The organism is Bradyrhizobium jicamae, from assembly GCF_001440395.1.
GTDB classification, from domain to species: Bacteria; Pseudomonadota; Alphaproteobacteria; order Rhizobiales; family Xanthobacteraceae; genus Bradyrhizobium; species Bradyrhizobium jicamae.
This window is the reverse complement of the sequence record NZ_LLXZ01000181.1, coordinates 26,821-69,469: the sequence shown is the minus strand read 5'-3', so window position 1 is coordinate 69,469 and position 42,649 is coordinate 26,821. Positions and strand designations below refer to the sequence as shown.

40 protein-coding genes, 1 tRNA gene and 1 pseudogene are annotated in these 42,649 nt (G+C 62.7%); 25 read left to right on the top strand and 17 right to left on the bottom strand.

The window, feature by feature from the left end; genetic code table 11:
* Positions 1–516: 516 nt before the first annotated feature.
* From CQ12_RS44350 to CQ12_RS30595, 3 genes are all read left to right on the top strand, one after another.
* Positions 517–690 (top strand): hypothetical protein, encoded by a 174-nt coding sequence (locus CQ12_RS44350; protein WP_157088583.1) that lies wholly within the window; start codon positions 517–519, stop codon positions 688–690.
* A gap of 196 nt (positions 691–886) precedes the next feature.
* The gene (locus CQ12_RS42915) at positions 887–1,087 is read left to right on the top strand and encodes a hypothetical protein (protein WP_083519542.1); all 201 of its coding nucleotides are present in this window, start codon (positions 887–889) and stop codon (positions 1,085–1,087) included.
* Between the two features lie 9 nt (positions 1,088–1,096).
* Positions 1,097–1,339, top strand: coding sequence for a DUF6894 family protein (locus CQ12_RS30595; protein ID WP_057838999.1), 243 nt, complete (start codon positions 1,097–1,099; stop codon positions 1,337–1,339).
* A gap of 2,215 nt (positions 1,340–3,554) precedes the next feature.
* Here CQ12_RS30595 and CQ12_RS30580 read toward each other — a convergent pair.
* Positions 3,555–3,629: transfer RNA gene (locus CQ12_RS30580), tRNA-Val, on the bottom strand.
* A gap of 133 nt (positions 3,630–3,762) precedes the next feature.
* Positions 3,763–4,122 (bottom strand): cell cycle two-component system response regulator CpdR, encoded by a 360-nt coding sequence (gene cpdR / locus CQ12_RS30575; protein WP_027539837.1) that lies wholly within the window; start codon positions 4,120–4,122, stop codon positions 3,763–3,765.
* Between the two features lie 323 nt (positions 4,123–4,445).
* Here cpdR and CQ12_RS30570 point away from each other — a divergent pair, with 323 nt between their 5' ends.
* The 6 genes from CQ12_RS30570 (at position 4,446) to CQ12_RS44345 (ending at position 9,517) form a co-directional block, all read left to right on the top strand.
* Complete coding sequence (locus tag CQ12_RS30570) at positions 4,446–5,333, top strand: N-formylglutamate amidohydrolase (protein ID WP_057838996.1); 888 nt, start codon at positions 4,446–4,448, stop codon at positions 5,331–5,333.
* A 524-nt stretch (positions 5,334–5,857) separates the two neighbouring features.
* The gene (hisN, locus tag CQ12_RS30565; RefSeq protein WP_057838995.1) at positions 5,858–6,637 is read left to right on the top strand and encodes a histidinol-phosphatase; all 780 of its coding nucleotides are present in this window, start codon (positions 5,858–5,860) and stop codon (positions 6,635–6,637) included.
* 247 nt (positions 6,638–6,884) lie between these two features.
* On the top strand, positions 6,885–7,853 hold the full coding sequence (locus CQ12_RS30560; RefSeq protein WP_057838994.1) for a Bug family tripartite tricarboxylate transporter substrate binding protein: 969 nt from the start codon (positions 6,885–6,887) through the stop codon (positions 7,851–7,853).
* Between the two features lie 116 nt (positions 7,854–7,969).
* Entirely contained in the window at positions 7,970–8,935 is a 966-nt protein-coding gene (locus CQ12_RS30555; protein WP_057838993.1) for a Bug family tripartite tricarboxylate transporter substrate binding protein, read from the top strand.
* Positions 8,936–8,956: 21 nt separating this feature from the next.
* Positions 8,957–9,202 carry a glutathione S-transferase family protein gene (locus tag CQ12_RS30550; protein ID WP_057838992.1) on the top strand — a complete coding sequence of 82 codons (246 nt, stop codon included), beginning with the start codon at positions 8,957–8,959 and terminating at the stop codon, positions 9,200–9,202.
* Positions 9,203–9,232: 30 nt separating this feature from the next.
* The gene (locus CQ12_RS44345) at positions 9,233–9,517 is read left to right on the top strand and encodes a hypothetical protein (RefSeq protein WP_157088581.1); all 285 of its coding nucleotides are present in this window, start codon (positions 9,233–9,235) and stop codon (positions 9,515–9,517) included.
* An 11-nt stretch (positions 9,518–9,528) separates the two neighbouring features.
* On the opposite strand, the gene CQ12_RS30545 is transcribed toward CQ12_RS44345, so the two are convergent.
* Positions 9,529–10,422 carry a LysR substrate-binding domain-containing protein gene (locus CQ12_RS30545; RefSeq protein ID WP_057838991.1) on the bottom strand — a complete coding sequence of 298 codons (894 nt, stop codon included), beginning with the start codon at positions 10,420–10,422 and terminating at the stop codon, positions 9,529–9,531.
* A 229-nt stretch (positions 10,423–10,651) separates the two neighbouring features.
* Between CQ12_RS30545 and CQ12_RS30540 the strand changes: the two genes are divergently transcribed.
* Positions 10,652–11,404, top strand: coding sequence for a sulfite exporter TauE/SafE family protein (locus tag CQ12_RS30540; RefSeq protein WP_057838990.1), 753 nt, complete (start codon positions 10,652–10,654; stop codon positions 11,402–11,404).
* A gap of 49 nt (positions 11,405–11,453) precedes the next feature.
* On the opposite strand, the gene CQ12_RS30535 is transcribed toward CQ12_RS30540, so the two are convergent.
* Positions 11,454–12,104 carry a LysE family translocator gene (locus CQ12_RS30535; protein WP_057839009.1) on the bottom strand — a complete coding sequence of 217 codons (651 nt, stop codon included), beginning with the start codon at positions 12,102–12,104 and terminating at the stop codon, positions 11,454–11,456.
* A gap of 184 nt (positions 12,105–12,288) precedes the next feature.
* Between CQ12_RS30535 and CQ12_RS30530 the strand changes: the two genes are divergently transcribed.
* Entirely contained in the window at positions 12,289–14,103 is a 1,815-nt protein-coding gene (locus tag CQ12_RS30530; RefSeq protein ID WP_057838989.1) for an adenylate/guanylate cyclase domain-containing protein, read from the top strand.
* Between the two features lie 158 nt (positions 14,104–14,261).
* Complete coding sequence (locus CQ12_RS30525; protein ID WP_057838988.1) at positions 14,262–14,930, top strand: hypothetical protein; 669 nt, start codon at positions 14,262–14,264, stop codon at positions 14,928–14,930.
* Positions 14,931–15,044: 114 nt separating this feature from the next.
* On the opposite strand, the gene CQ12_RS30520 is transcribed toward CQ12_RS30525, so the two are convergent.
* Complete coding sequence (locus CQ12_RS30520) at positions 15,045–15,992, bottom strand: alpha/beta hydrolase (RefSeq protein ID WP_057838987.1); 948 nt, start codon at positions 15,990–15,992, stop codon at positions 15,045–15,047.
* 234 nt (positions 15,993–16,226) lie between these two features.
* Here CQ12_RS30520 and CQ12_RS30515 point away from each other — a divergent pair, with 234 nt between their 5' ends.
* Complete coding sequence (locus tag CQ12_RS30515) at positions 16,227–16,694, top strand: Hsp20 family protein (protein WP_057838986.1); 468 nt, start codon at positions 16,227–16,229, stop codon at positions 16,692–16,694.
* A gap of 262 nt (positions 16,695–16,956) precedes the next feature.
* Positions 16,957–17,733, top strand: a complete 777-nt coding sequence (locus CQ12_RS30510) for an alpha/beta fold hydrolase (protein WP_057838985.1) — start codon at positions 16,957–16,959, stop codon at positions 17,731–17,733.
* An 83-nt stretch (positions 17,734–17,816) separates the two neighbouring features.
* Here the strand turns inward: CQ12_RS30510 and CQ12_RS30505 are convergent, their stop codons facing one another.
* Positions 17,817–18,527 (bottom strand): hypothetical protein, encoded by a 711-nt coding sequence (locus CQ12_RS30505; RefSeq protein ID WP_057838984.1) that lies wholly within the window; start codon positions 18,525–18,527, stop codon positions 17,817–17,819.
* A 479-nt stretch (positions 18,528–19,006) separates the two neighbouring features.
* On the opposite strand from CQ12_RS30505, the gene gltB reads away from it, so the two are divergent.
* The 3 genes from gltB (at position 19,007) to CQ12_RS30490 (ending at position 25,942) form a co-directional block, all read left to right on the top strand.
* Positions 19,007–23,740, top strand: a complete 4,734-nt coding sequence (gene gltB, locus CQ12_RS30500; RefSeq protein ID WP_057838983.1) for a glutamate synthase large subunit — start codon at positions 19,007–19,009, stop codon at positions 23,738–23,740.
* A gap of 146 nt (positions 23,741–23,886) precedes the next feature.
* Complete coding sequence (locus tag CQ12_RS30495) at positions 23,887–25,344, top strand: glutamate synthase subunit beta (RefSeq protein ID WP_057838982.1); 1,458 nt, start codon at positions 23,887–23,889, stop codon at positions 25,342–25,344.
* Between the two features lie 217 nt (positions 25,345–25,561).
* Positions 25,562–25,942 (top strand): BA14K family protein, encoded by a 381-nt coding sequence (locus CQ12_RS30490; RefSeq protein ID WP_083519541.1) that lies wholly within the window; start codon positions 25,562–25,564, stop codon positions 25,940–25,942.
* Between the two features lie 117 nt (positions 25,943–26,059).
* Here CQ12_RS30490 and CQ12_RS30485 read toward each other — a convergent pair whose 3' ends face one another.
* Complete coding sequence (locus CQ12_RS30485; protein WP_057838980.1) at positions 26,060–27,760, bottom strand: outer membrane beta-barrel protein; 1,701 nt, start codon at positions 27,758–27,760, stop codon at positions 26,060–26,062.
* 193 nt (positions 27,761–27,953) lie between these two features.
* Here CQ12_RS30485 and CQ12_RS30480 point away from each other — a divergent pair, with 193 nt between their 5' ends.
* Entirely contained in the window at positions 27,954–28,967 is a 1,014-nt protein-coding gene (locus CQ12_RS30480) for a KpsF/GutQ family sugar-phosphate isomerase (RefSeq protein ID WP_057838979.1), read from the top strand.
* A gap of 99 nt (positions 28,968–29,066) precedes the next feature.
* On the opposite strand, the gene CQ12_RS30475 is transcribed toward CQ12_RS30480, so the two are convergent.
* Positions 29,067–29,621 (bottom strand): carboxymuconolactone decarboxylase family protein, encoded by a 555-nt coding sequence (locus CQ12_RS30475; protein WP_057839008.1) that lies wholly within the window; start codon positions 29,619–29,621, stop codon positions 29,067–29,069.
* Positions 29,622–29,692: 71 nt separating this feature from the next.
* On the opposite strand from CQ12_RS30475, the gene CQ12_RS30470 reads away from it, so the two are divergent.
* Positions 29,693–30,034, top strand: coding sequence for a winged helix-turn-helix transcriptional regulator (locus CQ12_RS30470; protein ID WP_057838978.1), 342 nt, complete (start codon positions 29,693–29,695; stop codon positions 30,032–30,034).
* Here the strand turns inward: CQ12_RS30470 and CQ12_RS30465 are convergent.
* The 3 genes from CQ12_RS30465 to hemH form a co-directional block, all read right to left on the bottom strand.
* Positions 30,031–30,477 carry an NfeD family protein gene (locus CQ12_RS30465; RefSeq protein ID WP_057838977.1) on the bottom strand — a complete coding sequence of 149 codons (447 nt, stop codon included), beginning with the start codon at positions 30,475–30,477 and terminating at the stop codon, positions 30,031–30,033. The two genes, CQ12_RS30470 and CQ12_RS30465, sit on opposite strands and share 4 nt — an antisense overlap.
* 43 nt (positions 30,478–30,520) lie before the next feature.
* Positions 30,521–31,522, bottom strand: a complete 1,002-nt coding sequence (locus tag CQ12_RS30460; protein WP_057839007.1) for an SPFH domain-containing protein — start codon at positions 31,520–31,522, stop codon at positions 30,521–30,523.
* A gap of 188 nt (positions 31,523–31,710) precedes the next feature.
* Positions 31,711–32,748, bottom strand: a complete 1,038-nt coding sequence (hemH, locus tag CQ12_RS30455) for a ferrochelatase (protein ID WP_057838976.1) — start codon at positions 32,746–32,748, stop codon at positions 31,711–31,713.
* Positions 32,749–32,861: 113 nt separating this feature from the next.
* Between hemH and CQ12_RS30450 the strand changes: the two genes are divergently transcribed.
* A complete protein-coding gene (locus CQ12_RS30450; protein ID WP_057838975.1) occupies positions 32,862–33,260 on the top strand; it encodes an MAPEG family protein in 399 nt (132 codons plus the stop codon).
* Between the two features lie 19 nt (positions 33,261–33,279).
* Here CQ12_RS30450 and CQ12_RS30445 read toward each other — a convergent pair whose 3' ends face one another.
* Positions 33,280–33,744: a hypothetical protein gene (locus CQ12_RS30445; protein ID WP_057838974.1), complete on the bottom strand. Its 465-nt coding sequence runs from the start codon at positions 33,742–33,744 to the stop codon at positions 33,280–33,282.
* Positions 33,745–33,869: 125 nt separating this feature from the next.
* On the opposite strand from CQ12_RS30445, the gene CQ12_RS30440 reads away from it, so the two are divergent.
* Positions 33,870–34,619: a DUF4336 domain-containing protein gene (locus CQ12_RS30440; protein WP_057839006.1), complete on the top strand. Its 750-nt coding sequence runs from the start codon at positions 33,870–33,872 to the stop codon at positions 34,617–34,619.
* A 278-nt stretch (positions 34,620–34,897) separates the two neighbouring features.
* Here CQ12_RS30440 and CQ12_RS45300 read toward each other — a convergent pair whose 3' ends face one another.
* Positions 34,898–35,062 (bottom strand): hypothetical protein, encoded by a 165-nt coding sequence (locus tag CQ12_RS45300; protein WP_198164290.1) that lies wholly within the window; start codon positions 35,060–35,062, stop codon positions 34,898–34,900.
* 305 nt (positions 35,063–35,367) lie between these two features.
* Here CQ12_RS45300 and CQ12_RS30435 point away from each other — a divergent pair, with 305 nt between their 5' ends.
* Complete coding sequence (locus CQ12_RS30435; RefSeq protein ID WP_083519544.1) at positions 35,368–35,577, top strand: hypothetical protein; 210 nt, start codon at positions 35,368–35,370, stop codon at positions 35,575–35,577.
* 198 nt (positions 35,578–35,775) lie between these two features.
* On the opposite strand, the gene CQ12_RS30430 is transcribed toward CQ12_RS30435, so the two are convergent.
* The 4 genes from CQ12_RS30430 to CQ12_RS30415 all read right to left on the bottom strand — a co-directional run bounded on the left by CQ12_RS30430 (position 35,776) and on the right by CQ12_RS30415 (position 40,187).
* Complete coding sequence (locus tag CQ12_RS30430) at positions 35,776–36,213, bottom strand: acyl-CoA thioesterase (protein WP_057838972.1); 438 nt, start codon at positions 36,211–36,213, stop codon at positions 35,776–35,778.
* Positions 36,214–36,341: 128 nt separating this feature from the next.
* On the bottom strand, positions 36,342–37,376 hold the full coding sequence (locus tag CQ12_RS30425; RefSeq protein WP_083519543.1) for a nickel/cobalt transporter: 1,035 nt from the start codon (positions 37,374–37,376) through the stop codon (positions 36,342–36,344).
* A 77-nt stretch (positions 37,377–37,453) separates the two neighbouring features.
* Positions 37,454–38,083 carry a DUF1007 family protein gene (locus CQ12_RS30420; protein ID WP_157088584.1) on the bottom strand — a complete coding sequence of 210 codons (630 nt, stop codon included), beginning with the start codon at positions 38,081–38,083 and terminating at the stop codon, positions 37,454–37,456.
* A 13-nt stretch (positions 38,084–38,096) separates the two neighbouring features.
* Positions 38,097–40,187, bottom strand: coding sequence for a M3 family metallopeptidase (locus CQ12_RS30415; protein ID WP_057838971.1), 2,091 nt, complete (start codon positions 40,185–40,187; stop codon positions 38,097–38,099).
* 175 nt (positions 40,188–40,362) lie between these two features.
* Between CQ12_RS30415 and CQ12_RS30410 the strand changes: the two genes are divergently transcribed.
* From CQ12_RS30410 to CQ12_RS46850, 3 genes and pseudogenes are all read left to right on the top strand, one after another.
* The gene (locus CQ12_RS30410) at positions 40,363–40,623 is read left to right on the top strand and encodes a hypothetical protein (protein ID WP_057838970.1); all 261 of its coding nucleotides are present in this window, start codon (positions 40,363–40,365) and stop codon (positions 40,621–40,623) included.
* A 652-nt stretch (positions 40,624–41,275) separates the two neighbouring features.
* Positions 41,276–42,418, top strand: a complete 1,143-nt coding sequence (locus CQ12_RS30400) for a type III PLP-dependent enzyme (protein ID WP_057838968.1) — start codon at positions 41,276–41,278, stop codon at positions 42,416–42,418.
* Between the two features lie 121 nt (positions 42,419–42,539).
* A pseudogene (locus tag CQ12_RS46850) lies at positions 42,540–42,649 on the top strand (GNAT family N-acetyltransferase); the annotation flags it as partial.

Here is a 42,649-nt window from a genome sequence, read left to right as displayed (position 1 = left end):
ACTTACGGGTTGATGGTCAAACTGACGCCGGAAGAAGAGCAGACTGCGCGGGTGCGCCTGAGCGAGTTTCTAAAGCACAAGCACGACAGCACCCGTCAGCTATCCATCGAAGGCACTAAGTTTCTCCGTGGCAACAGACTATCGCGCACGCGGCGAGATTTGCGTTGATAAATCCGAATTGCACCATTTGTTACGGGGATCGGGTGGGTCTGCGAAAATCATCCAGACAAGGCTTGGGATACTGAAATCGGCTGCCAGTGCAGTGCCGGCATGCCCTGCAAATGTAATTCTGGTGAAGAGCCGGACGTCGGCGAAGTGATTGCAGAGAGTCCGCCGACGAAGCACTGAGAGTAGAAAAAAGAGCCCAACGTGGGGCTCTGCCGCAAGAATGCCCATGGGCCGAGGATAGGTCAGCCCTCCCGCGCGTACCGGCATTTAAACGAGGCCTCTTTTGGATTGATCCATTGGGGCTTCGGGGCGTTATAGTCATGCGTCTGAACTTGCGGCGGGGTGAGCATGAATTACCTCAAGAATGCCACGCATTGGCGAGATCGCGCCGAGGAAACGCGCACGAAGGCCGAGGAATATTGGTACTCCGAAGAGGCAAAGCAGCGGCTCTTGCGCATTGCCGTAGAATACGACCGTCTGGCAGATCACGCGGCAGAGCGCGCCCGTTCCGACGAACCCTAAGCCCGCAGTAGCGCGTCTCAGTTGACAGTTTCCATCATTTGTCAAGGGGATCCGACTTTGTGACCCTAAGTCCGGTACCGGACAGCAACTCTCCTATGTTCCGGTCATTATCCTGCATCACCGCGCGGCTTTCGGTATCTATCGGTGATGAGAACGCCAGTTGCGCTCCCGCCCCCTCGAACGGAAGGAGCGCGCCATGCATAAGCGGCGTCATTTCAAACAAACTGAAACACTGAGGGACAGGCTTCAAGCATTTGCAAAGGATGTCCGTGCTCAGGCGGCCGGGCTTCCTCCAAGCTTGGAGAAGGACAACCTGCTGAGGAAAGCCCGTCAAGCGGACACAGCATCTCACCTCGACGAATGGTTGAATTCGCCGGGCTTGCAGCATCCGAAGTGAGTGCTGCGGATGGCCCAGTACTTTTTCGACTTGAGGTCGGGCGAGATATTTTCGTCCGATCAAGACGGGATCGAGCTACCAGACGCCGGCGAGGCGCATGCCATGGCGCTCAGCGCGCTTATCGATGCGGCCCGCGACGCGGTCATGGAAGGCACGGTTAACCAGCATTTCTCCGTCGAGGTTCGCGACGGTCCCGACCCTGTTCTAGAGGTTGCGGCCGTTTTCCATTCCAAGATTTTCAGGACGCAGTAAGGGAGGCAGCATCGTCAATGCTTAGATCCTCTGATTTCGAAATCCTCGTTGAGGATATCGAGGCCAACTGCCAGTATCTGCAGGACCTCAGAGACAGCATTCTCACGTCCAAAGAGATCGTTCAGAAAACCAACTCTGTAGCTCGCTGAATCCTACGCGCTGCTGCAAACCAGAAGGTTTGAAAAGACCTCTTAGCCCCTTAGCCGGGAGTTTTCGATCATTTTTGCGGGCGGCGCTACGGATTTGTTGGGACTACTGCCCTCAGTGCCAGTCACAGCGAACCAAGTGTAAAGCCGAATGAGAATCGGTAATCCCGGCCGACAAGAGGCCAGCTGCAACAGAACAGTTGAAAAGCCACCGTTTGAATAACCGTTTTATCTCTCTCTCCCAAACGGTGATTTCCGTAAGTGCTTGATTTGAATGGCGCGCCCGAAGAGACTCGAACTCCTGCCCCCTGGTTCGTAGTCTGTCGGAGGCTCACGCAGGCGGAGTTGAGCTCAACGACATTCGGAGCAACCCACCTATTTGCACGACTTGGCCACCGATTCAACGACGTCAGCATCAACTTGGTTCACCTCGGGTCAGCCCTCTGCGACCGTGATGGGTCGCCCGAGCGCATTGCTTGATTGGCTGTGAGGAAAATTGTTGATGCGTGTCATTGATCCGGCGGATTTCTTGTTTGAGAACGAGGTTCTCGAGCGATGGCCTATGCTGACGAAGGCGGAGCTGCGGCGCGCGCGCCGAGCGAGCCCGCCAAGAATCGAGTTCTACAGTTTTCGAAAGAAAGGCGGCGGGCCTCGCTATACGCCCGAGCAGGTGCAGAGTTACATTGACCGTACATATCTTAGGACATCCGAATGCCAGCAACTAGACAGCAGGGCTCCTCAGCAGGCACTCAGCAGCAGTGGCGATTTGAGCTCGGCGGTTACTATCTCGAGCGCCCCCATCCAGAGCATCTCGGCTTCTGGTACGCTTGCAGATATGACCCCGGAACTCGCCAAGTCCGCCGCAGAAGTCTTAAGACAACAGATTTCGAAGAGGCCAAAGTCAGGCTCGCCGCGCTCGTCGCGACCGCTCCCAGCATCGCGAACCGGGTAGGACCACCCGGCCCGGACCAGATCCTCAGTGTGGCCGCACTTAAGGCATACCTCGACGAACGCGGCTCACATATTGCATCAGAGGATGCAGCCGAGCGGGCGGTGGAGCTCTTCACGGACTATCTCGCCAGCATAAGCAAGATCGATGCACCTGTCGCGTTCTGGACGCCAGCCCGGCAGCTCGAGTTGGCCAAATGGTGCGTCGAAAAACACCAGCATTCCGCGGGCTACATCGAACGGTTGTTCAATGTGATGAGATCTGCATTCAACGACGCCTGCGTCGCAAAAATCAGATTGGATGCTGTCGGTAATGAGGTCGAGACGGCGCTGATGAGCCACGCGCCGAAAATAGTATGGAAACGTGAGGCACTCGCCACTGAACTCAAGATCCCAGCACGTCGGCCGCGACCGGCAACACTTTCCCTCGAGCAGATGGCGGCGGTGCTTGATTCGCTTAAAACACCCCATCTCTTCCGTTTCGCGATGATGAGTTTGTGCACATGGGCTCGGCCACAAGCCATCATCGATTTCTATCCGGCAACTCAGGCTGATTGGAACAGTGGCTTGATTGATCTCGCTCCGATCGGGTGGGTGCCCACCAAGAAGCGCCGGCCCCGCCAGCCGCTCACCGGGTGTCTCGCGGGCTGGCTACCAGTCTGGAACAAAGAAGATGAGGCTCGGCGAGCAGCCGCTCTTGCCGAGGATCGGAGCCCACCTGAGCTCGGACTCATCGTGTACAAGGGCCAGCGTGTCGCGACCGTGAAGCGCGCCTTCCGACGTATCGGTGCAGAGCTCGGACTGATAGGCTTCTCGCAGTACAGCTTCCGCCATTTCATGGCCGACCAAATAAAGAAGCTATTCCGGAATGTCCCGCGAGAGCACCGCTCATTGTGGATGGGTCACGTCGTGCGTGACGGTTCGCGCACCACCGCGAGCTACGAATCAGACGATCCTGAAATGCTCGCGGATGTCGCGTTGGCCACCGATTGCGTCATCGCACTGATCCAGCAGCACTGCGGCAGGCAGCTATTTGCTGTTGACGTACTGTTGACGAAGAAGGATTTGCACGCAATCGGGGCGAGGGTAATTCCAGAAATGCTGAGAAAACAGAGAGTTGGTGGTGGGCACGACAGGGATCGAACCTGTGACCCCTACCATGTCAAGGTAGTGCTCTCCCGCTGAGCTACGTGCCCTAGAATGGGACGACCAGTCATCCCGCTCCAGCCTTATTCGTATTGGGTGGGGTCCGTATATCGGCTCCAAAGCGCCCCCGCAAGGACGCTTGGCAGTAATTTCTGAGGTGATTTCGCCGAAATGGCCGCCGAATCAGGCCGCCAGCATCTTGTTCACTTCACTGACCAATTCGCGGAGGTGAACGGGCTTGGCCAGCACCTTGGCGTTCTTGGGTGCTTCCGAATCGGAATTGAGCGCCACGGCGGCAAAGCCGGTGATGAACATGATCTTGATGTCGGGGTCGAGTTCCGAGGCGCGGCGCGCGAGCTCAATGCCGTCCATTTCGGGCATCACGATATCGGTGAGCAGCATCTCGAACGGCTCCTCGCGCAGCCGCTGATAGGCCGACATGCCGTTGTCGTGGGGCGAGACCTGAAACCCGGCGTTTTCGAGCGCCTTGACCAGAAAGCGGCGCATGTCGTTGTCGTCTTCGGCAAGGAGGATCTTGTGCATGGCGGTCAGTCGTCGAACCCGGCTTGGAGGATCATTCCGCCCACTAAGCCCGATAGAGGGTAAATTTCGGGTGAAAGGTAACAGCTTCTTGGCGGTGGCAGGCGGCGCAATTTTCTTTAACGGCGCGCATCAGGATCGATCAAGGCGGCGCTTTTCGGGCAATTGCGACATCTTCTGAGAGCATGACGGCTTTTTTCGCTTGGCAGAATGATTACGATTACGGACAATGCATCCTTACAAAACCCTGCCCCTCACCGACAGAATCGGCCGCCTGATCGATCGCTGCGGAAGGAATGCGGACATTCAAGGGACGGCGCCCGACGATGACCCAGTTTGATGGCGAGCTGTCGCCCCCGTTCGAGATCGTGGAGCCGGCGAGCTGGCGGGCGCCGATCATCTTCAACTCGCCCCATTCCGGCTCGGTCTATCCCCCGGCATTCCTCAACGCCTCCCGGATCGACCTTGCGGCGCTGCGCCGCTCCGAGGATTCGTTCATGGACGAATTGATCGGCGGCCTCTGCGAGCAGGGTTTTCCGACCGTGCGGGTCAATTTCCCCCGCTCCTATGTCGATGTGAATCGCGAGCCCTATGAGCTCGATCCACGGATGTTCACCGGCCGCCTGCCAAGCTTTGCCAACACCCGCTCGATGCGGGTCGCCGGCGGCCTCGGCACCATCCCGCGCGTGGTCGGCGACGGGCAGGAAATCTATCGCGAGCGGCTTTCCGTCGACGAGGCGCTGGGGCGAATCGAAGCGCTCTACAAGCCGTATCACCGGGCGCTGCGCCGGCTGATCAACAAGGCCCATCAGGCGTTCGGCACGGTGATTCTGGTCGATTGCCATTCGATGCCGTCGGTCGGCGTATCCCGCGACGAGCCGCGGCGGCCCGACATCGTGATCGGCGACCGCTACGGCACCAGTTGCGCCAGCCTGCTGCCCGACGTCGTCGAGCAGATCATGAGCGGGCTCGGCTATTCGATCGGGCGCAACAAGCCCTATGCCGGCGGCTTCATCACCGAGCACTACGGCAACCCGGCCAGCGGCCTGCACACCGTGCAGCTCGAGCTCAACCGTGCGATCTACATGGATGAGCGGCGCCGCGAGCGCAGCCCGCGCTTTGCGCAAGTGGCCGCCGATTTCGCCGCGCTGGCCGACGCGCTGGCGCAAGTGCCGCTCGGCGACCTCGGCCCGTTCCAGGCGGCGGCGGAATAGAATTCAGATCGTCATTCCCCGGTGCGCAATTGCGCACCTGAGGTGCACCGCGCGACGTCCGTACGCTCCAAAAGAAAAAAGGGCCGCTTGAATGAACAAGCGGCCCAAGTCTAGGGAGGAAACGCCCAAGGAGGGCAGCGATAGCGCGAGGCGCTACCGCACCGCAACAATATGCGACCGCGCTGCACAAAAGGCAAGAGTTTTCGGATCCCTTTCGGTGCAAACCGGGTCCGGTCTGGCGAATCGGCAACACTGCCGATCATGAAAATTAACACAGCAATATCAAATACTTAGATTTTAAGCGCGGCCAGTTCCGTGTTCACTGCAGTGCTGGTATGCCAAAACTCGCGACTTCGTGATGCCGACGCTAACCAAAAAAACACGCCTAAACGAAGCTCGTTCGAAAGCCGATTCGAAAGTCGGCACGCAAAGACGGATGGGAATAACGCCGTGTTGGTCGTGCGCCGCCGCCCGGATTGGGATAGGCAATAGGCCCGACATTTCTATTGCGGTAAGGGACACCCGTGACGGTCATCGATTTCACAGCGTTTATCGGGCGCCTTGCCACGGCTTCGGGCGAGACCATCCTGCCGTTCTTCCGGACCTCGCTCTCGATCGACAACAAGAGCGCGAGCGATTTCGATCCGGTGACCGAGGCCGACCGCGCCGCTGAAGCGGTGATGCGCCGCCTGATCAAGGCGAATTTTCCCCAGCACGGCATCGTCGGCGAGGAGTTCGGCAACGAGCGCGAGGACGCCGACTATGTCTGGGTGCTCGATCCGATCGACGGCACCAAATCCTTCATCGCGGGATTTCCGATCTGGGGCACCCTGATCGCGCTGTTGCACAAGGGCACGCCGGTGTTCGGCATGATGCACCAGCCCTATATCGGCGAGCGCTTTTCCGGCGACAGCGGCTCGGCGCAATATTCCGGGCCGTCGGGCGAACGGCGGCTGACCGTGCGCCGCTGCGCCTCGCTGAAGGAGGCGACTTCTTTCACCACGAGCCCCCTATTGATGAACGCCGCCGACCGCGAGATTTTCGGCCGGGTCGAGAATGCCGTAAAACTGTCGCGCTATGGCGGCGACTGCTACTCCTACTGCATGCTGGCGGCGGGCCATCTCGACCTCGTGGTCGAGACCGAACTCAAGCCCTACGACATCGCGGCCCTGATCCCAATCGTCACCGGCGCCGGCGGCATCGTCACCAACTGGGAAGGCAAGCCCGCCCAGAGCGGCGGCCGCATCGTCGCTGCCGGCGACGCCCGCGTGCACGAGGCCACGCTGAAACTGCTCAACAGCTAGGATACCGCCGCGCCGTTCGCGCGCGCGAACCAACTGCTGCCTTGACGCGGCTATAGCGCTTTCGAGCGAAGTGGATACCGGCTCGCGTGAAGAAAACGCGTCAAAACAAGAATCCAGGGCATCGGTTCTGATTCCATCAGAACCGATGCTCTAGCTCCCGCCGCAACCGACGGGACCTTGCATCGCGCGGTTCATTGCGTACGATACAAGCCAAAGCGCACGACAGATGCGCCATCGGGGAGTATTCATGGGACTGCCGAGTAAGCTGCTTGCTGGACTGACGCTGCTTTTGTTACCCACCCTGGCCTCGGCACAGGATTTCCCCGCAAAACCGATCAAGCTGATCGTGCCGTTCCCCGCCGGCGGCCCCAACGACATCATCGCGCGCGTGATCGGCCAGCGCATGTCCGAAATTGCCAAGCAGCCGGTGCTGATCGACAATCGCGGCGGCCAGGGCGGCGTGCTCGGCACCGACGCGGTCGCAAAGGCCCCACCCGACGGCTACACCATCGCGATCTCGAGCGCGGGCGCTCTCGCCATCAGCCCGAGCATGGAAAAGGTCGCCTACGACACGCTGAAGGATTTCGCGCCGGTGACACTGGTCGCCACGGTGCCCGAAATGCTTGTCGTCGCGACCAACGTCCCCGCCAAGGACATGAAAGAACTGATCGCGCTCGCCAAGGCACAGCCGGGCAAATTGAACTTTGCCTCGTCCGGTCCCGGCAGCCTGCCGCATCTGGCGGGCGAATTGTTCAAGCTGACGGCCAACATCGACATCGTGCACGTGCCGTATCGCGGGGCCGCGCCAGCGGTGAACGACCTGCTGGGACAGCAGGTGCAGATGACGTTCCTCGATCTGCCGGTGCTGCTGCCGCAGATCAAGGCGGGGAGCTTGCGGCCGATCGCGGTCGGCGCGCCCGAGCGTGCGCCGACGGCGCCGGAGGTGCCGACCACCGCCGAGGCCGGCATGCCCGGCATGATCATCGAGAACTGGTATGGCATGGTGGCGCCCGCCGCCACGCCACCGGCGATCATAGCTAGCCTGCACAAGATAACGACCGAAGCGATGGCCGACCCGACCGTGAAGGAAAAGCTCGCGGCCCAGGGCGCGACGCTGGTCGGCGACACGCCGGAACATTTTCGCGGCTTCATCGACAGCGAAACCAGGAAGTGGACGAAGGTGATCAAGGACGCGGGAGTCGTGACGACAAAGTGAGCATTACGACACGGACGACCGCATCCCTGACGATGGCTGCACTTAAAGACTGATAGCCGGGACTGGCACAATTGAGCATCGTGCCGGCCGGCCACGATTAGTGACCGGAGGCTTCCATGAAGGCTCTTCGCGTGCTTTTCCTTGGGTTGTCCGTGCTGCTGCCGGCGGCAGCGGCCGCGCAGGATTTCCCTGCAAAACCGATCAAGCTGATCGTGCCGTTCCCACCCGGCGGTCCCAACGACATCATCGCGCGCGTGGTCGGCCAGCGCATGTCGGAAATCGCAAAACAGCCGGTGGTGATCGACAATCGCGGCGGCCAGGCCGGCGTGCTCGGCACCGATGCGATCGCCAAGGCGGCCCCCGACGGCTACACGATCGGAATCGTGAGCGCGAGCGCACTGGTCATCAATCCCACGATGGAAAAGGTGCCTTATGACGTGGCGAAGGACTTTGCGCCCGTCACGCTGGTGACGACGGTGCCGGAAATGCTTGTCGTCGCCAGTAACGTGCCCGCCGGCGACATGAAGGAACTGATCGCGCTTGCGAAAGCGCAGCCCGGCAAACTCAATTTCGCATCCGCCGGTGTCGGCGGCATGCCGCATCTTGCCGGCGAGCTGCTCAAGCTGACCGCCAGCATCGACATCGTGCATGTGCCCTACCGCGGCGCCGCGCCTGCCATCAACGATCTGCTCGGGCAGCAGGTGCAGATGGCGTTCCTCGATCTGCCGGTGCTGTTGCCGCATATCAAGGCGGGCACCCTGCGCCCGATTGCGCTCGGCGCGCCGAAACGCGCGCCCACCTCGCCGGACGTGCCGACAACGGCGGAGGTCGGCATGCCGGATCTCCTGATCGAAAACTGGTACGGCATGCTCGCGCCAGCCGGAACACCCGAGGCGATCGTCACGGCCCTGAACCGCCTCGCCAACGAGGCGATGAACGATCCGCAGGTGAGACAGAAGCTCGCCGATCAGGGCTTGACGGTCGCCGGCGACACGCCGGGGCATTTCCGCAACTACATCGGAAGCGAGACCCAAAAATGGGCGCGCGTCATCAAGGCCGCCGGCCTTGCTTCGGGCAAGTAACCGCCACGGCATGGGAATCGCATGCGATTCTTCGCTACCTTGCCGCGCGCCACGGTGGCGGACGTTTCTGGTCGGATGATCCTGTTGTCCGCGCCGCCGTCGATGGCTGGATGGACTGGTCGCACACCGCGCTGCAGCCCGATTTTCTGGTCGGCGGTGTTCTGGGGGTTCTATCGCACGCCCGAAGACAAGCGAAACTGGCCGGCGATCAATGCCGCGCTGGCGCGGTGCGCCAAACAGTTCGGCAAGCTGGACATGATTTTCTAGACTCCTTTATAAAAGGCGGAGTTGGCGGCAATGGCCACAGAACAAGCAACCGTGAAGGCCGATCAAACATACCGCTCTCCAAACAGTCCGCCGCAGGTAATTCTCGCAGGCGCGGTATCCGCAGTGATTTCAACGGTGCTTATGGGACTTCTCCGGAAGGAGAAACCGTTCTTCGCTGGTGCCGCGGTAGCGCTTTATCTCATGGGTGGCATGAGAGGCTTTCCATGGAAAACGCCGATTCGAAAAGCGATCTCTATTGGCATATTTGTTGGTATTGTTACCTCCAGCGCAATATTCTATTGGGATCTTTTCTAGAGGTTCCGAACTCAACGCGGCGCGCATTTGCGTAAGTGCTCGGCCAATTGTTGCGCGGGCTTGGGCAACGCCCGAAAACTGCGCGCGCAGATCACGAGTTTTCGGTTAGCCCAGGAATCCCTGATCTTGATGACATTGATCTTCATCGATCGCGCGCAGCGTTTTGCGGCGACCTCAGGCATCACGCCGATCCCGATGCCGGCGGCGACCATCTGGCCGATCGCGTCGAAACTGTTCAGCCGCGCACGAAAGCGCAACCGCGCGCCGAGACGCGCCGCGTGTCCGCTGATATGGGTGTGCAGCGCGATCGAGCTGATCAGACCGACGAAATCGCGCCGCACCACTTCGCTGAAATCGACCTGTCGCCGGTTCGCCAGTTCGTCGTCCCGCCCGGCAACCAGCACCAGGCGATCTTCGCTGAACGGCATCCGCTCGATATTGTCGGCAAGCGCGTGCTCGGCGGCGAGCCCGAGATCGACGGAACCGATGACGATGGCGCGGGCGATTTCCGCGCTTTCGCGCTCCTCCACGTCGATCGAAATGTGAGGATGCGCGGCGAGGAAGGCAGCCAGTGCCTTCGGCAGATATTCCGAAAGCCCCGATGTATTGGCGAGGAAGCGGACGGTGGCCTTTGCGCCGCGGGCAAAGGCTAAGAGATCGCCGCGCATTGCCTCTACATTGTGCAGCACGACCCGCGCGTGATCGAGCAGGCTTTCGCCGGCCGGCGTCAGCTCGACGCCGCGACGGCCACGCGTCAACAGCGCAACGCCAAGCGCTTCTTCCAGCCCCTTGATCCGCTCGCTCGCCGAGGCCAGCGCGAGATGAACCTTTACCGCGCCGTTGGTGATGCTGCGCGTCTCCGCCACCGCAACGAAGAGCTGAAGATCGACCAGATCGAAACGCATCGGGGATTCCTTGCACTGCCGTCATTGCGAGGAGCCAACGGGTCGCGCGAATGCGCGCCCGATGACAGGCTCCGCGACGAAGCAATCCAGCTATCCGTTATGCCGCGACATGGATTGCTTCGCTGCGCTCGCAATGACGGGAGGAGAAAGCTTGCCTTCGGCGAAACCGAAGGCTAGCTCCGTAACCTCCAGATTGTGCCCATTACGCCGATAGGTCAATCTCTCCCGCATGTTCGATTCCCTGCTTCTCCTCGTCACTGCCACCTTCCTGCTCGCGGGCTTCGTCAAGGGCGCACTCGGGCTCGGCCTGCCGACGGTGTCGATGGGGCTGCTCGCCGTGTCGATGCCGCCGGCCCAGGCGATCGCCATTGTCATCGTGCCGGCGATCGTCACCAACATCTGGCAAACCTTCGGCGGCCCATACTTGCGCGATATTTTCCGACGGTTATGGCCGTTGCTGGCCGGAACGGCCGCCGGCATATGGCTGAATGCGGGATCGCTTACCGGCCCCTATGCGCGCTACACCACCATCGCGCTCGGCCTGTTGCTGGCGATCAATGCCATCATCGGCTTGTGCAAATTCGATTTCACCGTTGCCCGCCAAAACGAAAAATGGGTCGGTGGCATCGTCGGAGTGATCACCGGCATGATCTCTGCGGCAACCGGCGTCCAGGTCATTCCATCCGTGCCGTTCCTGCAGGCGATCGGCATGGAGAAGGAAGAACTGATCCAGGCATTGGGCGTGTTCTTCACGGTCGCGACCCTGGCGCTTGGCCTCAACCTCACCGGCGCCGGCCTGCTGACGGCCGCAACCGCACTGCCCGGCGCGGTCGCCATCGCGGCGTCCTTTGCCGGCATGTTTATCGGACAGGCGGTGCGGACACGGCTGCAGCCGGAGATCTTTCGGCGCTGGTTCCAGATCGGCATGATTGTGCTCGGCCTCTACCTCGCCACCAATGCGCTCGCGAAGTTGACGTCGTAGCTTGCCCGGAATTTCCCGCCGGGGAATTCGCCAGACAGACGACCGGACCTCAGCGCGTCTCCAGCATCGCCACGCGGATACCGAGATAGACGAACAGCCCGCCGAGTGCGCGGTTGACCCAGGCTATCGCGGTGGTCGATTGCCGAATGCGGCCGGCCGCCCTGGCCGCGAAGGCGGCGATGCAGAAGCACCACAACATGCCGGTGGTGATGAAGATCAGGCCGAGCGTCAGGAAGGCCACCGTCTTGTGGGCAGACTCCGCCGCCACGAACTGCGGCAGGAACGCCAGGAAGAACAGCGCCACCTTGGGATTGAGCACATTGGTCAGGGCGCCCTGCCAGAACACACGGGCAAGCGATGTGTCGCCGCCTGCCGAGCCATTGCCTGTAGCTGCCGCTTCCGCCAGCGGGCGCGAACGCGACAGCAGCATCTGCAAGCCGGTAAACAGCAGATAGGCGGCGCCGGCCCATTTCAGGACAGTAAAGGCGGCGGATGACGCCAATAACAGCGCCGACAGGCCGATGGCGGCACCGAACACGTGAACGAGGCAGCCGGTGCAGATCCCGATCACCGCCGCCGCCCCGCCGCGCCATCCGAACTGAATGCTTCGGCCGATAATATAGGCCGTGTCCGGCCCCGGGGTGATGTTGAGCAGCAACCCGGAGAGGATGAACAGCCAGAGTTCGTGAATGCCGAGCACATCTGCCATCGTTAACGAGTTCCCTTGCACCTGAGACCAATGCCAATCCGGAAGGATTGCAGTACTATCATGAACAAATCGGCCTTCCACCAGATTGGGCATATTTTATAAGCATTGGAATTGGTTGGCCGACCGCGTAGTGGTTATCCTGCCAATTCCGGTGCCGTTGGGGATATAAGGGGACATGGAAAGACGCCTGGCAGCTATCGTCTGCGCTGACGTCGCCGGCTATTCCCGAATGATGGGGGCCGACGAGGCGGGGACGCACGCCACGTTCAAGGCGCATCGAAGCGCGATCTACCCGATCATCCTCAATCATGGCGGCCGCCTGGTGAAGAACACCGGCGACGGCTTCCTCCTGGAGTTTCCCTCCATCGTTGGCGCCATCGAAGCTGCGGTCGCCATGCAGATGGTGATGGCCGAACGAAACGAACATTTGCCCGCCGATCGCTCCATGCAGTTCCGCATGGGCATTCACATGGGCGACGTGATGGCCGACGAGGACGAGGTGTTCGGCGACGACGTCAACATTGCCGTCCGCCTCGAATCGGTCGCCGCCCCCGGCGGCGTGGCGGTTTCGGGCAAGGCCTGCCATGAGGCCGGCAAGCGCCTCAGCGTCACCTTCGTCGATGCCGGTCCATACCGGTTCAAGAACATCGAAGAGCCGATCCATGTCTGGAGCTGGCAGCCCGGTGGCACCGACGCCGCCGGCCCGGCGCGCAAGGCCACGTCCGAGACATCGGTCACAAACCTGCCTGCCCAATATCGCACCGCGATCGTGGGCGTGCTCCCATTCGCGAATTTGAGCGAAAGCGCGGACGAGTATTTTTCCGACGGGCTGACCGAGGACCTGATCCACGCGCTCTCACTGCAATCGTTCTATCGGGTGCTGGCCCGGAACTCGACCTTCCCGTTCAAGGGCAAGAATGTCAGCACGCGCCTGATCGCGCGCGAGATCGATGCCACCTACCTGATCCAGGGCTCGGTGCGCCGCGCCGCGAGCAAGATCCGCGTCACCGCCGAGTTGATCGCGCCCGAAACCGGCGAGCAATTATGGACCGGCCGGTTCGACCGCGACATGGGCGACCTGTTCGCGATGCAGGACGAACTCACCACCAGCCTGTCGGCGGCGATCGCGGCCGAAATCTACCGGGCGGAAGCCTCCGCCCCGCCGCGTTCCTCTTCAAACGACATCACCGCATGGGATCGTTTCCTCAAGGGACTGTCCTACTATTATTTGCAGACCAAGGACGACGTCGAAACCTCGATCGGGCTGTTCAAGGAAGCCATCACGCTCGATCCGACGCTGTCGATCGCGCGCGCCTATCTCGCCACCGTCCAGGCGCAGGGCATCCAGCTCGGCTGGATCAAGGGTACGCGCGAAGTCTGGGATTCGGTGATGACCCTCGCGGAGAGCAGTGTCCGGCTCGATCCCCGTTCGTCCTTTGCGTTTCAGATTCTCGCCTATGTGCACGCAGCGGAAGGGCATTACGAGGCGGCGATGGATGCCGCCAAGCGGGCGGTCTCCCTCAATCCATACGACATGGGCGCCCGCGGCGTGCTTGGGGTGTGTCATCTGGTGTCTGGCGAACACCGGCACGCAATCGAACTGTTCACGATGGCGGCGCAGAGCGGCAGCAACGATCCCCGCTATCAATGGGCGGCCGTGAACGCGTTCAGCCACTATCTGCTCGGGCAATATGACGCGTCGCTGTCCTGGGCGCGCGAACAGCTTTATGTGAATCCCAACCATCTCCAGGCGCTGGCGGTACGGGCGGCAGCCCTCGCGCAATTGGGACGAACCGCGGAAGCGGCGAACGCGACCGAGATCTTGCTGAGCAACTATCCAAGCCTGACGGTCGACCGGCACTTGCGGAACTTTCACTGGAAGGTGCCGTCCGACGTCGCCCACTACCGCGATGGCCTTATGAAAGCCGGCGTCCCCTTCAGCAGGCTGACCCTCGTCGAATCTTCGCCGAAGCTTGCCGCCGATTCCTGAACGCGAGTGTAAGGCGGTCGGTTGACACGACGCCGAATCCCGCCAAGACTTGCCCACACGCTGAAGTAGCGCGCCGCCGAATTTCCTTTTCAGAACTGTCATCCGCTCCGCGCGGGGACGGGCCCTTTTCATAGTCGGCGCCTTTGAGGATTTGAACCATGCCGGATCATCCCATTGCCTCCGCCCCGGGCACTGCGCTCGCCGGGCAGCTTCCCGTTTCGCCCAATAACCCCTGCCCGTTTTTGCGCGCGCTGGTCGCCAACGGCTATGTCGGCGGTGACGTCGTGCCGCTTTCGCAGCTCTCCGAAATCGTCGGGGACGCGAGCGGACAAACCGGCCTTGGTAAGAAGAAGGTGCGGGTAGCAACCTGGATGGTCGCCGTGATCGCCAACGGCCTCGGGCCGGCGCGCGTACTCAAGAGCGCGACCTCGGGCGCCGTGCTCGATCAACTGCGCAACGGCCCGCTCGACAAGCATGGCGGCGGCTCGCGCATTCTCGATGCCACGGCGAAGGTCCATGACGAGGAAATCGACCGCCTCGCCAGCTTCGGCAAGGATTGCAAGAATCCCACAGGGGGCATCGAGACCGGGCTGACGGCGAAGGAGATCGAAACCTTCATGGCAGCCAATATCAAGCGCGACGGCGATGCGGCGCGCTGGTACTACCCGATCCTGATGAAGGGCGAATGGCCGGTGCTGTTGAAAATCCTCGGCAAGGGCGAAGGCGAAGCGCGCTATCTCAGCGTCGCCGAAGTCAGGACGCTGTTCGTCGAGCGGCGGCTGCCCGAGCGGATCACGGCACGGCTGCCGAAGCCGGCCTCGCCCTAGACGATCGTCATACGCGGGCTTGACCCGCGTCCATCGTCCGCGTCAGCGGACACCCCAACTTGTTCGAAGCGGATGGATTGCCGGGTCAAGCCCGGCAATGACAAGAGAGTTGCATCACTTGAACAGCGGCGTGCCCGGCACGAAGGCGTCGAACGCCGCCCAGAATTGCGAGCGGTAGCGGTCCTGCTCCTGCAGGATCTCGTGCTTGGAGCCGGCGATCACCAGATGCGAGCCGGCGCGCAAATGATAGGCAAATTCCTCGATCGCAGCCGTTGAGACGATGCTGTCGTTGCTGGCGGCCAGCATCAGGATCGGCTGCCGGATTTCGGACGGGTAGTTCATCCCGCGAAAGGTATGCATCGCCCTGAACGCGGTATCGGCCCAGGCCACCGTCGGCGAACCGAGGCCGAGCGTCGGGTCTTCCTCGAAGATCGCGGCATTGCGGGCGTAGCGCACGGGATCGCTGGTGAAGGGGTTGTTGATGAAGGATTCCGTTCCGGTCAACGCATCGCTGCCGCCGGGCACGTAACGCCCGCCCTGCCCCATCAGCCGCATGGTCCGAAGCAGCGCCCGCGTCGGGAACGAGGTCCTGCGTCCCGGCAGGTCGATCATCGGCGCCGACAGCACCATGCGATCGAACCAGCGCTTTCCCGCATGCGCGAGCCGCAACATGACCGCGCCGCCCATCGAATGCGCCAGCGCGAAGAACGGCGGTGGGCAATCCGGCAGCACCACCTGCTGCACGAAAGTTTCGACATCGACCTCATAATCGGAGAAATCGCGGACATAGCCCTTGCGCGGGTCGCGCAGGCGGCGCGAGGAATGCCCCTGTCCGCGCCAGTCGATCATCGCCACGGCAAAACCACGGTCGCGCAAGTCGCGCACGGTCTCGAAATATTTCTCGATCGGCTCGCTGCGCCCGGTGAAGACGCAGACCGTGCCCTTGCGCCCCGCCGGCGGCGCCCAGCGCGCGAACCGCAATTCCGCGCCATCGGGCGTCTTGATGGTGCCCGAGACGACGTCCTCCGGAACCGGATTGGCGGGGATCGAGACGAGCGTCATGCGAAGAAACCGGCTAGGTGAAAAGGGCTGGAAATCAAGGCGGGGGCGCAAAAAAGGGGCCCGTTTCGCCCCTCTTGAACGTCGTTTCACCCCTCCCATATCACTTCTGTGCAGGCCGCTACCAGTGTTTCGGAATCGAAACTCACGGCTCCAAAACCTGAGGCTGCGCAGGACTACGGCCCGGCCCGATGGCGGGCGGGTTAATTCAAACAGTCGCTCAATGGAGGACTACATATGCGTACCTACGACCTCACCCCGTTTTATCGTTCCACCGTCGGCTTCGACCGCTTCTTCAACCTGCTCGATCAGGTGACGTCAGACGGCAGCCCCGGTTATCCGCCCTACAACATCGAGCGCACCGGCGAGAACGCCTACCGCATCAGCGTTGCGGTCTCCGGTTTCGCGCAAGGCGAGCTTTCCATCGTCGCGAAGGAAAACACGCTGACGATCAAGGGCGAGAAGTCGGCCAACGAGAACGGCCAGGACAAATCCGAAGTGCTCTACCGCGGCATTGCCGCGCGCGCCTTCGAGCGCATCTTCCAGCTTGCCGATTTCGTGCAGGTGAAAAACGCCTCGCTCGAGAACGGCCTGCTCCACGTCGATCTCGTCCGCGAGATCCCCGAGGCCAAGAAGCCGCGCAGCATTCCGATCAACTCCGGCGCGCAGGCCCCGCAGGTGGTCGACGCTTCCGTCGCCGCGTAAGCAGCCAGAATTTCGGCCGGTATTGGCCGAACGCAGAAACGCCCCGGGAAACCGGGGCGTTTTTTTTGCGCTCATGGCTGAGACGGCGCGATCCGCGCTTCGCTGATTAACAGCGAATTTAAATGCTATCCGCCACTGCAACGACTATTTCACCGCGCGCACCGGTAGCGGTGGCTTCGAGACGCGTAACGTTTGCAGTTCGGCGACGTACTCACTTTCGCACCCCGGCACTTCAGCAGAGATATCAAACCAGGAGAGATCGATGACGAAGTTACAGATCGTTGCGGCGCTCGCCGCCAGTGTTCTTGCAGGCTCGTTCGGCGCCCTTGCCACGCCGGCGCACGCCGCCGCACCGCTCAAGGTGAAAAACATCGTGCTGGTACACGGCGCCTGGGCCGACGGATCGAGCTGGTCGGAAGTCATTCCGCGGCTGCAGGCGGCAGGACTTCACGTCACCGCGGTCCAGAATCCGCTGACCTCGCTGGAAGATTCAGTAGCCGCCACGCGCCGCGCGCTGGCGCAGCAGGACGGCCCGACCGTGCTGGTGGCGCATTCCTGGGGCGGCACCGTCATCAGCGAAGTCGGCACCGATCCGAAGGTCACCGGGCTCGTCTATATCGCGGCGCGCGCCCCCGATGCGGGCGAGGATTTCGTCGCGCTGTCGCAAAAATTTCCGGCCGGCCCGGCGCGGGCCGGCGTTCAGGAGCATGACGGCTTCACCAAATTGTCCGAGGACGCGTTCCTGAAATATTTCGCCAATGGCGTCGATCGCAAGACGGCGGAAGTTCTCTACGCCGTGCAGTGGCCGACCGCAGCTTCCATTTTCGCCGGCCGCACCACCGCAGCCGCCTGGCATAGCAAGCCGAGCTGGTACGCGGTGTCGAAGCAGGACTACACCATCAATCCCGACCTCGAACGTTTTCTGGCCAAGCGCATGCACGCGACGACGGTCGAGCTGGACGCCGGCCACCTGTCATTGGTCTCGCAAGCCGACAAGGTCGCCGATCTTATCCTGGCCGCCGCCGGTCAGCACGAATAGTCGTCACAATGAAAAACGCCCCGGGATGCCGGGACGTTTTGTATTGCTGTCGTCCCTGCGAAAGCAGGGACGACGTTAGAGGTTCACTCCAGCCCCTGCGCCTTCGGCATGTCCTGCGTCGGCGCGATCTGCGGGGCGGGCTTGGCTGAAACCGATCCTGTCGTCGTCGGCGAAGCCGCGGCCTGAACTTCGGTCGGCTTCGGCGCAGGCGCCGTGGCCTGCTGCTGCACCGGCGCCGGCCTGGCTGCGATCGGGCTGGCCTTCGGCACCGGCACCGTGCGGCTCGCAACCTTGGGAGCCGGCCGCGGTTCGGCCTGGACATGGGCCGGCGGGACCGTCGCACGGGCCTGCGGCAGCCGAGCGGACGGAGTTCCAGGGAGCGCACTGTGCTCTTCATAGAAATTGTCGCCCATCCGGTCAGTCGGCACGAAGCGGATGATCCGGCCGTTACGCGCGTCGATCACCAGCCGCCCGCCCTCGCCGCCGCGGTCGATCGCCGCGATCGTGTAGACGAAGCCGCGGAGCCTGGGGATACCGAGCGGCGAGAAGCCATTGTCGCGCAGCACGGAATAGACCTCCGTCGACGGCAACAGGCTGGGGCCGGGACCATAGCCGTAGCGCGGCCCGGGCTCGTAATACGGCCCGGGAGCCGGCTGCGGCGCCACCGCATAGGGGGCCTCGAAATCCGACGCCGCCCTGTATGGCGAGCGTCCGTCAGGCCCGGGCACCTGCGCCTGCGCGCCTGCAGCCAGAAGGATCAATCCCGCCGCCAAAGATCCCGTGAACAACTTCATTATCGAAAGCTCCTGTAAGCCCGCAGCCACCAGGCCCGACCGGGAGCATTTCGCTCTCGCGCCTGCCGGCCCGCGGCCAATTTCGTTACGAAATCCGGCAGTCCTTGGGCCGGATCGGGGCGCGCTGCTGCCGCAAGGCCCCACTGGCGGCTTTTCCCCGGCCGCGAGCCGCCAATCCGCATGCGGGCGAGGACTTTCACGCGCTTGTGTGATAGATAAAAATTTGGCATGGTCGAAGTTAGGGCAGTATCGCTGTCTCAATTACGGGGCTTTCCCGGCACAGGGATTGCAACGAAACCGTGGCGCCACGAGCGTCAGGGCAGTGCAGGCAAGGCCGTTCCTCAGGGACGTTGAACGCCCAGGCCTGAATTTAAGAAATTGCGGCTCGCGGCGGACGAGCGGTGGCCCGGTGGGTGCCGCAAGCGTCCAAGGTGCGCCGACGATGCGGTGAGGCCCTTAGCCTTTTTGAGAGGAATGAGATGAGCGGGTCGGAATTCGAGCGCGAAAATATCGTGGCAGAGACCCTGTCGGCGACCGCGGCTTCGAAACCGGCCGACACTACGCGCGAGCATGACTGGCGCCCGCCGGCCGAGGGCCTGTACGACCTCGGCATGGAGAAGGATTCCTGCGGCGTCGGCTTCATCGCCAACATCAAGGGCCGCAAGTCGCACCAGATCGTCTCCGACGCGCTCAACATTCTCTGCAACCTCGAACATCGCGGCGCCGTCGGCGCCGATCCGCGTGCCGGCGACGGCGCCGGCATCCTGGTGCAGATCCCGCACGCGTTCTTTTCGCGCAAGGCAGCCGAGATCGGCTTCAAGCTGCCGGAGCCCGGCCATTACGCGATCGGCGCGCTGTTCATGCCGAAGGAGACGGCGTGGCGGAAGGTGATCCAGAGCATCATCGCCGAACAGATCAAGGAAGAAGGCCTCGTGCTGCTCGGCTGGCGCGACGTGCCGTCCGACAACACTTCGCTCGGCGTCACCGTCAAGCCGACCGAGCCCTATCACATGCAGGTGTTCATCGGCCGCAACGGCACGGCGAAGACGGAGGACGAGTTCGAGCGCAGGCTCTACATCCTGCGCAAGTCGATCTCGCAGGCGATCTATCAGCGCCGCGACCGCGGCATGGCCGGCTATTACCCGGTCTCGCTGTCATGCCGCACCGTGATCTACAAGGGCATGTTCCTCGCCGACCAGCTCGGCAAGTACTATCCCGACCTGCACGAAAAGGATTTCGACAGCGCGCTGGCGCTGGTGCATCAGCGCTTCTCGACCAACACCTTCCCGACCTGGTCGCTGGCGCATCCCTACCGGATGATCGCCCATAACGGCGAAATCAACACGCTGCGCGGCAACGTCAACTGGATGGCGGCGCGGCAGGCTTCCGTGCATTCGGAGCTCTACGGCAAGGACATCAGCCGTCTGTGGCCGATCTCCTATGAAGGCCAGAGCGACACGGCCTGCTTCGACAACGCGCTCGAATTTCTGGTGCAGGGCGGCTACTCGCTGCCGCACGCGGTCATGATGATGATTCCGGAAGCGTGGGCCGGCAATCCCCTGATGGATGAGCAGCGTCGCGCCTTCTACGAATATCATGCCGCGCTGATGGAGCCGTGGGACGGCCCGGCCGCCATCGCCTTCACCGACGGCCGCCAGATCGGCGCGACGCTCGACCGCAACGGACTTCGTCCTGCGCGCTATCTCGTCACCAAGGACGACCGCATCGTGATGGCGTCCGAAATGGGCGTGCTGAAAATCCCCGAGGACCAGATCGTCACCAAGTGGCGGCTGCAGCCGGGCAAGATGCTCCTGGTCGATCTCGAACAGGGACGCCTCATTCCCGACGACGAGATCAAAGCGACGCTGGCTAAGAGCCATCCCTATAGCGACTGGCTGCATCGTACCCAGCTCGTGCTGGAGGAGTTGCCCGCCGCGCCCGTCAAGGGCATGCGCTCGAACCTGCCGCTGCTCGATCGGCAGCAGACGTTCGGCTATTCGCAGGAAGACGTCAGCATCCTGATGACGCCGATGGCTGCGACCGGCGAGGAAGCCGCCGGCTCGATGGGCAACGACACGCCGATCTCGGCGCTGTCGGACCGGCCGAAGCCGCTGTTCACCTACTTCAAGCAGAACTTTGCGCAGGTCACCAACCCGCCGATCGACCCGATCCGCGAGGAGCTCGTCATGAGCCTCGTCTCGATCATCGGGCCGCGGCCGAACCTGTTCGACCTGCAGGGCATGGCCTCGACCAAGCGGCTCGAGGTGCGCCAGCCGATCCTGACCGATGCGGACCTGGAAAAGATCCGCTCGATATCCGACGTCGCCGACACGCATTTCAAGTCGCGTACGCTCGACACCACCTTCCATGCCGGCTTCGGCGCGGCGGGGATGGAGCAGGTACTCGATGAGCTCTGCGCGCGCGCCGAAGGCGCGGTGCGCGAGGGCGTCAACATCATCATCCTGTCCGACCGCATGGCGGGCACCGACCGGATTCCGATCCCCTCGCTGCTCGCCTGCGCGGCCGTTCATCATCATCTGATCCGCACCGGCTTGCGCACCTCGGTCGGCATCGTCGTCGAATCAGGCGAACCGCGCGAAGTGCATCATTTCGCGTGTCTGGCCGGTTACGGCGCCGAGGCGATCAATCCCTATCTCGCGTTCGAAACCATCATCGCGATGAAGGACCGCCTGCCGGGCTCGCTCGACGACTATGAGATCGTCAAGCGCTATATCAAGTCGATCGGCAAGGGCCTGCTGAAGGTGATGTCCAAGATGGGCATCTCGACCTACCAGTCCTATTGCGGCGCGCAGATCTTCGACGCCGTCGGGCTGAAGGCCGATTTCGTCGCCAAGTATTTTGCCGGCACCCACACTCGCATCGAGGGCGTGGGGCTCGCCGAAATCGCCGAAGAAACTGCGCGCCGCCATACGGATGCGTTCGGCGACGCGCAGGTCTACAAGACCGCACTCGATGTCGGCGGCGAATACGCCTACCGCACCCGCGGCGAGGACCACGCCTGGACGGCCGAATCCGTCTCGACGCTGCAGCATGCCGTGCGCGGCAATTCGCAGGAGCGTTACCGCGCGTTTGCAAAAATCCTCAACGAGCAGTCCGAGCGGCTGTTGACGCTGCGCGGACTGTTCCGGCTCAAGACCGCCGAGGATGAGAAGCGCAAGCCCATAAAGCTCGACCAGGTCGAGCCTGCCAGCGAAATCGTCAAGCGTTTCGCCACGGGTGCAATGAGCTTCGGCTCGATCTCGCGCGAGGCGCACACGACACTTGCGATCGCGATGAACCGGATCGGCGGCAAGTCCAACACCGGCGAAGGCGGCGAAGAGGCGGATCGCTTCAAGCCGATGCCGAACGGCGATTCGATGCGTTCGGCGATCAAGCAGGTCGCCTCGGGCCGCTTCGGCGTAACGACGGAATATCTCGTCAACTCCGACATGATGCAGATCAAGATGGCGCAGGGCGCAAAACCCGGCGAAGGCGGACAGTTGCCCGGCCACAAGGTCGACGCGACGATTGCGCGCGTGCGGCATTCGACGCCCGGCGTCGGCCTGATCTCGCCGCCACCGCATCACGACATCTACTCGATCGAGGATCTGGCGCAGTTGATCTACGACCTCAAGAACGTCAATCCGGACGGTCAGGTCTCGGTCAAGCTGGTCTCCGAAATCGGCGTCGGCACGGTGGCCGCGGGCGTTGCCAAGGCACGCGCCGACCATGTCACCATCGCAGGCTTCGAGGGCGGCACCGGCGCCTCTCCCCTTACCTCGATCAAGCACGCCGGTAGCCCTTGGGAAATCGGCCTTGCCGAAACCCATCAGACGCTGGTGCGCGAGCGGCTGCGCAGCCGCATCGTGGTCCAGGTCGACGGCGGCTTCCGCACCGGACGCGACGTCGTGATCGGTGCGCTCTTGGGTGCCGACGAGTTCGGCTTCGCCACTGCGCCGCTGATCGCGGCCGGCTGCATCATGATGCGCAAGTGCCACCTCAACACCTGCCCGGTCGGCGTCGCGACGCAGGATCCGGTGCTGCGCAAGCGCTTCACCGGCCAGCCCGAGCACGTCATCAACTACTTCTTCTTCGTGGCGGAAGAGGTGCGCGAGATCATGGCGCAGCTCGGCTACAAGAAGTTCGACGAGATGGTCGGCCAGACCCAGATGCTCGACCAGTCCACGCTGGTGGCGCACTGGAAGGCCAAGGGGCTCGATTTCTCAAAGCTCTTCGTCCGCCAGAAGGAGGAGAAGGGCCAGAAGATCTATCACGCCGAAGCCCAGGACCATCATCTGGAGAAGGTGCTGGACCGCCGGCTGATCGAGAAGGCGCAGTCCGCGCTCGACCGCGGCGCGCCGGTGAGGATCGAGGAAGAGATCAACAACACGGACCGTTCCGCCGGCGCGATGCTGTCGGGTCAGGTCGCAAAGATCTACGGCCATGCCGGGCTGCCGCTTGATACCATTCACGTCAGCCTGAAGGGCACCGCCGGCCAGGCATTCGGCGCGTGGTTGGCGCGCGGCGTCACCTTCGATCTCGAGGGCGAAGGCAACGACTATGTCGGCAAGGGTCTTTCCGGCGGCCGCATCATCGTCAAGCCGCCGCGGAATTCCGGCATCGTGCCGGAAGAATCCATCATCGTCGGCAACACGGTGATGTACGGGGCGATCGAGGGCGAATGCTATTTCCGCGGCATCGCCGGCGAGCGCTTCGCGGTGCGTAACTCGGGTGCGGTCGCGGTCGTTGAGGGCGCCGGCGATCATTGCTGCGAATACATGACCGGCGGCATCGTCGTGGTGCTCGGCAAGACCGGGCGCAACTTCGCAGCCGGCATGTCGGGCGGCATCGCCTATGTGCTGGACGAGGCCGGCGACTTCGCCAAGCTCTGCAACATGGCGATGGTCGAGCTCGAGCCGGTACTCTCGGAAGAGCTGATCAACGCCAATACCTATCACCACTCCGGCGATCTCGAAGCGCATGGCCGGGTCGACGTGTTCCAGAACCTGCTCGATTCCGATGTCGAGCGGCTGCACGTGCTGATCACGCGCCACGCCAAACTGACCGGCTCGAAGAAAGCCGCCGAGATCCTCGCGAACTGGAAGGCCTGGCTGCCGAAATTCCGCAAGGTGATGCCGGTGGAATACCGCCGCGCGCTGAAGGAAATGAAGGCGAACGCCGACGCCGAGCCAAAAATCGCGATCGGGGCGTAGTTACACACGCCCGTCATTGCGAGCGCAGCGAAGCAATCCATCCCTCCGCACGGCAAATATGGATTGCTTCGTCGCTGCGCTCCTCGCAATGACGGAGGAGCGACGGGAAACGAATACGAACGAGAGACGCAGGGACGTCAGGTTTAATGGGTAAGATCACAGGCTTTCTCGAGATCGACCGGCACGACCGCAAGTACACGCCGGTCGAAGAGCGGCTGAAGCACTATCGCGAATTCGTCATTCCCCTGAGCGAGAAGGACACCCGCGAGCAGGCCGCACGCTGCATGAACTGCGGCATCCCCTATTGTCACGGCACCGGCTCGGTGGCGCCGGGCACGCCCGGCTGCCCGGTCAACAACCAGATCCCCGACTTCAACGACCTCGTCTATCAGGACAACTGGGAAGAGGCCTCGCGCAACCTGCACTCGACCAACAATTTCCCCGAGTTCACCGGCCGCATCTGCCCCGCGCCGTGCGAGGCGTCCTGCACGCTCAACATCGACGACAACCCGGTCACCATCAAGACCATCGAATGCGCCATCGTCGACCGCGCCTGGGACAATGGCTGGCTGAAGCCGGAAATCGCGCCGGAAAAGACCGGCAAGAAGGTCGCGGTCATAGGCTCCGGCCCTGCAGGCCTTGCCGCCGCGCAGCAGCTCGCGCGCGCCGGCCATGACGTCCATGTCTACGAGAAGTTCGCCAAGGCTGGCGGATTGCTCCGTTACGGCATTCCCGACTTCAAGATGGAAAAGCACGTCATCGACCGCCGCGTGGCGCAGATGGAAGCCGAGGGCGTGACGTTCCATTACGGCGCCCATGTCGGCGGCACGTCCGAAGGCGCGATCGACCCGCGCGAACTGCTCGACCAGTATGACGCCGTGGCGCTGACCGGCGGCGCCGAAGCCGGCCGCGACCTGCCGATCCCCGGCCGCGACCTCGACGGCATCCATTTTGCGATGGATTTCCTGCCGCAACAAAATCGCCGCGTCTCTTCCGAGCCGCTCGGCGCCGTCAAGGATATCCTCGCCGGCGGCAAGCATGTCGTCGTGATCGGCGGCGGCGACACCGGTTCGGACTGCATCGGCACCTCCTTCCGGCAGGGCGCGGCGTCAGTGACGCAGCTCGAAATCATGCCGGCGCCGCCCGAGCACGAGAACAAGGGCGTGACCTGGCCGAACTGGCCGTTGAAGATGCGGACCTCGTCGAGCCAGGCCGAAGGCGCGACCCGCGAATTCGCCGTGCTGACGCAAAAATTCTCCGGCGTCGACGGCAAGGTGCAGAAGCTGCACTGCGTGAAGGTCGACGACAAGTTCAAGCCGCTGCCCGGCACCGAATTCGAACTCGACGCGCAGCTCGTGCTGCTCGCCATGGGTTTCGTGCATCCCGTGCACGAAGGCATGCTGAAGACGCTCGGCGTCGATCTCGACCAGCGCGGCAACGTCCGCGCCAATCTGATCGACTACAAGACCTCGCTGCCCAACGTCTTCTCCGCCGGTGACATGCGCCGCGGCCAGTCGCTGGTGGTCTGGGCGATCCGCGAGGGCCGCCTGTGTGCGCGCGCGATCGACCAGTATCTGATGGGATCGACGACGCTGCCGCGCTAAAGGCCGCTATCGCCGGGCTCAGCCCGGCAGTGATAGCCTTTCGCTCGAACTCGAACGGGCATCTCGCGAGGGTTGATGGATGCGCGGGTCAGCCCACGTATGCCGCGATGTGTCTGGACACGTCATCATATTGCCCGCAACCTCGCTGGATCCGGATCAATGCCCACCTCTCCTCAGGTGGGCATCATTATCTGGAATCATGAAGAAAGGCGGTAGTATGAGAACTCAAGGAATGGGCAATTCGGTGCGCCAGCGCATCACACGCGTATTGGCGGCGGGTACCCTGCTATTCATGTACGCGTTCGGCATGGTTGCCACGACCGGCGCCTTTGTTGCAGCGGGCGTCTCTCCGGCCTTCGCACAGCGCGGCTGGGGTCGAGGCCGGGGCGGCGGTTGGGGACGCGGTCGAGGCAGCGGTGTCGGCGCCGCAGTCGGCATCGGGGTCGGCGCGGCCATCATCGGCGGCGCGATCGCAGCGAGCGCCGCCGAGCAGCAGCGGCGCGATGCCGTCAGCTATTGCATGCAGCGCTACCGTTCGTTCGATCCCAATAGCATGACCTATCTCGGCCGCGACGGCCTCCGCCGTCCGTGCCCGTAGAGGACGAGTGCCTGTCACGATATTTTAGGACCCCGGCAGAAGTGCCGGGGTTTTTGTTTGCATTCGCCGCGGGCGAAAGAATCGCTTTCCCTGCAATCGACAGGGATTATGCGTCCCTCAGTTCTGCACCCTCACCCCCAGCATCACCACCGTCGATGCCGTGCTGTTGCCGGGCTGGTTCGAATCCAGCCAGTCCCGGCGCAGCGTACCCTTGAGCCAGAGAGTACGGCTCATCTTGTAGATCAGGTCGCCGGAGAGCGAATAGAAACGGTCGAAGCGGTCGTCGCCCTGGTATCGCTGGGTGCCCCAGGTGAATCTGCCGATGGCGCTCAGCCAGCGGCGGAAATCGTGATCGACTTCGGCGGTGTAGGTGTGCGTCAGCACGCCGGAAACGCCGGGCACGGTGGTCTCGTCAATCGAGGTGGTGGCGAAGAATTTTGCTGATGTCAGCGGCGTTGCGACCCACACCAGCGAGGCCGATGTTAGCAGGCCCTGTAGCGATTGCAGCCGCGGATCTTCATAGGTGCGCGCCGCCCAGCCGACCGCGACTTCGCCGGTCAGCATCCGCGAGAGTTCGAAACTGGTGCCGGCCCTGACGTTGCCGCCGCTGGAATTGCGCTGATAGCCATTACGATCGACCAGAATGTCGTGCGAGCGGATATTGCCCACGATTTCGCCGAACGGTTTCAAGCCCGGCATCAGATCGTAGCTGACGCGGCCGAGCCCGCCGTACTGATTGTAGTTGCGGTCGTCGTTGCTGGTCGAGGTGCCGTCGGTCAACTCCGAGTATTGATAGACGGTGCGGTCGATCGCAGCCCCTGCGGAAAGCTGCAGGCGATTGAAGTTCTGATCGACGCCAAGCGTGCCGCCGAACGTCGCATAGACCGGATATCTGGACAGGCCGGCCTGCACATTCGGGCTGCCGGGATTGTCGGTGGCGACAAGCAATCGCGCCTGGCCGAGCAGGCGGGTGTCGTGGGTGACATCGAGACGGCCATCGACATGGCCGATGAAATTCGGACGGTCGATATTCGTCGGCGCCGACGACACCACGCCGTCCACCGGCGGAAAAGTGTTGGTGTAGCCGGTGAAGGAACCCCTGAGGTCGGCGACAACAGCGTGGCGCTCCCAGTCGGAGAACGCGACGAATTCCGGCGCGATCACATAGAATGGCGATCCGCGCGGCACCGACGTTCGCCCGGGATTGGTGTCGTAACCGCCTCTGAGTTCGACGGCTGACTTGATCAGGAAGCTGCCGGCGTAATCGCCGACGGCGCCGAACGGATCGTCGTCGATCCTGAGCCGCTTGCGCGGCGGCTGCCCGACCACAGTGCCCGCCATCGCCGGCGCAAGGCGTGTCTTGTTGGCGGATTCCGACGGCGGGATCGAGAGCCGCAGCTGCGTGTTCGACGCAATCGGCGGCGGCGGGCTGCCGGGCCCGACCGGCGGCTTCGGCCTCGCCTGCCCCGGATAGTACTTTGGCTTTTTGCGCTGGCGGTTGAGCGAGTCGTAGCCGGAATCGGCGGCGCCGCTCGCAGCCGGCAGGCCGTATTTCGGAATCTGCCCGATCCGCGACGGAGCGCGCTTCTCATCCTCCTGCAGCTTTGGGCTGGCGAGCGGATCGTTCACCTCCGCCGAAGTGCGGCGCAGCGGCGAATCCGGCGACGTCACCTGGCTGGCGCGCCTTGAGCTGAATAGGTCCGGCGTGACGGTTTGCGCGTGCGCTGCGGTTCCCGAGAGCGCGATCAGCGCAAGGCACGGCAAGGCTGCGCGAAGCGTGCGCGCGCGGCTGTTCCGGCCCGTTACTGGCCTCGCCATCACGATGGAATATACTCCAACAAAAACAGTCACTTACTCGACGCATTCCGCGAGGCTCGCGGCACATGTCGTTAATGGAGTTAAGACAATTATGGTTAATGAGGCGTTGAGAGCTCTGCGGCGCGCGTCGCATCGGCGGGCGGGCCATGCTATGGAGGGCTTTGGGGCGAGGCCCCTCCTCCCTGGAACAGACATGGCTCATTCGTATCCGCTGATGGCAAAATCATCCGGCACCGACCCCGCTGACTCCGCCGTTCAGTCGGCCTTGCGCACGCTCGATGCCGAGGGCAGCGGCATCGCCGCGCTCACGGCGGCGCTGCAATCCGATCTGCGCGCCCCCTTCACCGCCGCGGTCGACCTGATCCGCAACGCCAAGGGACGGCTGATCGTCACCGGGCTCGGCAAATCGGGCCATATCGGCCGCAAGGTCGCCGCGACCTTTGCTTCGACCGGCACGCCGGCCTTCTTCGTTCATGCCGCCGAAGCCAGCCACGGCGACCTCGGCATGATCACCGCCGACGACGTCATCCTGGCGCTGTCCTGGTCGGGCGAGCAGCCGGAGATGAAGAATCTGATCAGCTATGCCGCGCGTTTCCGGATTTCCGTGATCGCGATGACAGCGGAGCGGGAATCGACGCTCGCCAAGGCGGCCGAGATCGCGCTGACGCTGCCGAAAGCGCGCGAGGCCTGCCCGCATAATCTGGCGCCGACCACCTCCTCGCTGATGATGCTCGCGCTCGGCGATACGCTGGCGATCGCACTCCTGGAAGGCCGCGGCTTCACCTCGACCGATTTCAGCGTGCTGCATCCCGGCGGCAAGCTGGGTGCGATGCTGAAATATACCCGCGATCTCATGCATTCCGGCGATGCGGTGCCGCTGAAGCCGCTCGGCACAAAAATGTCCGACGCGCTGGTTGAGATGACCTCGAAGGGTTTTGGCTGCGTCGGCATCGTCGACGCGCGTGGGCATATTGTCGGCATCGTCACCGACGGCGATCTGCGCCGCCATATGGGGCCCGATCTGATGACGGCCACCGTCGACGAGGTGATGACCAGCAATCCGAAAACGATCGACCGTGACGTACTGGCCGGCGAGGCGCTGGAGATTCTCAACTCTTCGAAGATCACGACGCTGATCGTAACCGATGCCAACAAGCCCGTCGGTATCGTCCACCTGCACGATTTCCTGCGCGCCGGCGTGGCGTAGGTTCGAACGGTCACGTAGGGTGGGCAAAGCGCAGCGTGCCCACCGCGACACAACGCGACCGAAATGGTGGGCACGCTTCGCTTTGCCCACCCCACGGTTTCACCACCTCGGAAACCTCGCCGCGCTCTCCTCCAGCGGCAGTGCCAGTCCGTTCGCGAGATACGACACCGTGCGATAGAATCCGCACAGCAGGATGATCTCGAATATTTTTGCCTCGTCGTAATACGCCGACACCGCAGCGAACTCCGCGTCATCGAGCGTCGCCCGCTCGTGCAGCGCATCGACCGCGGCGATCAGCGCCTGTTCTGCCGCCGACCAACAGCCAGCATCGGCATCGCCGAGCACGGTGGCACGGACCTGTTCTTCCGTCAGCCGCGCGGCTTCCGCGAACGCCGTGACATGCACGCCCCATTCATACTCGCAGCCGGTTCGCGCGCAGGTGCGGTCGATCACGATCTCGCGCTCCCGCAACGAGAGCGGTCCACGATCCAGCAGGCTGCCGGCGCGGAATTTTTCCCAGGCGCGAGCGTTGCCGGCGATGACACGGAACAGCGTCAGCGGCGGCGCGCCACGCATGATGCGGTTGAACTGCTCGGCAATCTCCGGTGCATAGGGCGGCTCAAGCGGCGCGATGCGCGGCGCGGTCTGGGACACGACCAACTCCTGTGCTACAAATAACGTAGCACTACGCTACATTATTTGTAGCATCACGCAAGAGGGGTTCGATGCCGAAACCGGCGACAAAAACCAGACAAAGCGCCGTTCGCGGCTCCCGGACCGGGCGGCCGATCATGGCCCTGCTCGATCTGCTCGGCCGCCGCTGGACCTTGCGTATCGCCTGGGAGCTGCGCGACGGCCCCTTGACCTCGCGCGCGCTCCGCACCGCCTGCGACGACGCCTCGCCGACCGTGATGCAGGCCCGCCTGTCGGAGCTGCGCGAGGCCGGCTTCGTCGAACTCCTTTCCGGCGACGGCTATCACCTGACGCCACTCGGCAGGGAGCTGATGGAAAGCTTCCTGCCACTGCATCACTTCGCCGAGCGATGGAGCCGGCGTTTGGCAGGCTAGGCCGCCGCCACCGTCAAGCTCGCCCCGTCCGCCCGAACCACCTTGACGCGGCTGCCGGCGGGCGCGTCGGGGCCGGCGACGCGCCAGATCGTGTCGTCGATCCGCACCGTGCCGGTGCCGCCAACGATCGGCTTTTCCAGCGTGAATTCGCGGCCGATCAGCGCTTCGTTCCGCCTGTTGAGGAACGGGCTGCTCAGGTTGCTGCTTCCGGCGCTGCGCGCAAAATATCGCCATGCCGGCACGGCGGCGATGGCGAAGATCGCGAACATCAGCAGTTGCGTCTGCCAGGACGGATTGATCGCAAACGACACCAGCCCGGTCAGGAGCGCCGCGAGCCCGAGCCAGAACATGAAGACGCCCGGCGCCAGCAATTCCAGCGCCATCAGGAGGAAGCCGAAGATCAGCCAATTCCAGGTGCCTAACGTCGAAAACATCTCGGCCATCACACGAACCTCTCATCAAGCATTGTGACCGTTCGGACCAGGCTCACCGTTGCGGCGCGACCGGCGGCGGCGTCGGGCCGGTGTTCGGCACCGAGGACGTCCGCCGCGCGGCTGCTGTCGCAGAGGCCGCGCTCTCGCCGAACGCCGCCTTGGCGATCTCGCCGATGCCGGCGAGCGAGGACAGCACGCTGGTGGCTTCCACCGGAATCATCAGGATCTTCTGGTTTGGCGATTCCGCAAACTGCCCGAACGCCTTGATGTATTTGTCGGCGATAAAATAGTTCAGCGCGGCAATATCGCCCTTGGCAATGGATTCGGAAACCATCTGCGTCGCCTTGGCCTCCGCTTCGGCCAGGCGCTCGCGCGCCTCGGCATCGCGGAAGGCGGCTTCGCGACGGCCTTCGGCCTGCAAAATCTGGCCCTGCTTGGCGCCTTCGGCGCGCAGGATTTCCGACTGGCGCTGGCCCTCGGCCTGCAGGATGTCGGCGCGCTTGACGCGCTCGGCCTTCATCTGCCGCCCCATCGCTTCCACCAGATCGGCCGGCGGCACGATGTCCTTGATCTCGATCCGGTTGACCTTCAGCCCCCATGGCGACACTGCGGCATCAACGACGCGCAGCAGCCGCTCGTTGATCTCGTCGCGATGCGACAGCACCTGGTCGAGGTCCATCGAGCCCATCACCGAGCGGATGTTGGTCATGGTTAGGACAATGATCGCCTGTTCGAGATTGGCGACTTCGTAACTCGCCTTCGCCGCGTCGAACACCTGGAAGAAGGCGACGCCGTCCACCGTCACGGTGGCGTTGTCCTTGGTGATCACCTCCTGCTCGGGAATGTTGATCACCTGCTCCATCATGTTCATCTTGCGGCCGACGCGATCGAAATAAGGCACGATCAGGTTCAGTCCCGGCGACAGCGTGCGGGTGTATTTACCGAACCGCTCGATGGTCCAGTCATAGCCCTGCGGCACCGTCTTGACGCCCGCGAACAGCGTGACGATGACGAGCAGAACAAAGGCGATCGCGAAAATATCGAAACCAGTCATCAAGTCCTCCAGATACGGCAAGGTGAGCGTTGCCGGACGCGATCTCTCATTCTTGTCAGCAAAGCCGCGGCGCCGGTTCAGGCCCGGCTGTTCTCGAGTTACCGTTATATAGCTGGGGAACAATTTGCCGGCCACCAGATGTTCTCAAAGGCCGAACGGCGGCAAGCTATGGGAAATTCTTCGACTGGTTAAATCCAGCCTTGCAGCTCGCGCAAGACGAGCTGTCGGATGACGTCCATGCCGGGCTCGCTGTCGTTGAGGCAGGGAATCGCGGAAAACTGCTCGCCGCCGTTGTGCTTGAAAATCTCGGCGTTTTCCTGCGCGATCTCCTCCAGCGTCTCCAGGCAATCGGCGGAGAAGCCGGGGGTCACGACGGCAATACGTTTCACACCATCTTTCGCGAGTTTTTCGATGGTCTTGTCCGTATAGGGCTGCAGCCACTCGTCGTTGCCGAAGCGCGATTGAAATGTAAGCAGCAGTTTGGAGGCATCAAGCCCCATGCGCTTGCGCAGCGCCTCGGTTGTTGCGACGCACTGCGCCTGGTAGGGGTCGCCCTTGTCGACATATTTCTGCGGCATGCCGTGAAACGACGCGACGATCAGCTCGGGTTGAAACGGCAGGCTCGCAAGATGTTCCGACATCGAGACGGCGAGCGCCTCGATGTAATCGGGATCGTCATAATAGGGCGGGCTCACCCGCAGCGTCGGCTGCGCGCGCATGCCGGCGAGCGCGCGAAACACCTCGTCGCATACGGTCGCCGAGGTCGCCGCGGAATATTGCGGATAGAGCGGCACCACCAGCAGGCGGTCGCAGCCTTGCGCGGCCAGTGCCTCGATGCGCGAGCGGATCGACGGGTTGCCGTAGCGCATCGCCCAATCGACCACGACATGCTCGCGGTCCGCGATCGCTTCGCCGAGCTTTTCGGCCTGCGATCGGGTGATGGTCTTGAGCGGGGATTCGTCCTTCTCGGCGTTCCAGATCTTCCGGTAGTCGCGCGCCTTGCGGGCGGGACGCACGCGCAAAATGACGCCGTTGAGGATCAGCTTCCAGACCAGGCCCTGGTCCTCGATCACACGCGGATCGGACAAAAATTCCTTCAGATAAACCCGCACCCCCTGGGCATCGGCGCTATCGGGCGTGCCGAGATTGACCAGCAGCACGCCGATGCGCTGCGGCGGGGTTGCCGATGCCTGCTTCGCATTGCCAAAGGGGACGACCACGGTCATGATTTCGATGCCTTCGCGCGTTGCACCATCCTTGTCAAGATAACCGCCGGTTCGGTACGCTTCCCGGATTGCCGCGGGGCGCGCGCTCGCCAGTGCGCGCGGGGAGAGGAACCATGACGATCGCCGAATGGTGCATTTTCGGAACGCTGCTGCTCTATCTGCTGACCATCGCCTCGGTCAAATGGGCCGCCCACGCACGTTTCGACAATGCCAAGCCGCGCGATCCCAGCTTCTACCAGGACCCGATCCGCGCCCGCGCGCTCGGCGCCCATCAGAACGGCATCGAGGCGTTTCCGTTCTTTGCCGTCGCGGTGCTGCTCGCAGAATTTCGGCTGGCACCGCAGCGCCTGATCGACGAACTCGCCATCCTGTTCCTGATCGTGCGGATCGCCTACGTCTTCACCTATCTCGGCAACCGCCCGACGCTGCGCTCGATCCTCTGGAGCCTCGGGTTCGCGATCAACATCGCGATTTTCTTTCTGCCGGCGATCAAGGGGTATTTGCCGGTGTAGGATGCTCGTCGCGCGGACATCAGCCTGCGGCCCCGTATTCAAGCAGGGTCCGACGGACTTGATGTTCAGCACAGACTCTGAAGGCGGTGGACCGCCGCACGTATTTTCGAAATTCTGGCAACTCCAGTAAGGAGTGACACCATTTGTCGCCATTGCCCAACGACCTGAGATCATCGTTCGCTTCGAACTCGAACGTGAGACTCAGTTGCCAAATGTCTTCGTCCTCTGCGTCCTCGTACACGATGATTTGCCTCGTCAGGCTGAAGGCAAACTGCTCACCCGCTCCCCAATCGAAGGTCCCCCATTGGAAAAGAAGCATATCCGCGTCTTCATGTTGCTCAAATACACGTCCGCTTGGCCTCCGATCCCGGTAGAAATCGAAAAGCGCCTCACAGCCGTCGACCAGGTTAAGGTCATGCTCATGTAGGTCTCTGCCGCGCAAGATTGCTTCGAATTCCAGGCGCGCATGTTGTGGGTTAAACATCGAAGCACTCCATTGCGGACCTCGGCCTCTGGTCCTCAGCGGTCGCGGAGGACGTCGACTGCTGACCGTTGCAGACCTCCCCTGATCAGACATACTCTGTGCAGGAAGCTAACGGGAAAATAACCGTGGGCGCCTCTCTCTACGAACCAATAAACGTATTTAAGCCGATGGGGCCGGACATCGGAATCGTCGATGGGCCATTCGAACGCTTGATCGTAGGTGGCGTCACGCTAGCGCTGCCTTTCACTACGCGGATGACGGTGGTGCGCCTTTCGAATGGTGACCTGTTCCTGCACTCACCGATCAAATTTGATGAGGGGCTGGCGGGCGAGCTGCAGCGGATGGGGACAATCCGACATCTCGTGTCACCCAACCAGTTTCACTACGCTCATATCGGGGAGTGGTCGAAAGTGTTTCCCGATGCGATCCCATGGGCTTCACCGCGTGTACGCCGAAGAGCGCGCGCCCGGCACATCGATGTCACGTTTGCACGAGACTTAGACTTCAATCCGCCAGAAGAATGGGGGCCAGACATCGACCAGACGCTATTTCCTGGTGGGTACTTCAAAGAGTTCATTTTCTTTCACAAGAAGTCGGAGACGCTAGTTCTCACGGACACGATTATCAATATCGAGTTGGATAAAATGCCCGAACCTTGGCGAACGGCAACAAAGCTCAGCGGGATGAACCATCCCCACGGCCAACTTTTCTTTGGCATGCGGCTGCCGTTGTTACTTCAGCGGCGAAGGGCGAAAGCAGCATTTGCAAAAATCCACTCTTGGCGACCGAAGCGCATTGTGATCAGCCATGGGCGGTGTTTTGAATCTCATGGCGAGGAGGTCATAAGGAGGATATTTGGAGGGCCGCTGACTTGAATTACGATTCATTCGGTCAAGCCGAGACAATTTCCGCTGTTGGCCCATCGCGTCATTTAGCGCAGCGCAACGACATGTCCGAAGTTGATTGCAGAACAGAAGTAGCTGGCCGACATCAAAAATGACGTGATTGACCCAAAGCGGCGGGTCTCGAGTTGTCCGCTCTCGCGTCGCTGTTGAGGGCTAAACAGACGTGCACGGTGTGCTCGATGCTGGCACGGTTCACATCGCGATAATCCGATAGATGATTGAGCGCGCGCCTTGGTGGTCGGGCCGCCTCACTGCGGCAAATCCTTGAAGAGCTCGATGACGATCATGATCAGCGAGCCGACGGCAACCACCACCGGGCAGACAAACGGCAACTCTTCCAGCAGGCCGACAAGGACCGCCCGGACGCGGAGAGTTCTCTTCACATGCGCGAAACGCAAGCCTGCCACACCCATCGGATATCTCCGTTTGGCCCCCAGCAGCAGCGGTCGGATTCTTAAACGTGAAGCGGGATCCGGCTATAGCCAGTTCGGGTGTTCCCTTGATCAAGGTGAAGGAACCCTTGCAAGGGGCCATGGGCACGTCGCCAAGACAGGCTGGATTATGCACCACATCGTACACAAGGACATCGCGCGACGTGGCGCATGTCGAATACGGACGCCGGATCTTCACAGGTTGGAACGCCGGAGCCGGCACGAGGTTAGATAGCTTGCGTACCATCGCGGCTGCGCTGACCAGCGCGTTGCATTGGAGGCAGCGCATGAAAACCATCGTTGACGAAGCCGGCGAGGTCATCGCCAAAGCAACGGATGACCATACTCTCGTCGGCGGCCACCATCGCCTCGCGGTGGCGGCCAGCCTCGGTCAAAGACTGTTCTGGCGAGATACCGGCGAACCCGTGAAGCTTGATCTGTTCTTCAGGCATAAGTTCTCTTCGACAGACGGCCTGAGCCGCTCGCCGAGGTTATAGTTGTTCTGATGCATTGCGGTGCGCTGCTGCGTCGACGGCGCACGACGGTCGATAGCATTACGACATCTGCGCCGTGGCCTGTCCGCGTCATTGCGAGCTAAGCGAAGCAATCCATTGTCACCACGTGCGCGGATGGATGGATTGCTTCGCTTCGCTCGCAATGACGGTGGAGATAGTCACGCTCTCGCAACGCAAATCTCACGCCGCCAAATGCCGCTCCCGCGTCGCAATCAAATCCCGGATATCCTGCGATATCGGGACCGGCCGATGGGTGTTCTGGTCGGTGTTGACCCAGACGATCTCGCCGGTCACCAGCGCATCGCCGCCGCCTTTGAGGAAGATCGCGAGTTCGAAGGTCAGGCTCGAATTGCCAATCCGCGCCACGCGCGCGCCGACGTCGAGCTCCCAGTCGAAGCGAACCGGCGCCTTGTATTCGATGACGGATTTGACGACGTGGAAATCGACGCCGGACTTTTTTGCGTCGGCATATTGATCATAGCCGAGCGCGCGAAAATACTCGGTGATGGTGGTGTCGAAATAGGTCAGATAGTGTGCGTTGAAGACGACGCCCTGGCCGTCGATCTCGGAATAGCGCACCCGGAACGGGTGGAAGAACCAGAATTGCTCGCGTGACATGGGATTCCCGGCACCGTCCTTTTGGCGTGTTCGATTTCGTAGCCCGGATGGAGCGTAGCGCAATTCGGGAATCGATGCCCGCGCGTTCTACGGCCCCCGGGTTACGCTGCGCTTCACCCGGGCTACGATCAGAGACACGTCGCGCGTTCGGCAGCGAGGTAGCCGAACAGCAGGCCGAGGCCGAACAGTAGCACCAAGCCTGCGGCGCCGAACTCGATGCCGCGCATGATCAACGCGCCGCCGCCCTCGCGGCCGGCGCTGAGCCGGCGGGCCAGGCCCTTGGCCGAGACGGCAACGATGGCGATGGTGGCGACCGTGATCGCAGTTCCGAGCCCCATCACAAAGGTCGCGGCGATGCCGGCCAGGAACAGTCCCTGCGCCAGCGAGAATACCAGCACCAGGATGGCGCCCGAGCAGGGCCGCATGCCCACCGCAAAGATCGTCCCCAGGCCGCGCCGCCAGCCGCCGGGGCCGGCGAGTTGATCCGGCGTGGGCCCGTGCGAATGGCCGCAATGCTCGTCATGAACATGGCCGTGATCATGGTCATGTCCGTGGTCGTGCTGATGATGGCCGTGGTCATGATGATGCGCATGGCCATGATCATGATGTCCATGATCGTGATGATGACCGGCCGTGGCCACCGCCATCGCCGGCGCCGGTTTCGCCTGCAGCGCGCGCATGAAGCCGCCGCCCTTGGTCCAGACCAGCCGGGCGCCGAAGGCCGCGATCAGGCCGTAGCTGACAATCTCGATCGCCTTCTCCGCGGAGCACATCGTCTTGGCGGTGGAGGAGAGCAGCCAGGCGAACACGGCGACGATCACCACCGCCACCAGCGCCTGCAGGAACGCCGAGGCGAACGACAGCACAATGCCGCGCCGCGCGGTCTCCTCGTTGGCGACGAGATAGGACGAGATCACCGCCTTGCCGTGGCCGGGCCCGGCAGCGTGGAAGATCCCATAGGCAAACGAGATCCCGAGCAGCGTCCAGACCGCGCTGCCGTCCGATTTCGCCGCGCGGATGGTCTGCGACATCTCGCGATAGAATTCGGACTGCTTGGCCAGAATCCATCCGATCACGCCGCCGACCTGCGGCTCGGCCGCGGGCCGCGGACCGCCGAACGGGTTCTGTGCCATCAGCGCGTGCCAGCAGGCGTCGAAAACCATCACGGCCGCGAGCACCACGGCCGTGATCGCCAAGATTCTGGTTATCTCGCCCTGTGCGAGCCTTGCAGGCAACGACTTCACGGGCAGTTCACCGTGATCTTGTTGGCGAACATCGCGCCATAGTTGGAATTGTCGCCGTTCATGAAGTTCTGCTCGTTCAGCCGCTGGGTGTTCGCGGTCTCGTCGTTCGGCCGCTGGAATTTCATCTGGCAGGCGGCCGGCGCGCCGACCAGTTTGATGGGATCCTTGTCGTCGAACTTGAAGTCGATGAAATAGGAGGGATCGAACACCTCCAGCGCCAGCTGCTTCGATGTCACCGGCGCCTTCAGCGGCAGCACGAAATGCAGCGTCAACGCGCTGTCCTTGTATTCGAGGTAGTAGTCGATGGGCTCGTTGAACTTCTCTTTCTTGCCGTCGGCCTTGGCGAAGGTGAAGTAGGCGAAATCCTTCAGCGATTCGACATTGGTCTGCGCCAGCGGCGCCAGTTCCTCGCGGGTGTAGACGCCCTTGGTCTTGGTCTCGATGCCCTGCAGCGCGTAGGTCGAGAACATGTCGTCGAAGGTCCAGGCGTGGCGCACGCCCGTCATCGAGCCGTCGGGCGCGTAGACCACCTCGCTTTTGGCGGTGATCCAGACATGGGGATGGGCCTCGGCCGCGGCCGTGCCGAGCGCCGTGATCAGGAGAACGAAACCGAGCAATCGCTGCATGACCGTGCGCATCTCAAGCCGCCGGCGTTGCTTCGAGCAGGCCGCGGCGGCGCAGCAGCGCATCCGCCTCGGGTTCGCGGCCGCGGAAGGCGACATAGGCTTCCTCGGGGTTACGCGAGCCGCCCGACGAATAGATGTCGTCGTGCAGCCGCTTGGCGGTGGCGGGATCGAAGATGTCGCCGGCCTCCTCGAAGGCGCCGAACGCGTCGGCATCCATCACCTCCGACCACATGTAGCTGTAATAGCCGGAGGCATAGTGATCGCCGGAGAAGATATGGCCGAACTGCGTGGGCCGGTGCCGCAGCGCGATTTCCGCGGGCATGCCGATCTTCTCCAGTTCCGTCTTCTCGAAGGCCGCGACGTCGCGGCTGGCCGCGGCCGGCTGGGTGTGGAATTCGAGGTCGATCAGCGCCGAGGAAACGAACTCCACGGTGGCAAAGCCCTGATTGAACTTGCGGGCGACGAGGAAGCGTTGCAGCAGGTCGTCCGGCAGCGGCTCGCCGCTCTGGTAGTGTTTGGCGAACTGCCGCAACACCTGCGGCTGCTCCTGCCAGTGCTCGTAGAGCTGCGAGGGCAGCTCGACGAAATCGGTGAACACCGAGGTCCCCGACAGCGAGGGATAGGTCACGTTGGACAGCATGCCGTGCAGGCCGTGGCCGAACTCGTGGAACAGGGTGCGTGCATCGTCCGGCGACAGCAGCGACGGCTGGCCGTCCGCACCCTTGGAGAAGTTGCAGACGTTGATGATCAAGGGGGCGATCTCGCCGTCGAGCTTCTGCTGGTCGCGCAGCGAGGTCATCCAGGCGCCGGAGCGCTTGGAGGGCCGGGCGAAGTAGTCGCCATAGAACAGCGCCTTGTGTTGGCCGTCAGGACCCTTGACCTCCCAGACCCGGACATCCGGATGCCAGACCGGGATGTCCTTGCGCTCGGCAAAGGTGATCCCGAACAGGCGGGTGGCGCAGTCGAAGGCGGCCTCGATCATGTGGTCGAGCACCAGGTAGGGCTTGATGGCGGCGTCGTCGAAATCGGCTTTCCGCTGCCGCAGGATTTCGGCGTAGTAGCGCCAGTCCCACGGCGCCAGCGTGAAGTTGCCGCCCTCCTCCGCGATCAGCGCCTGCAGCGCGTCGCGGTCGGCGAGCGCACGCTCCCGGGCCGGCTTCCAGACCCGCTCCAGCAGGCCGCGGACGGCGTCCGGTGTCTTGGCCATGGAATCCTCCAGCCGGTAGGCGGCGTAGGTCGGAAAGCCCATGATCTTCGCAGCCTCCTCGCGGAGCTCGAGGATCTCGACGATGGTGTCGTTGTTGTCGTTGGCGTTGCCATTGTCGCCGCGGGCGGTGAAGGCCTTGTAGACCTTCTCGCGCAGGTCGCGGCGGGAGGAGCTCTTCAGGAACGGCTCGACGGAGGAGCGCGACAGCGTCACGATCGCCTTGCCCGCCATGCCCCGCTCTTCGGCCGCCGCCTTGGCCGCGGCGACGAAGGCCTCGGGAAGGCCGCCGCGGTCGTCCTCGCCGAGCTCCATGAACCAGTCCTGCTCGTCGCCGAGCAGATGGTGGCTGAAGGAGGTGCCGAGCTGGGCCAGCCGCTCGTTGATCTCGGCCCGGCGCTTCTTGGCGCTCTCGTCAAGGCCGGCGCCGGCGCGGTAGAAATTGGTGTAGGTGCGCTCCAGCAGCCGGTTCTGTTCACCGGTGAGGCCGAGCGTGGCGCGGTTCTCGTGCAGCATCGCGATGCGACCAAACAGCACCGCGTTCATCATGATCGGGTTCCAGTGCCGCGCCATCCGCAAGGAGACTTCCTTGTCGATCTCCAGGATCGCCGGATTGGAGTGCGCCGAGACCAGGTCGTAGAACACCGCCGCGACCTTGGAGAGCAGCCTGCCCGAGCGCTCCAGCGCCGTGATGGTGTTGGCGAAGTCCGGCGCCGAGGGATCATGGGTGATCGCCGCGATCTCGGCGGCATGGTCGGCGAAAGCCTGCTCGAAGGCCGGCAGGAAGTGCTCCGGCTCGATTTCGGCAAAAGGCGGCGTCTCGAACGGCGTCTGCCACGGCCGAAGCAGCGGGTTTTCGCCAGCTTCCGAGGGGGCCGCCGTATGCAGGGTTTCTGACATCACAATTCCCGTTTTTGCCTCGTTTTCTTGACGCAAACCGGTACCGATTTCGCTCGAAAACGCTCCAGAAGATGCGGCAATCTATATCACGCGATGCGGCATTTTTGGGCCTTTTACGCTTGATAGATGGGGCCTTTTCGGAGAGATTGCGCCCCCTGAACAGGACCTTTTTTCCATGAGCCAACAGCCCGCTTCCACATCCTCCCGCCAGATCTACTGGCCGAGCGTCATCACCGTCATCTCGGCGGCGATCCTGATCGGCGCTGAAGTGTTCGGCGCAGCGTTTGCCGGCGGCTGGGCGCTCGCGATCCTGTTCGGCCTCAACGACACCTCAGCGCACATCCTGCAGGCCGTGCTGTTCGGCCTCGGCGTACTGATCATGGTGGCGTTCATCCGCGGCGCGCAGCGCATCGAGCCGTTCTTCAGGCGCGGCTGACGCGCGTTCAAGAAAGTGCTGCGGCACAGGCGTTAAAGCGCTCAACGCCTCGCGAGAAATCTTAACAGCCGTTCAGATTTGTCGTCAGCGGCGCGCACCGCGAACGCTTTCGTAATCACACGCGCGCGAAATTTGTCCCCACCCTAAAAAAATTGTTGCGAAGCCGAGTCAAAAGACTTATTTCCCAACTTGCCCAATTTCGCACGTGCCTGTGGTCGTGTGTCAGTCGGTAGGTATCCGGACAAGAGGCCGGACAGCCGCCAAGGGATGGAAGAACCGAGGGTCGCTCAACAGGCGGCCAGCATCTCTCTCCAGGGATGCCGTTGAAGGTCTCACCACCCCTTGCAACCGTGACTGGCAGCCGGAGGCGAACCGGCGTACTCCGCTCTCAACGGGGGACGCGACTTAAAGCAACGACGGATCGGGCTTTTTTGGTCTCTACCGGCATTCCAACGCCGGCGCGGGCTACTGAAAAGGCTTGTCCTTCATTGCCAGGTGAGCGGGCGGGAAACTCTCCCAACCAATCCACGGCAGCACAGTCTGGTTTGAGTCTTTTGGCTTCGTTGCGCCTCCATCGCGCGATGTGGCCGGAGTGCTCTTATCCGACGTCACGTTGATGCGGATCCCGTCGCTGGGGCCGTTGGAGAGTGCCATGACCGAACGTATTCAGGAATTCCTGCGCAACCGCCGCAGCGAGGGCCAGGACACCGAGCCGTGCCTCGTGGTCGACCTCGAAGTCGTGCGCGACAACTACCAGACCTTTGCGAAGGCGCTGCCGGACAGCCGCGTGTTCTACGCGGTGAAGGCTAACCCTGCGCCGGAAGTGCTGTCGCTGCTGGCCTCGCTGGGCTCGTGCTTCGACACGGCGACGGTTGCCGAAATCGAAATGGCGCTCGCCGCTGGTGCGACGCCGGACCGCATCTCCTATGGCAATACGATCAAGAAGGAGCGTGACATCGCGCGCGCCTTCGCGCTCGGCATTCGCCTGTTCGCGGTCGACTGCGCCGCCGAAGTCGAGAAGATCGCCCGCGCCGCCCCCGGCGCCAAGGTGTTCTGCCGCATCCTCTATGACTGCGCCGGCGCCGAGTGGCCGCTGTCGCGCAAGTTCGGCTGCGACCCGGAAATGGCGGTCGAGGTGCTCGACCTCGCCAAGCGTCTGGGCCTGGAGCCGTGCGGCATCTCGTTCCATGTCGGCTCGCAGCAGCGCAAGGTGAAGGCGTGGGATCGTGCCCTGTCGATGGCCTCGACGGTGTTCCGGGACTGCGCCGAGCGCGGGATCAACCTGTCCATGGTCAACATGGGCGGCGGCTTCCCGACCAAGTACCTCAAGGACGTTCCTCCGGTCGTGCAGTACGGCCGGTCGATCTTCCGTGCGCTGCGCAAGCATTTCGGCAACCAGATCCCGGAGACGATCATCGAGCCGGGCCGCGGCATGGTCGGAAATGCCGGGATCATCGAGACCGAAGTCATTCTGATCTCCAGGAAGAGCGACGAGGACGAGGTGCGCTGGGTGTATCTCGACATCGGCAAGTTCGGCGGTCTCGCCGAGACGATGGACGAGTCGATCCGTTACGCCATCCGCACCCCGCATGACGGTGCGGACATGACGCCGTGCGTGCTCGCAGGTCCGACCTGCGATAGCGCCGACGTGCTGTACGAGAAGATGCCGTATCCGCTTCCGGTGACGCTCGAGATCGGCGACAAGCTGCTGATCGAAGGCACCGGCGCCTATACGTCGACCTACTCGTCGGTGGCGTTCAACGGCATCCCGCCGCTGCGGACCTACCACATCTGATCGGCCTCGCTTGAGGCTTGAATAACGGGAGCCGGTGCGCCGGCTCCCTCCCCGTCATTTGCGAATTTTTGACAACGCTTTGCGCGGCAGGCTTGCCGTTGCGAGCGGGGACTGACGTGCCATGACTGCTTTGCGGAAGACCAAGATCGCCCTTAACCCCAAGGCCGCTCCGTTCGCGATCCGTGCGGAGCGAGCCTCGGACGTCGTTGCGCGTGAAGCGCTGCTGGATGC

Coding starts and splice junctions, on each gene's coding strand:
- CQ12_RS44350 (WP_157088583.1), top strand. CDS start 517: ATGAATTACCTCAAGAATGCCACGCATTGGCGAGATCGCGCCGAGGAA.
- CQ12_RS42915 (WP_083519542.1), top strand. CDS start 887: ATGCATAAGCGGCGTCATTTCAAACAAACTGAAACACTGAGGGACAGG.
- CQ12_RS30595 (WP_057838999.1), top strand. CDS start 1,097: ATGGCCCAGTACTTTTTCGACTTGAGGTCGGGCGAGATATTTTCGTCC.
- cpdR (WP_027539837.1), bottom strand. CDS start 4,122: ATGCACAAGATCCTCCTTGCCGAAGACGACAACGACATGCGCCGCTTT.
- CQ12_RS30570 (WP_057838996.1), top strand. CDS start 4,446: ATGACCCAGTTTGATGGCGAGCTGTCGCCCCCGTTCGAGATCGTGGAG.
- CQ12_RS30560 (WP_057838994.1), top strand. CDS start 6,885: ATGGGACTGCCGAGTAAGCTGCTTGCTGGACTGACGCTGCTTTTGTTA.
- CQ12_RS30555 (WP_057838993.1), top strand. CDS start 7,970: ATGAAGGCTCTTCGCGTGCTTTTCCTTGGGTTGTCCGTGCTGCTGCCG.
- CQ12_RS30550 (WP_057838992.1), top strand. CDS start 8,957: ATGCGATTCTTCGCTACCTTGCCGCGCGCCACGGTGGCGGACGTTTCT.
- CQ12_RS44345 (WP_157088581.1), top strand. CDS start 9,233: ATGGCCACAGAACAAGCAACCGTGAAGGCCGATCAAACATACCGCTCT.
- CQ12_RS30545 (WP_057838991.1), bottom strand. CDS start 10,422: ATGCGTTTCGATCTGGTCGATCTTCAGCTCTTCGTTGCGGTGGCGGAG.
- CQ12_RS30540 (WP_057838990.1), top strand. CDS start 10,652: ATGTTCGATTCCCTGCTTCTCCTCGTCACTGCCACCTTCCTGCTCGCG.
- CQ12_RS30530 (WP_057838989.1), top strand. CDS start 12,289: ATGGAAAGACGCCTGGCAGCTATCGTCTGCGCTGACGTCGCCGGCTAT.
- CQ12_RS30525 (WP_057838988.1), top strand. CDS start 14,262: ATGCCGGATCATCCCATTGCCTCCGCCCCGGGCACTGCGCTCGCCGGG.
- CQ12_RS30520 (WP_057838987.1), bottom strand. CDS start 15,992: ATGACGCTCGTCTCGATCCCCGCCAATCCGGTTCCGGAGGACGTCGTC.
- CQ12_RS30515 (WP_057838986.1), top strand. CDS start 16,227: ATGCGTACCTACGACCTCACCCCGTTTTATCGTTCCACCGTCGGCTTC.
- CQ12_RS30510 (WP_057838985.1), top strand. CDS start 16,957: ATGACGAAGTTACAGATCGTTGCGGCGCTCGCCGCCAGTGTTCTTGCA.
- CQ12_RS30505 (WP_057838984.1), bottom strand. CDS start 18,527: ATGAAGTTGTTCACGGGATCTTTGGCGGCGGGATTGATCCTTCTGGCT.
- gltB (WP_057838983.1), top strand. CDS start 19,007: ATGAGCGGGTCGGAATTCGAGCGCGAAAATATCGTGGCAGAGACCCTG.
- CQ12_RS30495 (WP_057838982.1), top strand. CDS start 23,887: ATGGGTAAGATCACAGGCTTTCTCGAGATCGACCGGCACGACCGCAAG.
- CQ12_RS30490 (WP_083519541.1), top strand. CDS start 25,562: ATGAGAACTCAAGGAATGGGCAATTCGGTGCGCCAGCGCATCACACGC.
- CQ12_RS30485 (WP_057838980.1), bottom strand. CDS start 27,760: ATGGCGAGGCCAGTAACGGGCCGGAACAGCCGCGCGCGCACGCTTCGC.
- CQ12_RS30480 (WP_057838979.1), top strand. CDS start 27,954: ATGGCTCATTCGTATCCGCTGATGGCAAAATCATCCGGCACCGACCCC.
- CQ12_RS30470 (WP_057838978.1), top strand. CDS start 29,693: ATGCCGAAACCGGCGACAAAAACCAGACAAAGCGCCGTTCGCGGCTCC.
- CQ12_RS30465 (WP_057838977.1), bottom strand. CDS start 30,477: ATGGCCGAGATGTTTTCGACGTTAGGCACCTGGAATTGGCTGATCTTC.
- CQ12_RS30460 (WP_057839007.1), bottom strand. CDS start 31,522: ATGACTGGTTTCGATATTTTCGCGATCGCCTTTGTTCTGCTCGTCATC.
- hemH (WP_057838976.1), bottom strand. CDS start 32,748: ATGACCGTGGTCGTCCCCTTTGGCAATGCGAAGCAGGCATCGGCAACC.
- CQ12_RS30450 (WP_057838975.1), top strand. CDS start 32,862: ATGACGATCGCCGAATGGTGCATTTTCGGAACGCTGCTGCTCTATCTG.
- CQ12_RS30445 (WP_057838974.1), bottom strand. CDS start 33,744: ATGTTTAACCCACAACATGCGCGCCTGGAATTCGAAGCAATCTTGCGC.
- CQ12_RS45300 (WP_198164290.1), bottom strand. CDS start 35,062: ATGGGTGTGGCAGGCTTGCGTTTCGCGCATGTGAAGAGAACTCTCCGC.
- CQ12_RS30435 (WP_083519544.1), top strand. CDS start 35,368: ATGAAAACCATCGTTGACGAAGCCGGCGAGGTCATCGCCAAAGCAACG.
- CQ12_RS30430 (WP_057838972.1), bottom strand. CDS start 36,213: ATGTCACGCGAGCAATTCTGGTTCTTCCACCCGTTCCGGGTGCGCTAT.
- CQ12_RS30425 (WP_083519543.1), bottom strand. CDS start 37,376: ATGGTTTTCGACGCCTGCTGGCACGCGCTGATGGCACAGAACCCGTTC.
- CQ12_RS30420 (WP_157088584.1), bottom strand. CDS start 38,083: ATGCAGCGATTGCTCGGTTTCGTTCTCCTGATCACGGCGCTCGGCACG.
- CQ12_RS30415 (WP_057838971.1), bottom strand. CDS start 40,187: ATGTCAGAAACCCTGCATACGGCGGCCCCCTCGGAAGCTGGCGAAAAC.
- CQ12_RS30410 (WP_057838970.1), top strand. CDS start 40,363: ATGAGCCAACAGCCCGCTTCCACATCCTCCCGCCAGATCTACTGGCCG.
- CQ12_RS30400 (WP_057838968.1), top strand. CDS start 41,276: ATGACCGAACGTATTCAGGAATTCCTGCGCAACCGCCGCAGCGAGGGC.